Below are 56410 nucleotides of genomic sequence, written 5' to 3'. Positions count from 1 at the left end.
CCCCTGAAGCCCAAGGAGACACCGTGATCCGTGTCCTGCTCGCCGACGACCAGTCCCTGGTACGGGCAGGTTTCCGCGCGCTGCTCGACGCCCAGCCGGACATCGAGGTCGTGGGGGAGGCCGCCGACGGTGACCAGGCCCTGCGCGCGGTGCGTGAACTCGCCCCGGACGTCGTCCTGATGGACATCCGGATGCCGGTCATGGACGGGCTCGCCGCCACCCGCCGGATCACCGGGGACGGTGACCTCGACGAGGTGAAGGTGGTCATGCTCACCACCTTCGAACTCGACGAGTACGTCTTCGAGGCACTGCGCTCCGGCGCGTCCGGCTTCCTGGTGAAGGACACCGAGCCGGAGGAACTGCTCCGTGCCGTACGGGCGGTGGTGGACGGCGACGCGCTGCTGTCGCCCGGGGTGACGCGGCGGCTGATCGCGGAGTTCGCCTCGCGCTCCAAGCCGCCGGCCGCGGCCGACGGCCTCGGTGAACTCACCGAGCGGGAGCGGGAGGTGATGGCGCTCGTCGGGATCGGGCTCTCGAACGAGGAGATCGCCCGCAGGCTGGTCGTCAGCCCGCTCACCGCAAAGACGCACGTGAGCCGCACGATGGTGAAGCTCGGTGCCCGCCACCGGGCCCAACTGGTCGTCAGGGCCTACGAGTCGGGGCTGGTGCGGCCCGGCTGGCTGGGCTGACGGCCGGTCAGACCTCGCGGGGCGTACGGACGGGGCCGGTCCGGTCGCGCAGCAGCCGGACGAACGCCCCGATGGCCGCGGCCTGGATCAGCACGGAGGCGATGAGCGCCACGTAGCCGAAGGCGGAGGACGAGGCGAACGACTCGCCTATCGCCGATCCGCCGGCGAAGAAGAGGAAGACGGTGGGCGCCGCGAGGGCGAAGAGCCACACCCCGGCGAACGAGGCGTCGTCGGTGTGCACGAACAGTGTGTCCACGGTGACGAGGACCGCCGCCGCGGCGACCAGGGCGAGATAGGTCCGCGAGGCCGGGTTGTCGTGGACGAGCCGGGCGGGGCCCTTGGCGAGCAGGGCCAGTGCGTTCGGACGTCCTGCCTTCATGATGCGCTCCCGTGTCGGTTGGATGCCTCCATGGTGGGACGGGCCGAACGGGTGTGCCTGAGTACGGCTACTCATCCCTCCTGGTGCGCGGTGCGGGCCGCCGCGTCGGCCGGGACACCGGCCCGTACCTCCGTCGCGACCTCCCGCGCACCCTCCGACGGTGCCCCCGCCCGGCCGTCCGAATCCGGTTCGGGCGCCGACACGTCGCGTGCCGAGTACGCGATCAGGGCCGCCGCCGCGGCCAGCAGGGCGACGGTGGTCAGCGCCACGGGCAGCGAGAGCCAGTCGGCGAGGAAGCCGATCGCGGGCGGCCCCAGCAGCATGCCGCCGTAGCCCAGCGTGGACGCGGCGGCGACACCGCTCGGACCGGCCAGCGCGCCCGCCCGGGCCACGGCCACCGGGAAGATGTTGGCGAGTCCGATGCCGGTGACGGCGAAGCCGAGCAGCGCGAGCCAGGTCGTGGGCGCCAGGGCGCCCAGGAGCATGCCGAGCGCGGCGACCGCGCCGCCGGCGACCAGGGTGCGGGTCTGGCCGAGCCGTTCGAGCAGGGCCGTACCGGAGAGGCGGCCGACCGTCATGGCGAGGGCGAACAGCGAGTACCCGGCGGCGGCGAGGCCGGCACCGGCGTCCAGGTCCTGGGCGAGGTGCAGGGCGCCCCAGTCAGCGAGGGCCCCCTCCCCGTAGGCCGTGCAGAGCGCGATCACGCCGAACAGGACGACGAGCCGGCGGGTGCGCCGGTCGGGCCGCGAGGCCCCCTTGCCTCCCGCGCCGGCCTTCGCGGTGGCCTTCGCACCGGCTGTCGCGGCGACGGGAGCGGTGTCCGGAACGGGGGCCGGACCGGGGGCCGCGGGCACCGCGCGGCGCAGCAGCGGCGGACCGGCGAGCGCCGTGACGAGCAGTCCGACGCCCGTGAGGGCCAGCAGATGCGCCGAGGGGGAGAGACCACCGGCCACCAGGGCGCCGACTCCCGCGCCCGCCATGCCTCCCAGGCTGAACGCGGCGTGGAAGCTCGGCATCACGGGACGGCGCATCGCGGCGACGAGATCCACGGCGGCGCTGTTCATCGAGACGTTCAGCGCGCCGTACGCGGCGCCGAAGACGAGCAGGACCAGACCGAGCGCCGGCGCCGAGTGCGTCTGCGCGGGCAGCGCGATGCTCAGCGCCAGCAGCACCGAACTGACCACGGTCACCGGATGGCTGCCGAACCGCGCGCACATCCGTCCGGTGAACATCATCGTCACCACGGCCCCGGCGGACACCCCGAGCAGGGCCAGTCCGAGGTCGCTCGCCGACGCGCCGGTCTGCTGCTTGATGGCGGGGATACGGACGACCCAGCCTGCGAAGAGGAAGCCGTCCAGGGCGAAGAACACCGTCAGGGTGGTGCGGAGGCGGGTGAGTGAGGACAGCGGGGAGTCATGGGCGGGATCTCCGCCGCGGCCCCCCGGTATGGCCGTCCGGAGTTTGTTTAGGTTCGGCACAAAAGAAGGATAGGGGCTCCCGGCCGATCCGTACAAGGCGGCGGCCCGGCGCCGGGATCATGGGAGACTCACCACCATGAACGGCAGGGCCGACAAGGCGACGACGACCAGGACACGACTGGAGAGAGGCCGCAGCGCGCTGGGCCCCGCACTGGAACTGGTCCACACCGGCCGCGCGCCCACCCGCGCCGTGCTCACCTCCGAACTGGGCGTCACCCGCGCGACGGCCGGCGCCGTCGCCGCCGAACTGGAGGCGCTCGGCCTGATCCTCGTCGACTCCCGGCCCGGCGCCGCCGCCGGCTCCCAGGGCCGCCCCTCGCACCGGCTCGCCGTCGACGACACCGGCCCCGTGGTCCTCGCCGCCCAGGTCCACGCGGACGGCTTCCGCGCCGCGCTGGTCGCCCTCGGCGGCCGTACGGTCGCCACCGCGCCCGGCTGCGTCACCGTCTCCTCCGACCCCGCCCAGGTCCTGCGGGCCGTCGTCGCCGAGGGCGCCGGGCTCCTGCGCGACAGCGGACGGCGCTGCGTCGGCGCCGGCCTCGCCGTGCCCTCGGCGGTCGCCGAACCGGAGGGCACCGCACTCAACCCGCTGCACCTCGCCTGGCCGGCCGGCGCGCCCGTACGCGACCTCTTCGTCGAACAGGTACGCGCCGCCGGTATCGACGGCCCCGCCTTCACCGGCAACGACGTCAACCTGGCGGCCCTCGCCGAACACCGGCACGGCGCGGGCCGGGGCGCCGCCCAACTCCTCTGTGTCGCCACGGGACATCGCGGCGTCGGTGGCGCGCTCGTCGTGGACGGCCGTCTGCACACGGGCAGTTCGGGACTCGCGCTCGAAGTCGGCCATCTCACCGTCAACCCCGAGGGCAGGCCCTGCCATTGCGGCAGCCGGGGCTGTCTCGACGTCGAGACCGACCCGCTGGCCTTCCTCGACGCGGCCGGTCGCGACCCCGGCCCCGAGGTGTCACTGCTCCAGCAGTCCCGCGACCTGCTCCGTACGGAGTACGGCGACCGGTCGGTACGGGCGGCGGCCGAGCAGCTCATCGACCGGCTGGGCCAGGGGCTCGCCGGACTGGTGAACATCCTCAACCCCGACCGGGTCATCCTCGGCGGACTCCACCGTGAACTGCTCGACGCCGATCCCGCCCGGCTGCGCGCCGTCGTCGCCGACCGCAGCCTGTGGGGCCGCAGCGGGAGCGTGCCGATCCTCGCCTGCACGCTGGACCACAACAGCCTGGTCGGCGCCGCCGAGCTGGCCTGGCAGCCGGTCCTGGACGACCCGCTGGCCGCACTGACCTGACGTACCCGGCCACGGCCGCCCGGCCCGAAGTCACGGCTCCGGCCCCGCGACCCGGCGCCCCTGTCCTACGACCCGGCGCCGGCGTCCCGGCCCCGCGTCCCGGCCCGCACCACCGCCCCGCCACCCGTCCGGCGGCACCACGGACGGCCCGCCGCGCCATCGCGGGTAGGTCACCCCTATGACCGAGACGCCACCCGGCATCGAGCCGCCGCCGCCCCCGCCGCGCTGGTTCCAGCGCCTCGACCGGCGGCTGCGCCTCTCACCGCTCGGGGTCGCCTGGACGAGCGGCCGCGAGATGGAGCTGATGCACCGGGCCATGGGCTTCGCCGCGCTCGGGTTCCTCACCCTCGTCCCCGTACTCGTGCTGGTCGCGGCGGCCCAGCCCGCCAGCGGCCACGGCTTCGCGCGCTGGCTCGGGCAGGCCATCGGCGTCACCCATGAATCACAGGTACAGGTCGAGCAGTTGTTCGGTGTGCCCAACACGGCGCTCCAGCGCACCACCGCCTTCGGCCTCGCCGCGCTCGCCGTCTTCGGACTGACCTTCGGCTCCGCCGTACAGACCGGCTACGAGAAGGTCTGGGACCTGCCCACCGCCCGCTGGCACACCATGTGGCGCCATGTCGTCTTCCTCGCCCTGCTGGTCGGCGCGCTGCTCGGCTTCGTCAACACACCCGCCCCCTCCGGCGATGTCACCGGCCCCCTGACGGTCGTCGTCCTGGACGTCATCGGCACCTTCCTGTTCTTCTGGATCGCCCAGCACATCCTGCTCGGCGGGCGCGTCCGCTGGAGCGCCCTGCTGCCGGGCGCCGTGGCCACCACGCTGGGCCTGCTGGGGCTGCGGGGCTTCTCGCAGCTCGTCTTCTCCCCGCTGATCGCCTCCAGCGCCGTCACCTACGGGCCCTTCGGCACCGTCCTCGTCGTCCAGTCGTGGCTTGTCGGGGTGGGATTCGTCGTCTACGGCGGGGCACTGGTGGGCCGTCTCGCCCACGAGGGCCGGGTGTTCCGGCGTCTGAAGGACCTGGACGAGACCTGAGGGGTACGCCGCGGGCCCCGGCCCGGTCGCCGGGAGCAGCCGGATCGGGCCCGCGTACTCCCCGGGAGGTACCCGTACTGCCGCTGGCCGTACGACGACTCCGCACCCCTGACGGCGCGACTCTCGGAAGCGAAGGCAGAAGACCGAGAGAGTCGCGAACCGAGGAGCTGACCGAGATGAACACCCTTGCGAACAGTGGTGGACCCGGCCCCTGGATCCTGTTCTTCCCGCTCGTCTGGGCCGTCGTGATCGTCGGCGGCATCACCCTGCTGCGCCGGACCGTCCCGCGCGGACGCCGGGTCGGCCCCCCGTGGCGGTCCGGGCCCTTCGAGCGGGACGTACGGGAGACGGCCGACCGGCACGACGCCCAGTCGCCCATCGCGATGCTGGGCCGGCGGTTCGCCTCCGGTGAGATCGACGAGGACGAGTACTGGCGCCGGCTCTCCGTCCTGGACGAGCAGTTCGGCCGTACCGGCAAGGACGGTGCCGCGTGACCGACTCCACGGCGGTCACCCCCACGACGGCCACCGCCCCCCCCCGCCCGCGTCGTCGACGCCGTCAAGGCCTACGGCGCGGGCGACACGGAGGTCAGGGCCCTGGACGGGGTGAGCGTCGGCTTCCCGGCCGGCCGCCTCACCGCGATCACCGCGATCACCGCGGGCCATCGGCGCCTCCGGGCGCCGGATCGCCGGTGTCGCGCTCGCCGAGGCGACGGCCGTCGCGCCGGTCGCGTCGCCGGCGGGGCTCCCGGGCGGGCCGCTGGACCGGCTGCGCGTCTCGGGGGCCCTGGCGAAGCGCAACGCCCCTGCGCCGCTCCGCGCACACGCGGCGACCGCCACCGCGCTGATGACCGGTGTCGCGGTGGTCCCTCTCCACGGTCCTCGGCGCCGCTCTGAATGCCACCGCGTCCGGACCGTGTCGCGTTCCTTCGCCGGTGATCTCGCGGTCGGCGTCCCGGCGTTCGGCGGCGGAGGCAGCGGACTGGGCCCCGCGCTGGCACCCGCGCCGGCCGAACTCCCCGAAGCGGGCTCGGCGGTGGGGCTCGGCAGGGGAGTGGCGAAGGTCGACGGCGACGCCGCCGACTGACCGTCACCGACCCGGCCGCGCTCACCAGGGGCCTCGATTTCGGCGCCGAGGTCGTCGCGCTCCTGGGGATCGCCAGCACGCTGACCCTCGCCGTGCACGAACGCACCGGGGAACTCGGCCTGTTGCGCGCCGTCGGGCACACCAGGGCGCGGCTGCGCGCGATGGTCCGGTGGGAGTCCGTACTGGTGGCCGCGTTCGGTACGGCGGGCGGACTGGCGCTCGGCGGGGCGCTCGGCCGGGTCCTCGTCAGGGCGTCCGGGGGCGTGGGGGACACGGCCCTCGCCTTCGCCGTGCCCCCGGCCCGGCTGGCGGTCGTCGGCGCCGTCGGTGTGGCGGCGGGCGTGATCGCCGGCCGGCGGCCCCGCTCGCAGGGCGGTCCGACTGGACGTCCTGCGGGCCGTCGCCAGCGAGTGACCCCGGTGACGAGGTGACGCGCCGGGCACCTCGGCGGACAGGCCGCCGTCCGGAAGCGCAGCGCCCCGCGCCCGGTCAGCCGACGACGGCGGACCGGGCGGAGGCGTGTTCGCGGTCCCCGGCCACGGCCCGGATCCCCGCGAAGGCGCTGTCGGCGAAGGTGCCGGGTGAGAACGGGCCGTCGGTCGTCGCGCCGTACACCGGGTTCCGGGGCGCGGTGGCGGCGAGCGGTGCGGGGAGCGTGAACCAGATGACCTTCCCCGTGCCGCCCTCCGCGCGCACGCCCCAGCTCTCGCTGACCGCCTCGATCAGGGCGAGTCCGCGCCCGCACACGTCGAGCGGGTCTGCCTCCTTGATCGTCGGCAGGCGCGGGTCGTGGTCGTGGACCGAGACCGTGAGCCGGTCGAGCAGCAGCTCGATGTCGACGGTGCACATCTTGTCCGGCTGTGCGTGCCGGTGGACGTTGGTCAGCAGCTCGGTCACGCCGAGCGCCGCTGGATCGATGAGTGGGTCGAGCTGCCAGTAGCGCAATTGCGCGGAAACGATTCTGCGGACTTGGCGGATCCGCGACGGCAGGGCCTGGAGCTCCACCGTGCACTGCCTGTTCGGCTGGCTGATCACGGCTGCGACTCCCCGATTGAGTCCGGAAGAAGGCATGGATCGAAATCCAGCAGCTCACTCGCGAGGCTCGCTGCTGTCCCGCCCGGCGGGGCTGGATCGCAGCGTCACCACCGGTTCACCCTGAGTGATACACCCCAGAGTGAACCACCTCCCACGGGACCGCAACTCGCGTCATCGGGACAGCTGCCCGGCGGGATCCACAGGGGGTCCGGAGGTCAGGTCTTCGCCGCTCCCGCCCTTCGTACGGTCTCCAGGAAGCGCCCGGCCAGCACCCTGCCCTCCGGCCGCCGGCCGTCCCGGCCCATGGTCAGCCGGTAGCGCGTGCCGTTCACCGTCGCCACCGTGCTGTCGTCCCCCCGGAACCACGGCTTCGCCGCCTGCACCGCCCGCAGCGGCGCACTGTCGATGACCCGTCCGTAGCTGGTCAGCAGAGCCAGTCTGCCGTCCTGGATGAGGACCCGTCCCGCCTTGGTGAGCGAGCGGGGCCAGCGCTCTATCTCGACGCCACTCGCGCTGAACTCCGGTTCCGCCATGGCTGATCCGCCCCCTCCGTGCCTGTTCTCTAAGGGAAGTCTGCACAACTCGGCGCGCGGACGCCAGAGCGACCGCACCGGCCGCCCCGGACGACCCGCCGGTACCGGGCCGGGCGGCGCGCGAGCCCCTTGTCCAAGGCAGGGCTATGGATACCCAAAGGCAGGGTTCGCGCAGGTCGAGGGCTTACTGTTGCGCCCGTGACCCGCCGGCGACGGACCGGCGGACACCGGCGGAACACGGTACGGGCGGACCACGGCACCGGCGGAGCAGGGGACGGCGCGCATGACGGAGCGGCAGCAGACCATCGACGTGAACCGAGGCGACCCCGCGTACCGGACCTGGCTCAAGGAGGCCGTGCGCAAGGTCCAGGCCGACGCCAACCGCTCGGCCGACACCCACCTCCTGCTCTTCCCGCTGCCGGAGCGGTGGGGCATCGACCTGTACCTGAAGGACGAGTCCACCCATCCGACCGGCAGCCTCAAACACCGGCTCGCCCGCTCCCTGTTCCTCTACGGGCTCTGCAACGGCTGGATCCGCCCCGGAAAGCCCGTCATCGAGGCGTCCAGCGGCTCGACGGCGGTCTCGGAGGCGTACTTCGCGAAGCTGATCGGCGTCCCGTTCATCGCGGTCATGCCGCGCACCACCAGCCCGGCGAAGTGCCGGCTCATCGAACTCCACGGCGGGCGCTGCCACTTCGTCGACGACTCACGCAGGATGTACGAGGAGTCGGTGCGGCTCGCGGCCGAGACCGGCGGCCACTACATGGACCAGTTCACCTACGCCGAACGGGCCACCGACTGGCGGGGCAACAACAACATCGCCGAATCGATCTACCAGCAGCTGCGGCTGGAGCGCTATCCGGTGCCCGCGTGGATCGTGGCGACGGCCGGCACCGGCGGCACCTCCGCGACCATCGCCCGCTATGTGCGCTACACCCAGTACGACACCATGGTCTGTGTCCCCGACCCGGAGAACTCCTGTTTCTTCGACGGCTGGACCCGCCACGACCCGGAAGCGGCCTCCGAGCGCGGTTCGCGCATCGAGGGCATCGGCAGACCCCGGATGGAGCCGAGCTTCGTGACCGGCGCCATCGACCGGATGATGAAGGTGCCGGACGCCGCGAGCATCGCCGCTGTCCGCGTGCTGGACCGCAACGTCGGCCGCAAGGCGGGCGGTTCGACCGGCACCGGACTGTGGAGCGCGCTGCGGATCGTCTCCGAGATGGTGGCCGACGGACGCAAGGGCAGTGTGGTGACACTGATCTGCGACCCGGGAGACCGCTACCTCGACAAGTACTACTCCGACGACTGGCTCGCCGCACAGGACATCGACATCGCGCCGTACGCCGCCACGATAGAGGGCTTCCTGCGGACCGGGGTCTGGTCCGACTGACCGTCACCCGTCAGCGAACCGCCGGGACCCCGGTGCCGTCCGCCTGCCGTCCCGTCAGCTCCACGGCGCCGTCACGGGGCGCCCTGACCGCCAGCGTCCCGGCCGGCTCGTCCGCCCGTACACCGCCCGACGCGGTGATACGCGTGATGTGCCGGCTCCCCGCCGCCAGCAGGTACCACGTCCCGGACGGCGCCTTCCAGCGCGTCCCGGCCAGCACATGCTGCCCGAACCTGCCGCACGACGCGGTGTCACGGTCCTCCGCCACGACCCTGCCCGGTTCGACGGGCGACGAGGCGGGCTGCTGGAACCGCACCGTGATCCGGCCGGGGCCGCGCCAGGACTCGGCGCGTGTACAGACCCATGTCGACCGCGCACCGGTCTCCGGCAACTCCTGCTCCGCGAAGGCCCAGTTGTTGACCGACCGGACACCGGAGCCCCGCAGGCTCCCCAGGGTGCACGCCGTACGCGCCCAACTGGCCGACGCCGCACCGCCGGTGGCCTCGCGCGGCTGACGCTCCGGAGCCCCGGTGCCGGGCAGCGGCGTGTACGTCAGATGCACCGGCGAGAGATCGCCGAGATCCGTGACGAGGAACGCGTGGCGCTCCACGATCCGCTCCGAGGAACGCAGCCGCAGCACCGGCCAGGACGTGCAGTCCTCGCCGGACGGCGGTGCCGGCACGGGGCCCGTCACACCGTCCCGCGACACATCGAGGTTCCCGGCGGGCGCGCCGGGCGCGAGCAGGTCACCGGTCGACGACTCGGCGACCCACGGGGCGAGAAGATAGCGGACCCCGTCGGGGCCCCGGCTCACGACCACCGCCGCCGCCGTCGTCACATCCGCGTCGTCCGCGCGGGCCAGATCCAGCGCGGGGGCCCCGCCGCCGGACAGCGGCTCGGCGTACCGCGCCACCCGCTGCCCGTCGTGCAGCAGCACTACCGCGGCGCCGCCGGCCTCTCCCGCGTACAGCAGACGGGGCGGCTGGGCGGGCGGCACGGTGCCGGTCCCCGTGGTGGCCGAGACCCGCACCTCCGGGCCCGGCGCGCCCCACACCCGCAGCGCCCGCCCCAGCAGCGCCGTGTCACCGGTACGGCCACCACGCGCCGGCCAGACGGAGAAGTCCACCCGCGAGGTGTCGGACCACGCCTCACCGTCCGCGCGCTCCAGCAGCGCCGGATCCAACGCCCTGACGAGGTAGGGGTTATCGGCTCCCCGCGCGACGGTGGCCGGCTCCGTCCCGTCGTGATCGGGCAGGCCCAGCAGCACCGAGCCCGCCAGCGACACCACCAGGGCCGTCGCGCCGGCGACCCGCGTGCGGTGCCTGCGCCGGATCAGATCGGTCGGCCTCGTCTGCACCGTGCAGGGGTCGAACTCCGGTGCCCCCAGCAGCGTTTCGATCCTGCCGCCCCGCTCGGACGCCAGCCGCTCGGCCGTACGCAGCGCGCCCGCCGCATCCCGTACCCCCGCCGCCGTCAGCAGCCCGCGGACCTCGGTGGCCGCCATGCCCTCCAGCACCCGCAGGGCCAGGGCGGCGCGGGCGGGTGAGCCGACGGCGGACAGGGCCCGGTCCAGGGCGAGTTCGTCGCCGCCACCGGCGCGCGGAAAGAGCCGCAGCCCGGCGACGGCGGGCAGCCGCGGCAGCCCCCGGGAGACGAACGCCCGCAACGAGCGCGGGCGGCCCTCCCGGGCCAGCGCGTCCCGGACCACCCGCTCCCGGGTCCAGGAGAAGGCGGTCGCCGTACCGCGCTGCGCGGGCACCGGGGAGCGGGCCGCACCCTTGCGGGACCGGGACCGGGACCGGGACCGGGGCAGGACCCGCTGGACCACGGTGTGGGCCGCCAGTACCCGCCGGTGGCGGCCCAGCGCGGGCGGGAGGGTGAGATAGGCCAGCCGTACGAGCCTGGGGTAGTGCTCGACGAGGGCGGCCTCGGCCTCGTCGACGCCGGGGCGCGTTCCCGGCGGGGTGTCGTCGGTCGGTCGCCGGTGTGTCGGCATCGGGCTCAGCCCTTCCGATGTGCGGATGCGCGGTCACTCCAAGGGAAAACGAGTGAATCGTGCGAACGTCACACCGGTGGTGCCGGCCGACCGGGGACCGCAGCCGTGCGAGGGCCCGTTCAGCGCCCCCGGCCACGCAGCAGACCGTCGACCACCCGGCCGAAGACGACGCCGCCCGTCTGTGCCGTCACCCCGTCGAGGAAGCCCGGCAGGAAAGCGAACCGCAGCTCCTCCACCCAGGTCACCCGCGTGCGGCCCGCCGAACCGGCCCCGGTCCCCGTCTCCGCCACCTCGATCTCCGCCCAGCCCACGACCGCCCGCCCACGCTTCTCCAGCCGGCAGCGCCCCGGACTCCCCGGCGCCGGCGGCTCCCAGCGCACGACCTCCATCGGGTCGTCGAACCGCACGCGTCCCACCCCCGTACGCGCCACGAACACCGTCCCGGTGCCGGTCGGCCCCGGTGTCCGCACCAGGATCCGCGTCAGCGGCACCCGGCTCCCGTGCGCCGGCCAGTCGGTGACGCGCCGCCAGGTCTCCTCGGCCGACAGGTCGGTGCGCCGCTCGACGCGGAAGGCGGTCACCGGTCCTCCCCCTCCCCGGCGACCACCAGGCCCGGCAGATGCTCCACGATCTCTTCACGCACCTCGGCCGACAGGCCGGCATCGGTGACGAGGGTGTCGACCTGGTCCAGCGTCGCGAACGAACTCAGGCCCACCGTCCCCCACTTGGTGTGATCGGCCACCACCACCACGCGGCGCGCCGAACGAACGAACCGGCGGTTCGTCTCCGCCTCCGCCAGATTCGGCGTGGACAACCCGGCCTGCGGGGAGATGCCGTGCACACCCAGGAAGAGGACATCGAAGTGGAGCGAGCGGATCGCCTGGTCGGCGACCGGCCCGACCAGCGAGTCCGAAGGCGTACGCACACCTCCGGTGAGGACCACGGTGGCCGCGCCCGCGCGCCGGCCTCCCGACGCCCCGGCCGGCTGCGCGGCGTGGAACACGTCGGCCACCCGCACCGAGTTCGTCACCACCGTCAGATCGGGCACGTCCAGCAGATGGTGCGCCAGCGCGTACGTGGTGGTCCCGCCCGACAGCGCGATCGCCCGGCCCGGCACCGCCATCGCCGCCGCCGCCCGCGCGATGTCCTCCTTGGCGCTCAGCTCCAGCTCCGACTTGGCCTCGAAACCCGGCTCGTGCGCACTCGCCTCGACCACCGGCACGGCCCCGCCGTGCACCTTCTCGATGACACCGAGCCGGGCCAGCGCGTCGAGGTCCCTGCGGACCGTCATGTCCGAGACGTTGAGCTTGCGCGTCAGCTCGTTGACCCGGATTCCGCCGCGCCTGCGCACCTCGTCGAGGATCAGGGCGCGCCGCTGTTCCGCGAGGAGGTTCTGGTTGTCGCTCACCACCGGGCCTGTCCTTCCACGCCGGCATCGTGCGGGGCCGCCGTACACAGCTGATCAAAGGGTCCCTCATCCTCCCACGGCGTTGGGCCCCGTACGCAGGTGTCGGCCCGCCCCCGCCCGGGGAGAGTCGCTGAGGGGTGGTCACCGCCCGCCAGACACCACCCCGGAGAGCGAGTCACCGACGTGTCCCCTGAGCCCCCCGTCCGCAGCGGCGGCGCCGCGCTCGAACTGCTGGTGCACGGCGTCGGCGGCGCCACCCCGCAGGAGATGCTCGCCGATCCGTACACGGTCCGGATCACGGGCGACGAGACCGCGGCCATCCACCGGCGTCCCGACGACGAGGAGGCCGAGTCCCACCCCGAGCGGTACGAGGACCGGCCGGTGCCCGAGGCGTACTGCTGGTCCAACCTCACCTCCGGGAACGGCGCCCGCGCCCTGTGGCTGCTGCTGCTCCCGTTCATGGTCGTCAACCTCGCCCACTGGATGCGCCCGGCGACCAACGGGCTCGCCCGCACCCAGCGGCTCTACGGGGTGCTCGTACGGCTCCTCGCCCTCACCCTCACCGTGCTCCTGACGGCCGGCGCCTGCGAGGTCGCGCTCGACCTGGTGGCCTGGCAGTGCGCGGGTTCCGCCGGCTGCGCGGACGACCGGGCCTGGCTCGGCTTCCTGTCCGCCACGCGGGACGGCTGGTGGGCGCAGCCGGGCCGCCGTCTCGCGCTGGCCGCCCTCGTGCCGGCCGCGCTGGTGGGCCTCCTGTGGTACCTGTCCAACCGGACCTGGAGCGCGTACGAGGCCCAGCGGCCGCCGACCGACGCCGTCCCCGGCGGAAGCCTCCCGGAGCCCTCCGCCGGGGCCGGGAGCGCCGACGACACGACGGACCCCACCGGCGTCCCCGAAGGGCGCCCGGGCGGGGACGCTGCCCCGCACACCCCGAAGATCCGGCCCGCGCTCGCCAGGCCCGGTTTCTGGTACGGCCGCCGGCTCGTCGCGCGCCTGCGCGCCGCGCACACCGCCGCCGGATTCCTCACCGTCGCCGGCGCCATCACCGGCGCCACCGCCCGCCACGACCGCGGCGCGTCCAGTGCCGTACGCGAGGCCGCCGGCTGGCTGCTCCAGTCAACTCTCGTCCTGGGCGCGCTCGTCGTGCTCTGGGTCGTGTGCAGCAGGGGCCGCAGCGAGCGCCGGCGCGACGGCACCCTCGACAACGCGGTCATCAGCCGGCTGCCCGTCGCCTCCCTGGCCGTCCTCGGCCTCTCCGTGCTGTACGCCGGCTGGTCCCGCCCCGGCTGGGTCTCCACCGGCACCCTCCCCGGCGCGATCACGTTCCCGGTGCTCGTCCTCGCCCAGGGCGTCCTCGTCGTCGCCCTCGCCGCCGCGGCCCTCGTCCTGCACCGCCGCGCCCCGCACGCCAGGATCGCCCTGCTCGGCCTCGGCGGCCCCGCCGTCGCCATGCTGGCCTGCGCGCTGGGCGGGGTGATGACCGGCGGTGTGGCGCAGCGCGTCGGCGACTGGCTCGACGGGTCGGGCACACCGGGGATGGGGGAGGGCTCGATCACCGGCCCGCCGGTGCTGCTGAGCTGGCAGGCCGCCGTCATTCCCGTCCTGCTCGTGCTCCTGCTGATCCCGGTCGTCTGGCTCGCCGTACGCACCGTCCGTACCGCCCGCAGACTCGGGCCCGTCGTGGAGGCCGAGTACGGGTCGCGCGAGGAGAAGGTCACGCCCGACTCCGTCCGCACCCGCCGGATCGCCGGGGCCCGCGCCCGCGCCGAACTCACCGACGCGGCGCCCTGGCTGGTGGGTCTCGTCTCCGGCGCCACGCTCCTGCTCGGTCTCGGCGCCGTCCTCGGTGCCTGGCTGAGCGGGGACGTGCCCGGCCGCGCGGCCGAGGGCGGATCCGCCCTGGTCCAGTCGGTCGCCGACACCGCGCAGGCGCTCGGTTCCTGGCTGATCGGCCTGGGCTTCATACTCTTCGTCACCTGGGGCCGCCGCGCCTACCGCGACGCGTCCGCCCGGCGCACCATCGGCATCCTCTGGGACGTCGGCACGTTCTGGCCGCGCGCCTCGCACCCCTTCGCGCCGCCGTGCTACGCGGAGCGCGCCGTACCCGACCTCACCTGGCGGATGGCCTCCTGGACCGCCCGTACCGGCGGACGGCTCGTCATCTCCGGTCATTCGCAGGGCAGTGTGCTGGCCGCGGCGGCCGTCTGGCAGCTTCCGGACGTCACCCGCCACCGGGTGGCGCTGCTGACGTACGGCTCACCGCTGGAGCGGCTGTACGGCCGCTGGTTCCCCGCCTACTTCGGCGCCGGACCCCTGAACGACCTGGGCAGGGAGGTCGCTTGTTGGCGCAATCTGTGGCGGGCCACCGACCCCATCGGCGGCCCCGTCAGGACCGGCGCCGACGGCGGGGCGCCGGCCGTGGACCACGGGCCGCTCAGGGACCCGCTGGCCTACGGCCGCACCGAGCGCCACCCGCTGCCCGAACCGATCCTCGGCCACTCCGACTACCAGGCCGATCCCGCCTTCGCCGTGGAGCGCGCGGCCCTTCTCGACCGGCTGCCACCCGCGCTGCCCGCGCAGCGGGACGGCGCGGCGGCGGACCGGGAAACCGGCGTCAGCCCCGGGGGTCAGGGCAGTTCGGGCAGATCGTCCGCGTAGAGCAGCGTCAGGTCGTCCGTGCTGGTCTCCGGCAACTGGGCGACCCTGCTCGCGTGTTGCTCCACCATCGACTCGAACGTCTGGCGCGCCGTACGGCCGTTGCCGAACGCGGGACCCTTGGGCAGCACGGCGAAGTACTTGAGCAGCGCCTCGGCCGTGCCCGCGCCGAGCCGGTACTCGTGCTCCTCGGCCTGCTGCTCCACGATCCGCAGCAGCTCGTCCGCCTCGTAGTCGTTGAACGTGATGGTCCGTGAGAAACGGGACGCCACACCGGGGTTGACGGCGAGGAAGCGTTCCATCTCCACCGTGTACCCGGCGACGATCACCACCACCGCCTCCCGGTGGTCCTCCATCAGCTTCACCAGCGTGTCGATCGCCTCACGCCCGAAGTCACGCCCGGAGTCCTCCGGCGACAGCGCGTACGCCTCGTCGATGAACAGCACACCGCCACGCGCCCGGTCGAACGCCTCCTGCGTACGGATCGCGGTGGAGCCGATGTGCTCACCCACCAGATCCACCCGGGAGACCTCGACGAGATGACCGCGCTCCAGCACCCCGAGCGCGGCCAGGATCTCGCCGTACAGCCGTGCCACCGTCGTCTTGCCGGTACCGGGGGAGCCGGTGAAGACCAGATGGCGGCGGGCCGACGCCGCCTTGAGACCGGCCTGCTGTCTGCGCCTGCCGACCTCGATCATGTTGGTGAGGGCGCGGACCTCGCGCTTGACGCTCTCCAGGCCCACCAGCGCGTCGAGTTCACCGAGCACCTTGTCCGGCTCGCGCGCCGGCTCGGCGGGCACCGCGTCCGGTACGGGCGGCGCGCTCTGCGCGCTCTGCGCGGGGACCGCGCCCAGCAGCCCCGTCGTCTGCGTCGCCGTCAGCACCGCCGGGGCCGGCGGCGCCGCGACCAGTACGCCGCTCTCGTCGCTCGTGCAGTCCTCCACGGTCGGTCCCGCCCCGTTGCCCTCCGCGCCCGGCGCGGTGCCGTCCGGGAACTCGTAACCCCCGCGCGCGCAGCGCTCGGTGCGGCAGCGCGTCAGCGTCGTCCGGCACCCGTCCATCACATGGAAGCCGTAGCCGCCGCTGCCCGTCACCCGGCAGTCGTGGAAGGTGCCGCGGCCCTCGGCCGAGACATAGAAACCGGCCTCCGCGGGCGAGGTGATGGTGCACCGCTCGATGGTCGGGTCCGCTCCCTTGGTGACGATGACACCGGTCTGCACCCCGTCGATCGTGCAGGAGTTGAGCGTGCCGCCGCTGCCGTGGTCCCGGAACCAGGCGCCGGTGGACGCCTCCCTGATCCGGCAGTCGTCGAGCTGCGCGGTCGCGCCGTCGCTCACCGACACGGCCGTGTTCCGCACCTGGGAGAGGTCGCTGTCCACGACGTCGGCGCGGGAGCCGCGGTCGAGGACGAACAGCGCGTCCGGTACGTCGTGCACCCGGCAGGAGTCGAGCACGACGGTCGCCCCGTCGCTCACCCAGACCGCCGGGTAGTCGCCCGTACTCTCATGTATCTCGCACTGGTTGGCGTCCACCCGGGTGCCCGGGTCCCAGACGGAGAGGCCGTTGCGCCCGAAGCGCCGCACCGTGGAGCGGGTCAGCGTCAGCACCGAGCGGGAACGCAGATCGACCGCGTTCTCCGGGATGTCGTGGATGTCGCAGTCGGAGAGCGTCAGCACCGCGTCCGTGTCGAGCGTGACGCCGTCCGCCGAGGTGCGATGGACGCTGGAGTCGGTGAGATGGGCCGCGGCCCGGGAGGCGATCTGCACACCGGTGCCCTTGATCTCGTAAACCTCGCAGCCGACGGCCTCCAGCCCGCTGCCCTCGCCGGTGACGGTCAGGCCGCCGCCCGACGCGTGATGGACCCGGCAGCGTTCGAGCCGGGGGTGCGCACCGCCGCGTACGGAGACCCCCGACTGGCCGGCCGCGACCACCTCGCAGTCCTCGAACACCCCTCCGGCGCCGTCGAGTACGGCGATGCCGACCCCGGCCGGATTGTCGACGGTGCAGCGGCGGACGGTGGGACGCGCGGCGCCGCGCACCTCCATGCCGGCGGCCGAACGCGTGACGATCCGCAGATCCGTCAGCTCCGGGGTGCCGTCCTCCACCAGCAGCGCGGGCGCGGTCGTGTCCTGGCCCTCCACATGGAGGTCGTGGACGGTGGCCGACGCGCGCACCGTCAGCGGTACGCCGTCCGGCGGCGCGATCCGCACCGAACCCGACGGGCTCTCGGGTCCGCGCAGCGTGACGGCGCGCGTGACCACGAGATTCTCCCGGTAGGTGCCCGGCGCGACGGTGAGTATGTCACCGTCGCTCGCGGCCTCCAGGGCCGCGGAGAGAGACGCGTACTCGCCGGTACGCCGACGCCAACGCGAGGTGCCGGTGTGCGTCACCTGGACGGTGCCCTGTGCCATGGTGTTGTTCTGTCCCCACCTCGTGCGCCTGCGCGTGCTGTGCCGATCGGACCCGCTCCGGGGTCAATTCAAGGAAGCCCCGGCCACGACGGCGGACCGGGTCGCACCACCGTAGCGCGCGCGGCACCGGTGAGTTGACCCAAGAGCGGTTCCGGGCGCCGTGCGAAGCGCTGTTCGGAACCCTCGTATCAGCTTCCCGCGCCCGTACGGCCCCAGTCCGGACCGGCCTGGGCCCAGGCCAGGTCGAGCCGTGCGTACCGGCGTCGGTCGAGGTTACGGACCACCAGCCGTCTGGCGGCCTCGACCAGACCGGCGGCGCACGCGGCGGCCCCGATTCCCGCCAGCGCGGCGTGCGTACGGGCGACAGCGGGGTCCGTCGGACGCTTGGTGAGCTGTCCGCCGCGGTCGGTCCAGACCGGGAACGTCTCGCCGGGCCGGACCGTGGCGGGCGCCGAGCGGACGGTCCGCGTGTGCCGACTCCCGTCCGGCGCCGTCCACTTGGCGAGCACCGGCCGGCCGCTCTCGCGTTCGGACGACATCTCGGGGTCGTACATGCCGCGGGCGTTCGCCGTGCTGAGGCGGACCACCTGCGCCAGTGTGCGGTGCCGGTCCTCGTGCTGGGCACGGATCGTCCGCCGCAGCGCTTCGTCGGCCGCCGTGCCCGAGATCCAGCCGATCGCCGGAACGGCGAGGAGCATCAGGACGAGCGCGCCGAACGCGACCCATGCCTCGACGAGATCGGTCGTCCTGCGCAGCGGGTTGTGCCGCCAGCGCCGGAGCCCCACGACGGCTCGCATCGCGCCGCACCCCTTCCCTCTTCGGTTCGTTCCCCTGTCCGTCATAGTCCCATCGAGCCGGTTTCACCCACAGAAGGGCGGAAGGGAGAGCCAAATCACCCCTGCGTCCGACGGGCCGGACCGGGGAGCGGTCAGTCGGTGAACACCGTCACCTCGTCCCCCACCCGTACCGTGCCGGTGTTCTCGGGCACCAGCTTCTGCCCGAAGACCAGCTTGCCGTCGATCCTGCGGTGCCGGCTGAGCGTACGCAGCGGTTCCTTGCCGCGCCCCGCCGTCCGCTGGTCGGTCGTGGTGATCACACACCGTCCGCACGGCTTGGCGACCCGGAAGGCGACCTCGCCGACGGTGATCCGGCGCCACGCGTCCTCGGCCCACGGGGCGGTGCCCGCGACGACGAGATTCGGCCGGAAGCGGTCCATCGGCAGGGGGCCTTCGTCCGGGTGATCGCCCTGCGCTATAAGGGAGTTGAGGGCGTCGAGGGAGGAGAGGGCCACGACGAGCAGTGGATGGCTGTCGGCGAAGGCGACGGTGTCCCCGGGGCGGGAGTGGGCCGGATCGACCGGCCGGGCAATCGCCGGGTCGGTCATGTGGGCCAGCCGGACCGCCACCCCGAGGTGGCGGCTGAACCAGTCGCCCGCCCGCGCGTCGGCGAGTGACGCCTCGACCCTGGTCCCGAAGACGTTCACGATCACGCCGGGCCCGCCGGCGGGCGGCCCGGCCTCCGCCAGACGGACGCCGACACCCGCTCCCGGCGCGGCTGTTCGCGGTCCGTTCGTGAGCGGTCCGTCCGTTCGCGGTCCGTCCGGCCGCGGTCCGGCTGTTCGGGGTCCGGTGACGCGCCGGACGCCTCCTCGCGCTCCTGCTCCGGGGCGCGCCACCTCCAGCGGCTCCAGACCGGGCGCGTACAGCACGAGCCCGCCGTCCCGCCGCGGCTCGGCGCGGGCCAGCGCCAGCCGGGGCGACTGACGCTGTGTGACAGCGGTACCCGACTCGTCGATCAGCACCCACCGGCGGTCGCCCGCCAGCCCCCATGGCTCCACGACCGCGCTGTCCGCGGTGAAACCTCCCACCGACTTCACCGGGTGGACGCGCAGGGCGTGCAGGACTGGAGCGAACGGCTGAGGCATGTGTCCATCCTGCCAGGGAGCACCGGTGTCCCCGGTCCGCCCCGGCGCGCCGCCCGTTCAGGTCCTCCCGAATCGCCCGGTGTCAGTAACTCCGGCTCTGGTACGGGCGGTTGTACGGGTCGTCGTACTGCACCGGCGCGGGCGCCGGGCGCGGTGATGCGGGGCGCATCGCCTCGTACCCCGTCGCCGACCCAGGACGCTGCTGCTGCGGCGGGCGGGGCTGCTGGGGGCGCGGCTGCTGTTGCTGCTGCTGGGGCGGATAGGGCTGGGCGCCCTGATAGCCGCGAGGCGGCGCCTGCTGCGGAACGTAGGGCGCCGGGGCGTGCTGGAGCGGCACGTGGTGCTGCGCCGGCTGCGGCTGGTAGCCGCCGTAGGACGGAGTGGGCTGCGAAGGAGCCGCCGGAAGCGCGGGAAGCGCCGAAGGCAGCGCCGGCAGATAGCTGTTGCTCTGGTAGCTGCTGCCGGTGTCGTAGGCGGAAGGCACTCTGATCGGGGCGATCTGAGGTGTGCCCCGCTCCGCGACCAGGGAGTCGTAGATCGGGGTGTCCGGGAACGACGGGGCGGTGTGGTAACCGCCGCCGTAGGTGGCGCGGGGGGAGGTCATGGAACATAAGTTAAGCCCACGATGTGCCGGTTGGGGAGTCCGATAAGGGGGTTGTTTCCGGCGGTGTGGGCGACTTCGGATCCCCAATGCGAGCGAACTTGGGAAAATCGGTCGTACGGCGGCGTTGTGATCGTGTAAAGGGCAAGCTCCGGAAGGGTTACTCGTCGGTCCTCGGGGGCGCGGCGACTGTTTCAGCGATTAGGTTTGGCGTAACGAAAACTTTCGGTCACCCGACTCTCGATGGGGGCGAGCATGTCCATGCTTAAAGGAGCCAATGTTCCGGTGTCGGCACCGAGTGTGCGTGTCGAATTGGGGTGGCGTTCGGCGCCGGGGACACCGGATGTCGACGCCTCGGCTCTTCTGCTCAAGGCTGGAAAGGTCCGCTCGGACGCGGACTTCGTTTTCTACAACCAGCCGGCGCACGCCTCGGGCGCGGTCCGGTACGACGGAAAGGGCACAGGTCCCGGCACGGTGACGGACACCCTCTCTGTCGACTTGTCACGTGTGGAGGCCGAGATCGAGCGGATCGTCGTCGCCGCGTCGGCCGACGGCGGCAACTTCGGCCGGGTGCCCGGACTGTACGTACGCGTCCTCGACGCGGCGTCGGGCGCCGAGATCGCGCGCTACGACAGCCAGGACGCGACCGTCGAGACGGCGTTCGTGCTCGGTGAGCTCTACCGGCGCCAGGGCGCCTGGAAGTTCCGCTCGGTCGGCCAGGGCTACAGCAGCGGGCTGGAGGGCCTCGCCACGGACTTCGGCATCAGCGTCGACGAGCCGCAGCAGGCGGCGGCCCCGGTGCCGACGGCCCCCGCCCCGCCTGCCCCGGTCGCGGCCCCCGCCCCGCCCGTGCATACACCCCCCGCGCCGCCGGCCCCGCCCGCTCCCCCGGCCCCCGCTCCCGTACGGCTCACCAAGGTCACGCTCACCAAGGACGCCCCGTCCGTCTCGCTGTCCAAGCAGGGCGGCAACTCCGGTGAGATGCGCGTCAATCTGAGCTGGCAGGTGCGCAAGCAGTTCAAGGGCTGGGGCGCCAAGCTCGGCCGGGCCGTCGCCATGCACGGCGATCTCGACCTCGACCTGTGCGCGCTCTACGAACTGACCGACGGCCGCAAAGGCGTCGTCCAGGCACTCGGTAATGCCTTCGGGGCGCTTCACCAGCCGCCGTTCATCCATCTCGACGGCGACGACCGCACCGGTGGTTCGGCGAACGGCGAGAATCTCAGCATCAACCTCGACCACAAGAACCAACTGCGCCGCGTCGTCATCTTCGTCACCATCTACGAAGGGGCGCGCAGCTTCGCCGATCTCGACGCGACGGTCACACTCCAGCCGCGGAACGGGGCGGCGATCGACTTCTCGCTCGGCGAGTGCACGGTCCCCTCGACGGTCTGCGCGCTCGCATTGATCACCAATACCGGCTCCGATCTGCTGGTCCAGCGCGAAGCGCGTTTTCTCGTCCCCGAACGCGGCGTCAGCCCGCAGCGCACCATCGACTACGCGTACGGCTGGGGCATGAACTGGACACCCGGCCGGAAGTGATCCGGCCCCCCTCCGTCCCCGCTCACGACGGCCGGGCTCAACGCTCCGGCGCGGCCTGCGGACGGGCGTACGTACGCCCCTTCCAGGCCGCGCCGCGGCCCCGGTAGTGCCGCACGGCCGAGTCCACGGTCATCAGCAGGTAGAGCAGGGCGGTGAAGGGCAGCGGGGGAGCGAGCCAGAGCGACTGCCGGTAGTACCGCAGCACCGGTACGTACGTCCCCGTCATCACCGCCCATGCCCCGCCGCCCAGCAGCCCGGCCGGGGTGTCACCACCCGCCAGACCCGCGTACACCGCCACCGGCGGCGCCAGATAGACCACCGCGAGACCGGCCACGGTGCCGGCCAGCAGCAGCGGGTTGTGCAGGAGCTGGGCGTACGCGCTGCGCGCCACCATCCGCCACAGATCGGCCAGCCCCGGATACGGACGCACACTGTCCACCCGCTCCGCGAGCCCGAGCCAGATCCGGCCCCCGGCCCCCTGAACCGCGCGGGCCAGCGACACGTCGTCGATCACGGCCTGCCGGATGGAGTCGGGGATCCGGGCCCGCTCGGCCGCCGCGGTCCGCAGCAGTACGCACCCGCCGGCCGCCGCCGCCGTACGCGCGCCCGCCTTGTTGACCCGGCGGAACGGATACAGCTGCGAGAAGAAGTAGACGAAGGCGGGCACGATCAGCCGCTCCCACGCGGTCGCCACCCGCAGCCGGGCCATCAGGGAGACGAGGTCCAGACCGTTCGTCGTCGCGGCGGCCACCAACTCGCGCAGGCTGTCCGGCTCGTGGGCGATATCGGCGTCCGTGAGCAGGAGGTAGTCGGGCCGTCCCGCCCGCGCCCGCTCGATCCCATGACGCAGCGCCCACAGCTTCCCCGTCCAGCCCGGCGCCGGCCCGGGCGGCGAGAGAACCGTCAGCGGCAGCCCGCCCAGCCGGTCGGCCAGCTCCCTGGCCAGCGCGCCCGTACCGTCGGTGCTGGAGTCGTCCACGAGGAAGATCTCGGCGGGCCCCGGGTAGTCCTGCGCCAGCAGCGACGCCAGACTCACCGGCAGCATGTCCGCCTCGTCACGCGCGGGCACGACCAGCGCGACCGACGGCCACACCGGCGGAGCGGTGCGCGGCGGCAGCCGCTGATCCGTACGCCAGAAGAAACCCTGACCCAGCAACAGGAAGCCCCAGGCGGCCAGAGAGGCCGCGGCGATCCAGGCAATGGCGCTCATTCGCCGCAGTCTGCCCCAGATCGGCGGGACCGCAAGGCCCGTCGTCTAAGGTGACCGGGTGAAGATCGCGCTGATGGACTCCGGCATCGGGCTGCTGGCCGCCGCCGCCGCAATGCGCCGGCTCCGGCCGGACGCCGGTCTCGTACTCTCCTCCGACCCCGCCGGCATGCCGTGGGGACCGCGGACCCCCGAGGACGTCGTCACACGCGCGCTCACGGTGGCCCGCGCCGCCGCCGAGCACCGGCCCGACGCGCTGATCGTCGCGTGCAACACCGCCTCGGTGCACGCCCTGCCCGCGCTGCGCGCGGCCCTGGAGCCCGGTCTCCCCGTCATCGGCACGGTCCCCGCGATCAAGCCGGCGGCGACGGCGGGCCTGCCCCTCGCGATCTGGGCCACCCCGGCCACCACGGGCAGCCCCTACCAGCGCGATCTCATCCGTACCTTCGCCGCATCCGTCGATGTCACCGAAGTGCCGTGCCCCGGTCTCGCCGACGCCGTGGAGCGCGGCGACGAGGCGGCCATCGACACCGCCGTCGCCGCAGCGGCGCTGCGCACACCGAGCGAGGTGCGGACCGTCGTCCTGGGCTGCACCCACTACGAACTCGTCCGTGAACGGATCCGCGCGGCGCTTCGGCGGCCCGGCCGGGAGGAGGTCGCACTCCACGGCTCCGCCGAGGCCGTCGCCGCGCAGACGCTGCGGAGGCTCGGTCTCACGGCGGCGCCCACGGCCGGCGAGGAGCCCGGTGACCTCACCGTCCTGCTGAGCGGCCGCCCCTCCGCCCTGCCCGACCCGGCCCTGACCTACGCCGAGGGCCGTCTGCTCGCCGCCGTCACCCACGTGTACTAGGCGGTGTCTGACGAATGGCGCCGTCCGCCCGTAGGGCGGGGCTCGCGGCGGCTGGTGCGGTGCGTCGCGAGGCGGAGGATCGGACTCGTACCGGGCGTACTCGGCCGGGTCCGGCATCGCGGCGAGGTGCCGTACCAGGCGCCGCGGGACAGGCGGGATTTGTCAGACACGGCCTAAGGGCCTGTCGTCCGGATCAGGCCGGGCGGGCCGCGGTGGGCGTGCGTGCCGGGGCACGCGAGCCCGGCAAGATCCACATGAGGGGCCCTGGCGCCCGGCGCCCGCCGCCGAAGGCGTTCGGGCGCCGGGCGGGGGCGGCGATCTGTTGCCGGAGTCACGCATTCCGGAGTCCGTCGAGGCGGTGCCCGCCGGGCGGATCGTGAGTACGCTGCACCCATGACGGAGCACCCCCGGCGAGGGGGGCCTGGCACAGAGCCCCTCCCCGAAACCTGGACCGGCCGAGCGACCAACCGTTTTCAGTGGCTGTTCGCCGTCGTGGGCGTGGCCTGCCTCGCGCTCGGGATCGAGCTGGCGATCCAATCCTCCTGGGCGACCGGCGTCGTCGCGCTGGCCGCCTCGGTGGTCGGCTGTGTGGCCGCCGGACTGCTGATCCTCTTCGGCACGCTGGCCTTCGTACACGTACACGTCAAGGTTGATCACGAGCATCTGGAAGTGCGCTGCGGGCACGTCGGACTGCCGCGCCGCCGTATCCCGCTCGCCCAGGTGACGGGCGCGGACTTCGCCCCCAGCGTCACGCCCCGCCAGTGGGGCGGCTGGGGCTACCGCTGGCGGCCCGAGCAGGGCACGGCCGTGGTGGTACGGCGCGGCGAGGGTGTCGTGCTCCGCCTCGGCGACGGCAGGACGTTCACGGTGACGGTCGACGACGCCGAGGCCGCGGTCGGCGTCATCCGCGACCGGCTCCGCACGGCGGCCACCGGAAAGGTACGCCTGGCCAAACAGGGCCTCGGCCCGGCCGGGGTCTGAGGCCCCGAAGGGCCCTCCCCGGGGGTGTCCGCGCAGTGGCGCCGTCCGCCCGCGGGGTGGGGCCCGCGGCGTCCGGCGCGGTGCGTCGGAAGGCGGAGGACCCGGCCTCGTACCGGGCCGGCGCACCCGGTCGGCTCGCGACGGTGCGAGGGGGCGACTCCGTCCTCCTCGGGGCCACGGGGGAGGGGCGCCGCACCGGGCGCCGCGCGTCTCGCGCGAGAACGACGCGGCGGGAGCGGCGCGGACCTCTCCGGGAACGTCTCCATGCCCCGGCCGGGCTGCTGCCTTCCGATGGCGCCACCGTAGACTCCGCCGGGTGAGCACCACCATCACCCCCGTCGAACCCACCGAGCCCGCTCCCGTCCCCGGCGGCGGGCGATGGCCGCGCCGGTTCGTACGGCCCGGCGCCGCGGCACTGTCCGGGCTGCTGCTCTTCGCGAGCTTCCCGCCCCGTCCGCTCTGGTGGCTGGCGCTGCCCGGATTCGCCCTGCTCGGCTGGACCCTGCGGGGCCGGCGCCCGCGCGCCGGATTCGGTCTCGGCTTCCTCGCCGGCCTCGGCTTCCTGCTGCCGCTGCTGAAGTGGACGGGCGAGGAGGTCGGTCCGCTGCCGTGGGTCGCGCTCGCGGCCGTGTCCGCGCTGTTCATCGGCGCCGTCGGGGCGGGGATCGCGGTCGTGTCCCGGCTGCCCGCCTGGCCGGTGTTCGCCGCCGCCGTCTGGATCCTGGGCGAGGCCGCGCGCGCCCGGGTGCCGTTCGGCGGCTTCCCGTGGGGCAAGATCGCCTTCGGCCAGGCGGACGGCATGTTCCTGCCGCTCGCGGCGGTGGGCGGCACCCCGGTGCTGGGCTTCGCCGTCGTGCTGTGCGGCTTCGGTCTGTACGAAGCCGTCCGGCTGGTCCTCGCGCACCGCGCCGCCGCCCCCGCACGCGCCGCCGACGCGGACCCCGCGCCGGCCACCGGCGCCGACCGCCCGGCCGGGGGCAGGCCGCGGCCGGTTCCACGCGCCGCCGTGGCCGTCGCCGCGCTCTCGGTGCTCGTCCCCGTCGGGGGCGCCCTCGCCGCGCTGCCCCTCGTGGACGACTCCGCCGAGGACGGCACCGCGACCGTCGCGGCCATCCAGGGCAACGTCCCCCGTCTGGGGCTCGACTTCAACGCCCAGCGCCGCCAGGTGCTCGACAACCACGCCCATCGCACCGAACAGCTCGCCGCCGACGTCAAGGCCGGCAAGGAGCCGAAGCCGGACTTCGTCCTGTGGCCCGAGAACTCCTCGGACCTCGACCCCTACCGCAACGGCGACGCCCGCCTCGTCATCGACGACGCGGTCAAGGCGATCGGCGTCCCGACGGTGATCGGCTCCGTGCTCTCGCCCGACACCGGCAAACTGCGCAACTCGCTGATCAAGTGGGACCCCGAACGCGGGCCCGTCGCGACGTACGACAAGCGGCACGTCCAGCCGTTCGGCGAGTACATCCCGATGCGTTCCTTCGTACGGATCTTCAGCTCCGACGTCGACCGGGTCCGCCGCGACTTCGGGCCCGGCGACAAGGTCGGCGTGTTCGACCTGGCGGGTACCAGGGTCGGTCTCGCCACCTGCTACGAGGCCGCCTTCGACTGGGCGGTGCGCGACACCGTCACCCACGGGGCGCGGCTCATCACCGTACCGAGCAACAACGCCACGTTCGGCCGCAGTGAGATGACCTACCAGCAGCTCGCGATGTCCCGCGTACGGGCCGTCGAGCACAGCCGGGCCGTCGTCGTCCCCGTCACCAGCGGCGTCAGCGCGATGATCATGCCCGACGGCGAAGTCGTCGACGAGTCGGAGATGTTCACCCCGGACGCCCTGGTCCGTGAGATGCCGCTGCGCTCCTCGCGGACGCCCGCCACCACGATGGGCACACTTCCCGAGGCCCTGCTGGTCGCGATCGCCGCCGGCGGTCTCGGCTGGGTGGGCGCGCGCACCGTACGCGCCCGCCGCCGGTCCGCTTCCGGCGACGTGAGCTGATCCCGGCGCATAGGGTCGTGGCATGGGAACGCCAGACTTCATCCGCGAGATCCGTGCCACCGCCGGACACCAGTTGCTGCTCCTGCCGGGCATCAGCGCGGTCGTCCTCGACGACGACGGCCGGGTGCTGCTGGGCAGGCGCGCCGACACCGGCGACTGGTCGATCATCGGCGGGATCCCGGAGCCGGGGGAGCAGCCCGCCGTGACGGCGGAGCGCGAGGTGTACGAGGAGACCGCCGTGCGCTGCGTGGCGGAGCGGATCGTGCTCGTCCAGGCGCTGCCGCGGCCGGTCACCTACCCCAACGGGGACCGGTGCCAGTACCTGGACGTCACGGTGCGCTGCCGCGCGACCGGCGGGGAGGCCAGGGTCAACGACGACGAGTCCCTGGAGGTCGGCTGGTTCTCCGTGGACGCCCTGCCCGAGCTGCGGGAGTTCGCCCGGTTCCGGATCAAGCAGTCACTCGCGGACGAACCCACCTGGTTCGACCGGGGCACGGGCACCGTCTGACGGATTCCGCACGGCCGCGACCACGCCCCCGTGTCTCACTGGAGCGCGTGGACCGCCGCCGTGAAGAGCGCCGGGAGCCGGGCCGCCGCGGGCACGATCAGGCGGGCCGCACGGGGACTGCGGGTGACGCCCAACAGGCCCTCGGTGAGCATCCGGTGACGTCTCGTCAGCTTGGCCCAGGCCGCCGGATACGACTCCGGACGTGCCGCGGCCACCGCGCGCACCGCCGCCCCCGCCGTGGACAGGGCCAGGGCGACGCCCTCCCCGGTCAGCGCGTCCACGTACCCGGCGGCGTCGCCGACCAGCAGCACCCGGCCGGCCAGCGGACGGCTCACCCGCTGCCGCAACGGGCCCGCGCCCCGTACCGCGCTTCCCGCGCTCGCGCCCAGCAGCGGCGCCAACTCCGCGAAACGCGAAAGGTGTTCGGCGTAACCGCACCGTTCGCGGCTCAGCACGGCGACGCCCACGAGAGCGTCCCCCACCGGCGTCACATACGCCTCACCGTGTCGCGACCAGTGGACCTCCACGAAGTCCGACCAGGGCGCGACCCGGAAGTGCCGGCGCAGACCGTAGCGGGCCGGCGCGCGGTCCGGCAGGTCCAGACCGAGGGACCGGCGGATCGGCGAGTGCAGCCCGTCGGCGGCGATCAGCCAGCGGGCGGTCCTGCCCCCGGCGACGACCCGGTCGGCGCCCTGCCGCACCTCACCGACCTTGCCCCGGACCGTCTCCACCCCGAGCGCGTCCGCCCGTCGCCGCAGCGCGGCGTGCAGCTCCGTACGGCGGACTCCGAGACCCGTACCGCCCCGGAACCCGGCCTCGGCGTCGCGCGCACCGTCCCGGTAGCGGATGCCGCGCAGTACGCGCCCCGGTACCTCGACGCCCAGCGCGCCCAGTGCCGCCACGCCACCGGGCATGATGCCCTCCCCGCACGCCTTGTCGACCGGCGCATTGCGCGGCTCCACCACCACCGCCCGCAGTCCCGCCAGCGCGGCGTGGATCCCGGCGGCGAGTCCGGCGGGGCCGCCACCGGCGATCAGTACGTCGATCACGCGGGCGAGCCGGCCGTCGCGTCGGTCGTGGTGTCAGCCGCCGCGCCGGACGCCGTACCGGCGGGCGTGACGGCGGGGGCGGCGGCGAGAGCCGCGTTCTCGCAGCGGATCCTTACCGCCATGAGCACGGCGTTGAGCCCGGTGAAGACCACCGCCGTCATCCATGCCCCGTGCACCAGCGGCAGCGCCAGGCCCTCCGCGGCGACGGCGACGTAGTTCGGGTGGCGCAGCAGCCGGTAGGGCCCGCCGGACACCAGAGGCAGGCCGGGTACGGTGATCACGCGGGTGTTCCAGCGCCGCCCGAGGGTCCCGACGCACCACCAGCGCAGCCCCTGCGCCGCGATGACGACACCCACCGCCGTCCAGCCCAGGACGGGCACGAACTCCCGCCCCGCCAGGGCCGTTTCGCAGAGCGCGCCGCCGAGCAGAGCGGTGTGCAGCGCCACCATCGCCGGGTAGTGCCCGCGCCCGCTCTCCGTACCGCCGCGCTCCAGACTCCACCGGGCATTGCGCCGGGCGACGACGAGTTCGGCGACCCGCTCACCCGCGACAGCCAGTACCAGGACCGTGTACCACCACATGTCGCTCTCCCACTCACCAGCGAATCAGCACGAGTTCGCAGCAGAAACCGGGGCCCATCGCCATCATCAGGCCGGGACTGCCCGGCTCCGGGGCGGACCGGGCGACGGTGTCCCGCAGGATGTGCAGGACCGATGACGACGACAGGTTCCCCACCTCGGACAGCGAGCGCCAGGAGACGTCGAGGGCCCCCTCGGGCAGGGCGAGCGCCTCGCCCACGGCCTCCAGCACCTTCGGGCCGCCCGGGTGGCAGACCCACCCCGTGATGTCGTCGGGCGTCAGCCCGTGCTCGGCGAGGAACGCGCGTACGTCGTCGGCGAGGAAGCGCCGGACGAGGCCGGGCACCGACGGATCGAGGACGACCCGGAAGCCGGAACCCGTGATGGACCAGCCCATGACATGGCCGGTGTCCGGATACATCCTGCTGCGCGTGGCGACGACCGAGGGACCGCCCACCGCGCGAGCCCCGCTGCCCGGCGTGCCCGGTGCCCCCGGCCCGCCCGGCGTGCCTCGTAGCGCGGCGAAACGCTCGCCCACCGCCACCAGGGCGGCGGCCCCGTCCCCGAACAGCCCGCTCGCCACCATGTTCGCCATCGACGCGTCGTCGCGCTGGAAGGTGAGCGAGCACAGTTCGACCGACAGCAGCACCGCCACCTGTTCGGGCCAGCCGCGCAGATAGTCGTGCAGCCGGGCGAGGCCCGCCGCGCCCGCGACACAGCCCAGACCGAAGACCGGCACCCGTTTCACATCCGGACGCAGCCCGAGCCGGCCCACCAGGCGCGCGTCCACGGAAGGGGCCGCCACACCGGTGACGGAGGTGAACAGCAGCAGATCCACGTCCTCCGGCCGCAGTCCCGCACCGCGGAGCGCCCCGCGCACCGCGTCGGCCCCCAGCTCACCCGCGACCTCGATGAAGACGTCGTTGGCGGTGCCGAATCCGTCGATCTTGGCGTAGTCGTCCAGCGGCAGGGTCATGTGGCGCGAGCGGACCCCCGCGCTCTCGTGCAGCCGGTCCAGGGCCCGCCGGTCCGACCCGGCCGGCAGACAGGTGCGCGCCACCATGTCGGTGATCTCGGCCTGGGTGTGGCGGTACGGAGCCAGGACGCCCCGCACGGCGGCGATCCGGGTCATCGATTCCAGCCTGGTGATGTCATAACCGGCCCAACACCCCCGGGACGGAGTGGGACACCGTATGTCCCCCGTCCGGCTGCCACGCCGACGGAGCCGGCGCGCCTACGATCGGCGCGTGGACGCCGAAGTGGATCAGGGGACGAGGACGCGCGGGGCCGGGGCAGCGGCGGCCCGCCCGGTCCCGCAACGCGGCCCGCGCCCGGGAACGCTCGCGAGGGCGTTGGCACTGTCGTGCCACCCCGGGCCGGTGGTCGCCGTCACCACCCTCACCCTCGCGCTCGCCGTCGGCGCGGGCCACGGAGCGGGCCGTTGTCTGCTGCTCACCGCCGCCGTGCTCACCGGTCAGCTCTCCGTGGGCTGGTGCAACGACGCCCACGACGCCCGTCGTGACCTCGCCACCGGCCGTCGCGACAAGCCCGTGGCCGCCGGGGCGGTCGGTGAGGGGACGGTATGGGCCGGGGCGCTGGGCGCGCTCGCGCTCTGCGTACCCCTCTCGCTCGCCTGCGGGCTGCTCGCCGGTACCGCGCACCTGGTCGCGGTCGCCGCCGCGTGGGCCTACAACCTGCGACTGAAGGCCACGGCGCTGTCCTGGCTGCCGTACGCGATCGGATTCGCGAGCCTGCCCGCGCTCGTCTCACTGAGTCTGCCGGGCGGCCCCTGGCCGGCCTGGTGGGCCGCGGGCGCCGGCGCGCTGCTCGGTGCGGGGGCCCACCTCGCTGACGTCCTGCCCGACATCCGGGCCGACCTCGCGACCGGTGTACGGGGACTCCCGCACCGGCTCGGCCCCACCGGGACCCGGCTGCTGCTCCCCGTCCCGCTGGTCGCGGCGTCGGTGGTGCTGACGCTGGGCCCGCCGGGCCCTCCCGGCGCGATCGCCGTACTCGTCCCGCCGGCCGCGGGGGCGATCGCCCTCATGGGGCTGGTGCTGGGCCGCCGCCACGAGAAGGCGCCCTTCGCCGGCGCGGTGGCCGTGGCGGCGCTGGACGTGGGACTGCTCACGACGCTCGGCATCGGCGTCAGCTGAGCCCGCGTTCCCGGCGCCCGTGTTCCCCGAGCCCCCGGTGCGAAGCCCGAACCCCGGGCCCAGGGCCCTCGTCGTCCCTCAGCCGTCGTCCCGGCCGCCGTCGCAGCCCTGCTGTCCGGACCGCCCGCGCTCGCCGTCCGAACCGGCGCCCTGACCGGGGACGTCGTTGTCGGCGCGCCCCCGGTGGCGTCCGCCTCCGCCGCCGCTCTGCCCGCGCTCGGCCGGCCCGCACTCGCGCGGGCCGGCATGCCGCCCGCGGCTTTTCCCCGAGGGCTCCACGGACTCCGCCGACCCCGCCGACCCCGTCGGACCCGTCGGACCCGTCGAACTGATCGTGTTCCGGCGTACGGGGGCCGAGCCGGCCGGCGGGGCGGCCGTCCGGCCCTCGCCCACGACCGGCAGGGACTTGGGGCTGTCCGGCGCGGTGTCGGTCGACCAGTTCTGGAGCGTGGACTCGTCGCGGATCTTCGACACGACGGACGTGCCCGCCGTGGGGGTCGTGGGCACGACGGCCAGCGAGTCGTCCCACCGGGGGATCACATGCCCCTGGACCGTCAGGTCGTAGCGCACGTCGGCCGCGTTCGGGGCGGCGGAATCGGTGCACGGCCACAGCACCAGGGAGCCGTCCAGCGTATGGGAGTTGAGGCAGAGTTCGCTCTCCGCCCCGTTGCGCAGCAGCCCGTCCTCCTCGTAGAGCCACTGCTGGGTCTGCGCGGACGACGAGCAGATCGCCAGCGTCGCCTCGGACCCGGCTCGGGGGCGGGTGTCCCGCAGATCGAGGCAGAGATCGGCGTCCGCGCTGCGCAGCGCCGTGCGCAGGGCACCGGGCGGGGTTTCCGCGGCGCCGGTCGGCGGCTTCTGGCCGGGGCCCGAGACGCCCTGCGAACCGTGACCGGGGGACATGGCGCCGCTCTCCGAGCCGATGGGCGCGGCCGGGCCCATCGCCTCGCCGCCACCGTCGTCGGCGGTGAGACCGGAGACGGTCACGGCGAGCAGACCGACCGTCATGAGCCCGAGGCCACTGAGCAGTACGGTCCTCGGTCTGCCGGGGGTGGTCAGCACGCGCCTGCCGACGACCGTGACGCGGGGCAGTACGCGCGGGCGTCCGCCCAGCGAGTGGCGTCCGCCGCGGCGCGCTCCCGCGCCTCCCGCCGGCGCGGCGCCCCGCCGGCCCGGCCGGGAGTCGAGGTAGCGCCCGGCGTGCGGACCGAGGAGCGCCTCGGCGAGCAGTACGGCCGCCCGCCCCTCGGTGTGGACGAACTGCTCGGTGGCGTAACCGCAGTGGTCGCAGACCGCCAGATGCCGCTGGATGTCCGGGAGCAGAGCACCGCCACGGCGCAGTGACACGTCGAGCAGCCGGTTGTAGTGGCGGCATTCCCTGTCCGGCGCGAGTTGGACATGGGCGCGTACACAACCGGACCGGAAGAGGTCATGCGCGTGGCGCAGTTCGGCGAGCGCGCTCTCCGGGTCGATGCCGAGCAGACCGGCCGGTACGGATATGGGCTCCGCCTCCACCTCGGTGTGCCAGAGCAGGCAGCGCGCGGACGCGGGCATGGCCCGGAAGGCGTGAAGGGCCAGGCGCCGGTTCTCCGGAGGTTCCGTCTCCTCGGTGCCGCCCGGCGCCGGGGCCCCGGGCTGTCCGTGGTGTTCCCACACGTTGCCGGCCCGCTGTCCCCCGGCGGCCCAGACGGCGGCCGTACGACGCGCGGCCATGAGGAACTGGGGCCGCAGGGCCGGGGCGGGGCCGGGGCGGCGCAGGGCGTCCAGGACCTCGCCGAAGGCGGCTGTGGCGAGGGTGGCGGCGGCGTCGGCCGACGGGGAGCGGATCTCTGCGTAGTCGAGGAGGGCCTGCCAGTGCCGGGCGAGCAACAGCGCGGTGGCGTGGTCCTCTTCGTCGCTGTCGCCGGTCCTCAGCGCGGCGACGAGTTCCGCGTCCGGGCCTTCGGAGCGGTGTTCCGGCGGACCGGCCGGAGGGAGCGAGGTGGATCTGGACGTACGAGGATCCTGCACAGAGGTCCTGCCTTCCAGGGCACTGAGTGGGGGGTGTCCAGTCCCTTGACGCGTGTGTGGCGGCAGTGTTCTTCGGCCGACCGAGAGAATGGGGGTCCGATTCGTGCGTACCTGCTGGACCGTGTGGCGCCTCCAGGAGAGCGACCCGTGTGCGGAGGGCGGCGGTGAGCGGTCGACAGCGACGGCCACCGGGCATGTCCGGGCGCTCGGCTGTCGCCGAATCGAACGGCTGGGCACTGTCGGCATTGCCGCCGACTGAGCGCGTTCACCATTGCACAGCCCCTACGAGTGAAACAAGGGATCTCCAACCGCAGCTGTTCCACGGGCCGTTGAGGGCCGGACCGGGCAACGATCGGTACCGTCGCGATCCCGTTCCGGTTCGGGGAAATACCGCGGGTAACTGGCGAACGGGGTCGCCGAGACAGCCCGCGAGGGCCCGTGAGACCGCTCGATCTTCGCAGTCGCATCGCATCGGCGACTCTACGGCCGACGGCGGGTCCCGGTCGACCCGGGACCGCCTTGCCGACGCCCCGGACGCCCGGTCCGCCTCCGGCCCCCGACGGCTCCGGGTCCTCAGACGGGTGGCGGTGAGGCGAGCCAGTCGGCCACGGCCTCGGCGATCGGCTGCCGGGTCTCCAGCTCCACGAAGCCGAACTGGCCACCCTGGTTGCATTCGAGAAACCACCAGGTGCCGTCGGCGTCCTCGGCGAAGTCGAACGCCCCGTAGGCGAGGCGGGCGACGCGCAGATAGCCGTAGACGGCGCGGGTGATGCGTTCGGGCACCTGGACGGGTTCCCATCGGTGGCCGGTCTCGCCGTACCGGCCGTCCACCTGGTCGGGGGCCGCCGCCTTGCGGGCGGCGAACAACCGGTGCCCCACACAGGTGAGCCGGATGTCGGCCCGTTTGGATATGTAGCGCTGGAGCAGGGTCGGGCCGGCGGCCACCGACTCGAAGTCGGCGCCGGCGCTCACCCGGGTGGTCGGCAGGGAGACCGGCGGATCACCGGGAGGCGGGCCGGTGATCGACTTGACCACGATGTCCCGGTGTTCCGCCGCGAACAGCCGCGCGATGCGCGGGAAGGTGGTGACGAGGGTCGGTGGTACGGCGAACCCGCTCTGGTGCGCGACCCTCAACTGCCAGGGCTTGAGCCGCGCCTGCGCCGCCGCCTGCGGATGGTTCATCCAGCGCGCCGTCGTGGAGTACAGCATGCCGAAGAACGCGTGCGCGGACTCGGCGGTGAGCCACGCCGAGGGGGTGGGCGCGTGGGCCGCGCTCGCGCCCGGCCGCCGCACCCAGATCGAGCGCAGCCCGTCCATGCTCAACAGGCGTCCGCCCGCGGACAGATGGCCGCGGAAGTCGCCGCTGACGTACTCGGCGGACATCGACGCCTCGCCCGGCAGATCGGCGGGGTCGAAGCGCACCAGCGGCGTGCCGCGCCCGTGCAGCTCGGCCACGACCATGTCCGCGGTGACGTCCTGCTCGGCGGTCAGGATCAGCACAGTCATCGGGTAACCGGGGTCAGTCGTCGAAGTGCGTCTTGGAGCCGGCCGTCGAGGTCGTCGACCCGGCGGCCAGCAGCAGTGCGCGATCGGCTATCGCGGGACGCCCGTCCGGCAGGACGTTCAGCTGGAGCGTGGAGTCGTAGGTGAAAGGTCCGACGACCGGTGAGCTCTCCGCCGGGAAAGCGTAGTTCAGCGCGAACGGTCGCATGATTCTCCTCCACTGCCCCACGAGTGTGTTTCAGTCACAGAGGTAACAATACGTGGCGAAGATGTAATGGTCTCAGCACGGAAAGTCATAAATGACGATCCGTCAGGCGGAGCGCCCGCCGCCGTCCCCCGGACCTGGGAGGACAGCGTTCCCCACCTGCCGGCGGCGCCGCCCGAAGCCCTCAAGTCCGTTGTCGGGAAACCGAGTTCGGTCATCGGGCGGGGCCGGTATTGGGACATCCTGTCCGGATTCCGTCAGTGGTCTTCACTTCCGGAGCGATGGATGTGAAGACCGTGGACGGTGCCGGAGGAGCTCGCCGCGGGCCCGGCCGCCGCGGCCGGGGCGGGGAGCCCCTGCCCCGCCCGCCGCCGGTCACCGGCATCCGGTCGCCGGACCCGTCTCAGAAGGTGAAGACGGCGCCCCGGCCTCCGTCCATGGCGCACGAGTTGGAGAAGGTGTGGGCGTAGTCGACGCGCCGCCCCTCCCAGACTCCGTCGGCGGTCACCGTGACCGGCTCCCACTCCTTCGTGCAGACACGGTTCGTCGGCGGCGTGGTGATCGCGTCGAACTCGGCGCCGCTCTTCTTGAGTTCGGCGCACGCCGTCACCGCGTCGGGATGGCTGCCCGACGGGCTGGGCGCGCAACTGAGAGTGACCGCGCGCCGTACCGTCCCGGTCTTGTGGTCGGCACCGTCCGTGACGGTGAGCACCAGCGCCGACGGTGCGTACGGACTCCCCTCCCTGTCGGACCCGGCGCCGGCCGAGGCCGGCACGCCTCCGATGGCTGGCTCTCCGGTGGCCGCCGCCGAGGCCCCGGTGCCGCCGGTCGGCGAGCCCCCGGCCGGCAGGGCCGCGCCGGCCGTTCCGGCGAAGGACAGGCTGCTGAGGACCAGTACCGCGCCACAGGCCGCAGCCCTTGCGATGCTCCGCATGTCGAACACTCCCTGGGTCGATGTCTCGGACAACGGACGTGAGTCTTGCTCACGCCAGGGGTGCTTTGCCCGCTCTGTGACCTCTTTTGGTCGCTCCGCGTGTCGCCGTGAACGCGCCGGGTGTCCGTCGCGGCCCGGTCCGGGGTGGGGCCGACGGGGTGGCGGGAGGGGCTTGAGCTGGTTGATTCGCAGCCGGAGTGGCATGTTTGTCATTTGATTGCAAGGCGAAAAGGCCGACAAGCCTTTGAGTGTCTCATCGTCAGCGACGCAGGAGCAGCTCCGTGTTGCGCGCGTCCTTCGGCCCCGCCAGGTCCTGGCGGCTGCCGGGCGCGTTGAGTGCCAGCTCCCGGTAGAGCGACGCCAGACCCGGCTGGGAGAGATCCGTGAAATCGGTCTCGCGCGCCGCCGCCGACTCGATCAGCGTGGTGAACAGCGAGAGCGTGCCGTCCCTGTTGTCGGCGATCTCGACGACGCGCGCGAGCTGCGGGAAGTCGATGTGCGAGGCGGTGGAGATCTCCCAGAACGAACCGTGCGGCAGCACCACGTTGCGGTGGCTGTGCCCGTTGATCCAGGCCACCGCGGAGCGGTGGCGCCGCAGCAGCGCCACGACCTCGTTCCCGTCGTGCCGCCCCTCGCCGGGCCGGGCGGGGTCGGGCCGCTTGTTGCCCATCGTCCAGCTGTTGTGGTGCGTGAACAGCACCACGTACCCGTCGCGGTGGTCCTTCAGGGTCCGCTCCAGCAGGTCGAGTTGCGACGTGCCGAGGGAACCGGTGAAGTGCCCGGCGTGGTCGGTGGTGTCGAGGCTGATCCCGGTGACGTTCTCGCCCATGGGGAAGGTGTAGTCGAGGCTCGCCCCGGCGAGATTGTCCGGCGTGTAGCCGTGGCCCACCGGGCCCGCCCCGGTGTTCGCGGGGTTCAGATGCGCCGAAAGGTACTGAAGGGGGGTGAAGGGGGCGCGGCGCGGGTCGGCGGTGACGGTTCGCAGACGCCGCTTCTCCCGGCGCAGCAGCGCGATCAGGGCGCTGCCGTCCGCGGTGTCGCCCTGGGAGATCCGGGCGACGAGCGTCGCCGCGTCCGGATCCGGGATGTCGTACAACTTCCGCCCCCCGACGGCGAATTCGGCGAGGAAACCGGTCCGGTCGGCGTACGCGCCGCTGGCGAGGCCGTCGTGGTTGCCGGCGGTCGAGTACCAGGGGAGCGTCAGGCCGGGACTGCGCACCGGGCGCAGGGCCGCTTCGAGGAATCCGTCGATACGGGGGTAGCCCAGGCGCTTGTCCGAGTCAGGCGCGCCGTCCTCCGGGTGCCAGTACATCCGCAGGCCCGATTTCTGTACCCCCTCGTAGGTCTCCGGGTCACCGCTGTTGGGCGTGACGAGACCCCCGCTCATCAGCGTGAGGTACCAGTCGAGTTCGCACAGCGAGTTGTTGTCGGTGTTGTCGCCGGTCGTCATGGCGAAGGCGAGCGGGGCGCCGGTCGCCGGCCCGGTCCCCAGCGCGTTGACCTGCTCGACGAGTGACACGGCTCCGGCCACCGACAGCGCCTCGTGGGGGCGCCAGGCGCCGGGCGACTGGCTGCGTACGTACTCGGTGCGCACCGGGTGCTGGACGTCCGTCACATGGAGGTCGGTGAGCTGGACGAAGGAGCTGAGTACCGTACGGCGGTCCTCGCGCCCGGACTTGGCGGATGCGAACTGTTCCCGTACGACCCTGCGCCAGCCCGGCCCGTCCCCGAGCCGCCGGAAGCCGGCGCTCGGGTCGCGCGGTGTGGCGAGCGAGTGGAGCGTGGTGCGGCCGGCCGACGGGCCGCTGGGGGCCGGGGCGGTGGCGGGCGGTGTGCCGGTGCCGGAGGCCGTGGGAGCGGGGGCCGCGGAGGCGCTGCCGGAGCCGCCGCCCGCACCGGCGGCCAGGCCGATCCCGGTCGACAGGCCCACGGCGCCGGCGGCGGCGAGGAACGAACGGCGGTCGACGGCGGTGACCGCGGAGCGGATGCGTGACATGGTGCGCTCTCCCCGAGTGCGTACGTCGCGACAGCAAGGACGCCGGGGTGAGGTCCCGGCCCACCGCTGATGCTGGGCACCCGGCGTGGCCCGCGTATGAACGAGGCGGCAACGGCCGACGCCGAACACCGCACAGGGATCACTCGCAACCGCGAACGTTCTCCGGTGTCTCTCGCGGTGTCCGCGAGCCGCTCATCCACCGTTCACCGGACGGGGAAGGGCGTGCGTCGGCATCGCCACCACATGTTCGAAGTGCCGAACGCACTTCTGCCGAGCCCTGCCCCCGACAGTAAGCGCCCCATGTCCACCCGAACCGCACCGCTGCCCGTACGCAACCCAGGAACGGGCGAACCGCTGGGCGAGACAGAGGACTTCGGGCCCGAACGAGTCATCGGAGACCCGCACACGAACGTGTACGAGGGCAGCGCGAGCCTGACCGGCATCAGGATGTTCGTCCCCAAGGGGAAGAAGAAGTGACGCCGTAGGGAGTATTCGGCGCGGCAGGGGGCACATGCCTCTTCGACCCGAGCCTGCGGCATCCCCCGCCGCAGTGTTCCAACGGCCCCACCGGTCCACCCCCTGCCGGTGGGGTCGCCCCTTTCCCGGGACCGGTCACCGCTCCACGGAGATCCGTACGGGCTCGCCGCCGTCCCCCTCCCACGCGTCCGCCGTCCAGGCGACGTCCGTGGTCCAGGCGGCGGACAGCCGCAGCGTCCGGCCCGGCACCGCGCTCCGCAGGAGCCGCCGCCGGTGCAGCACCCTGTCGCCCCGGCTGACCACCAGCGACGACCGGGCGCCGAGCCTGCTCTCCGTACGGAGGACGAGGCCGCCCGTCGCCACCCGAGGGTCCGCCGGATCGACGCGGTTGGGCGCGACCCACAGCAGGGGCGCCTCGACCTCGATGGGCACGCGCGCGGCCGGCCGGGCGCCGTCCGTCAGATACCGCAGCACGGGCCCGGCCGCGAGCAGCCCCTCCCGCGCCGCCGTACCCGCCGGCTCGACCGCGTGCAGCAGATTGCCGACGGCGAAGACCCCCGCCCGGTCCGTGCGGAACGACCCGTCCACGGCCGGGCCCCGGGTGCCGCGGTCGAGCGTGACACCGCCCCGGCGGGCCAGCTCGTGCTCGGGGATCCAGTCGCCGGTGAAGACCACCGTGTCGCACGCGACGGTCGTGCGCCGGCCGTCCCGGTGCCGCAGCGCCACCCCCGACAGGCGCCCCCGGCCGAGCAGTTCACCCACCCGCGTGCCGACGAGGAGCGGAACGCCGTGCCGGAGCCGGGCGTCCAGGGCCGTCGCGCCGGCGGCCTGGTGGTACGGCAGCTCCGTGACCATGGCCACCACCTCGACACCGGCCGCCCGCAGCGTCCGTATGGCGGAGTAGCCGACCGACTCGGCGCCCACGACGACCGCCCGCCGGCCGACCGGCCGGTGCTGGACGTGCACCGTCCGCTGGAGCTCGCCCGTCGTGAACACCCCGGCGGGCCGGGTGCCGGGCACCAGCCGGGCGGCGCGCGGGCGTTCACGCGCACCGGTCGCCAGGACGACGGCCCGTGCCGTGATCCGCTCCGTACCGGCCGGGCTCGTGACATCGACGGCGAGCGGGGTGCTGCCGGGCTCCGCCGGGTCGCTCCAGCCGGTGACGGAGACGCCCGTACGGACGGTGGCGCCCGCGTGGACCGCCGCGTCCGCCCAGTACCGCGCGTACGCCGGACCGGTCAGGGGCCGTCCCGGACCGCGCGGTCCGAAACCGGAGTGGAGACAGTGCCGGGGGACACCGCCCGGCTCGTCCTCCCGCTCGACGACCTCGACCCCGGCGGAGCCGGTGGCGGCCAGCCGGGACGCCAGCGCCAGACCGGCGGGGCCGGCGCCCACCACGAGGACGTCGACGGCCCGTTCGCGGCGGCCCGGCACGCCGCCGGCCGGGGCGGGGTGCTGTTCGCTGTTCACCGGGCGGCCTCCGGACCGTGCGACGACGCGTCGAACAGGGCGCGCACGGCCGCCCCGCAGTAGAACCCCTGGCACCGGCCGCCCAGCGCCCGGGTCCGCCGGCGCAGCCCCTCGGGGGAGGAGGGCGGGATGTCGGCGGCGAGCGCGTCACGGATCTCGCCGCGCGTCACCCGCTCGCAGTGGCACACGATGGCCCCGTACGCGGGATCGGACGCGATCAGCCCGGCGCGTTCGTACGGACGGGGGAACGCCTCACCGAGGTTCGGCATCGTCACCGGTACGAGGTCGGCGGCCGTGCCCGGTCCGGCGCCCGCCTCCGCCAGCAGCTCCACCACATGCGCGGCGATCGCCATCGACGCGGTCAGCCCCGTCGACCGGATCCCGCCCACCGTGACGTACCGCTGCCCGGGGTGCGAGCGGATCGCGTAGTCGTCGTGTTCGGTGGCCGCGCGCAGCCCCGCGTACACGGCGGTCACCTCCTCTTCGAGGAGGTCCGGCATGATCCGCCGGCCCCTCTCCCTGAGGAAGTCGAGCCCCTCGGCGGTGGAACCGGTGGCACTCCTGTCGTCCAGGTCCTCGGCGGTCGGGCCGAGCATCACGTTGCCGTACACGGTCGGCGCGACCAGGACCCCCTTGCCGAGCGCCGTGGGAACCGGCAGCAGGATCTGGGAAACCAGTGCGCGCGCCGCCTTGTCGAAGACCATCAGCTGGCCGCGCCGTGGTGTCACCGAGAAGTCGGTGTGCCCGAGCAGCCGGTCGAACGTGTCGGCGTACAGGCCCGCCGCGTTGACCAGCCATCGGGTGCGCAGCGGTCCGCGTCCGGTGGTGAGCCGGTGCGGGGAGCGCCGGGAGCCGCCGTCCACGTCGTCCACACGGCAGTTGAGATGGAGGTCGACCCCGGCGCGCACCGCCTGGGTCGCGTAGGCGAGCGTCGTCGTCCACGGACAGATGACGCTCTCGTCGCGGACTTCGAGCGCTCCCACGGCGCCCGGCCCCAGACGCGGTTCGCGGCGGCGCAGCTCGTCGGCGCAGACCGTCCGGGTGCGCCGGTAGCCGTTGCGGGCCGCCTTGCGGGCCAGGGCGGGCAGGGTGGCGAGCTGTTCGTCGTCCCAGGCGACCAGCAGGGCGCCGACCGGCTCGACCGGGATGCCGCACTCCTCGGCGTACACGGCGAGCCTGTCCCGGCCCTCGCGTACGAGCCGGGCTTCGAGCGAGCCGGGCACCGCGTCGAAACCGGTGTGCAGGATGGCCGTGTTGGCCTTCGACGTCCCGTCGCCGACATCGCCGGACGCCTCGACCAGGGCGGTGCGCAGTGGGTGGCGGGCCAGTTCGCGGGCGATCGCCGCGCCGACGACCCCGGCGCCGACGACCACCACGTCGTACACCTCGTCCGGCAGGGGCCCCGAGACGGTGACGGTCATACCGTGCCCGTCCGACCGGCGGACGGCAGTCGGTCGACGAGCGCGTCCACCTCCGCACGGAAGACACCGAGCCGCTCGTCCGCCTCGTCCGCCCCGATCGCCGGCTCGAAGACCTTCTGGGGACGCCACCGGGGCGCGGCCGTCTCCACCGTCGTACCGGGGTCGAGACCGATCCGGGCGAGCGCGCCCACGCCCAGCGCGGTGGCGTCGGGCAACGGGGAGAGTTCGACGGGCCGTTGCAGCAGATCGGCCTGGGTCTGCATGAGCAGGTCCGACCGGGTCAGCCCGCCGTCGACGCGCAGCGACTCCAGGGGCGTGCCGGTGTCCTGCGCCACGGCGTCGGCCAGCGCCACGACCTGGGCCGCGATGCCCTCGCAGAGCGCCCGCACCAGATGGCCGGGTCCCGTCTCCAGGCCGAGCCCGGTCATCGACCCCTTCGCGTCCCCCCGCCACCACGGCGCGGCGAGCCCGGCGAGCGACGGTACGAAGGTGACACCCCCGCTGTCGGCGACGGACGCGCCCACCCGGTCGAGGTCGCCGGCGCCCGAGATCACACCGAGGTCGCTGAGCCACCGCACGGCCGAGGCCGCCGTGTACACCTGTCCGTCGAGGCAGTAGCTGGTGCGCCCGTCGAGCCGCCAGGCCACACAGCCGACCAGTCCGGTGCCGCTGCGCAGGGGACGCGGCCCGGTCTGCGCGAGGAGGAACGCCCCCGTGCCGTAGGTGCACTTGGCCGTCCCCGGCTCGGTCACGTTCTGGGCGAGCAGTGCGGCCTGCTGGTCGACGAGCAGCCCCGTCAGCGGGAGAGGGTCGTCGCCGAAGGCCGTCGTGACGCCGAACCGCCCCGCCGCGTCCACGACCCGGGGCAGCCGTTCGCCGCCCATCCCGAAGACGTCCAGGGCGGCGGGGGACCACTCGGCGGTGTCGAGGTCCAGCAGCTGGGTGCGTCCGGCCGTCGCCGCGTCGGTGACGAACTCGCCGGTCAGCCGGTGGACGAGCCAGGAGTCGGAGGTCGTGACGACGCCTTCGCGGGTCAGGTTCCGCCGGATCCACGCCATCTTGGGCGCGGCGAAGTACGGCTCCAGTGGCAGACCGGTCAGCTCCCTCAGCATCCGGCCGTGCGGCGCGAGTTCGGCGCAGACGGACGCGGCACGCCGGTCCTGCCACACGATCGCGTCGGTCAGCGGCTCGCCGGTGCCGGGGTCCCAGGCGAGTACGGTCTCGCCCTGGTTGGCCAGTCCGACCGCGGCGACGGGCTCGCCGGCGTCGGCGAGCGCCAGGCGTCCCGCGTCGACCACCGAGGAGAGCAGCAGGGCGGGGTCCGCCTCGACCAGTCCGCCGGAGCCGTAGCGCGGGGGCGCCGGGGCCGAGCCGCTGCCGATCACCCCCCGCTCCGGACAGATCACCAGAGCCTTGGTGGAGGAGGTGCCCTGATCGACGGCGAGCACCGGCCGCGCGGCCGGGTTCACGGCGGTGCCGGGGGAGTGCTGAGCTGGCGGCATGTCACGTTCTTCGGTTCGGAGTCCGGTGATCGTCCGATCACTGAGCGAAAGGGTGACGCGGCCTGCCTGCGACGTCAAGGTCACGACATGCACTCAGGGTTGCCTAAGATCAGCAAAGTGTTCAAAGGTCGTCGCATTGACCCCTACACTGATCGCCGAGTAACAGCGGAGTGTCACTGAGTAGCGTGATTCTCGGGTGCCGGGATGTGAACTACACCGGAAAGAGGCGGAGTTGCGGGAGAATCGGGCGGAGGGTCCGTGAGCGATCGCTTTCGTCCGCTGTACCACCCAGCGGGTCATGACAGCGAACTCCGGTCGGCTGTCCAGGAGTTGCGCACCGGGCGCTGGCTGTCGATGCGTGACCTGCTCGAAGGTACGCACGGCTGGGCGCTGTGGACCCGGCGCACACAGGTGCTCGCCGCCGTCGCCGCCGGCACCGACACCGTGCACACCTGGCTGACCGAGGAGCCGGACAGCGAGGCCGCCGTGGTCATGCAGACACGGGTGGCCGTGGAGCGCGCGCTGCGCGCGCACCGCGACAACCACGCCCGGACGACCGATCTGTGGCAGCAGGCGTGGGAGGCGTGCTCCGCCACCGCGCGGCTGGTCCCGGCCGACCCCGTCCCCTGGGTCTGTCTGCTCGCGCTCGCCCAACTCGACGGCAAGCAGCGGATGGAGGAGAACCGGCTGGCGCCGCCGGGCCCGATGCTCTTCCCCGGCCCGTGGGCCCTGCTCGCCGAGGCCGACAAACGCGATCCGGGCAACCGCGAGGCGTACCACCGGATGCTCCAGTTCGTGTATGCCCGCAGGTCCGACGGCTCGCTGTCGGAGGCGGTCAACTTCGTCCAGTGGGCGGCCTCCTCCGCCTCCGAGGGGTCGTCGCTCCAGGCGCTGCCGCTCTTCGTGCGGGTCGAGAGATACCGCAGGGAGGGCGGCAACGAGAAGGCGCTGGACCTGCACTGGGTCACCGAGGACGCCACCAGGGACGCGCTGCGGGCACTGCACATTTGGTTCGACCGCTCCGTGCCCGCCGAGAACTCGCTGCTGGACCTCAACTACCTGGCGCACGCCCTCTGGGGATCGCTCCAACTGGCCGAGGCGGCAAGGGTGTTCGAGGCGCTGGGCCCGTACTACACCCCTCTGCCGTGGTCCTACCGCGCCCGGAGACCGAGCGACACCGCACAGGTCGAGGAGGTGTTCGCCCGCGCCCGCGCCCGCTGCTTCGCCGCCGCCCGCGAGCGGAAGTCGGACACCTAGAGCCCAGGGCCCCCGCTCCGGGCCCGCCGCGCCCCGTGCCGGCTCTGTCACGCTCTCCGCCGCGCGATCCCCCGTCTGATCCCCGAAACTCTCCGTACCCGGAGGTACTGCCGTGTCCGTCTCCCCACCGGCCTGGTCGAAGCCGGAATCAGTCCCGCAGCAGGATGAAGAAGAACGGCTGAGGGAACTCGGTTACCAGCCGGTGCTCGCCCGCAGGATGGGCGGCTTCGGCAACTTCGCCATCAGTTTCTCGGTCATCTCGATCCTCTCGGGATGTATGACCCTGTACGGCTTCGGGCTCATCACCGGCGGTCCCGCCGTGATGCTCTGGGGCTGGGTGGGCGTCGGTCTGTTCGTGCTCTGCATAGGCATGGCGCTGGCGGAGGTGACCAGCGCCTATCCCACGTCCGGGGCGCTCTACTACATGGCCGACCGGCTCGGCGGACGCAAGTGGGGCTGGTACACCGGCTGGCTGAACCTGCTCGGACTGCTCGGCGCGATCGCCGGAATCGACTACGGCGCCGCCCTGTTCACCGGCGCGTTCCTCAACCTCCAGTGGGGATTCGACCCCACGCCGGGCTGGACCATGGTCATCTTCATGTGCATCCTGCTGCTGCACGCGACGCTGAACCTGTTCGGGGTCCGTCTGGTCAGCGTGCTCAACTCGATCAGCGTCTGGTGGCACCTCGGCGGTGTCGCCCTGATCGTCGGCATCCTCGCGATCGTTCCCAAGAACCACCAGTCGCCGGAGTTCGTCTTCACCCAGTTCGTCAACGAGACCGGCTGGGAGAATCCGCTCTATGTGGCCGCGATCGGTCTGCTGCTCGCCCAGTACACCTTCTGCGGCTACGACGCGTCCGCGCATCTCTCGGAGGAGACGTCCAACGCCTCCGTCTCCGCCGCGCGCGGCATCGTGCGCGCCATCTGGGTCTCCTGGATCGCCGGCTTCGCCCTGCTCGCCGGTCTGACCTTCGCGATCCAGGACTACGCGGCCACGAGCGGTGCCGGAGTGCCGCCCGCGCAGATCTTCATCGATGTCCTGGGCACCAACGGCGCCAGCGCACTTCTGCTTGTCGTGATCATGGCGCAACTCTTCTGCGGCAACGCCGAGGTGGCCGCCGCCAGCCGCATGGTCTTCGCCTTCAGCCGGGACAACGCCCTGCCCGGATCGGCGCTGTGGCGGCGCGTCAGCAGCCGCACCCAGACGCCCGTGCCCGCCGTGTGGCTGTCGGTCGGCTTCGCCTGTGTGCTCGCCCTGCCGTCGCTGTACTCGCCGACCGCGTACGGCGCCGTGACGGCCATCAACGTCATCGGCATCACGCCCGCCTACGCGATCCCGATCTATCTGAAGCTGCGCGCCGGCGACCGCTTCCAGCCGGGTCCCTGGACACTGGGCCGCTGGAGCAAGCCGATCGGCTGGATCGCCGTCGTCTGGGTCGCGATCGTCACCGTGATCTTCTGTCTGCCGCAGAAGAACCCGGTCACCACGGACACCATGAACTACGCGGTGATCGCGCTGGCCGTCGTACTGGCCCTGGCCACCGCCTGGTGGTACGCGGCGCGCGGCTCGTACAGCACTCCCCAGTCCTACGGCAGCGCCCGCGAGCAGTCGGAGATCTCCGAGGGGATCGTGTAGGGCTACCCGTACGACCCCGTCCCCGGTACGGAGGCGACGCCGACTCCGCCTCCGCACCGGGGACGTCTCCGTACACAGGACGTGCCCACGATCAACCTCCTTACGGAGGACGGCTGTTCCGCGAGCCCCCGGCGAGCGGGTCCGTCACTCCTCCTGGAGGAACCTCCTGGCCAGTTCGCTGCCCAGCCGCACCGCCGACGACCGGCTCTCGATCGGGGTGACCTCCGAGTCCTTGAACAGGATGTAGGTCACCCCGGAGGGGACTCCGCCGCCCGCGGGATCGGGATCGATCCCCAGCGAGCGCGCCGCGGCGTACGACGCCTCCCCGACGAGTTCCGCCGGCCCGGTGTCGCCCACCACCGCGTACTCCACCCGGTCCTCGTGGACGACCGCCGCGACACCGCCGCCGTGGATGCCGGAGGCGGAGTGGTCCCAGATCCGGCTCGGCGCCGGCACCACGACATACGGCAGCTCCGCCGCGTTCAGAGGCTCGCCGTCCGACTGCCGGAAGGCCGTGCTCCCGTGGAACCACGGGTCCGTCTTCCTGTTGCAGCGGGCGGTGACCCGCCCGTCGCAGTCGATGTCCAGGTCGGCCTTCCAGAACACGGCGCCCTTCCCGCCGCAGACGGGTACGTCGGCGGGCTTCCCCCGGTCCGTCCGGTACAGCCCCTTCGAGACGCGCGAGCAGTCCGCGGCCTTCGCCCGCAGGGCCGCCGCCGTGACCGCGCCCTCCAGCCGGGGCGGGCCGTCGGTGACCGGCGGGCCGGGCGCCCCGGCCAGGGGCGGCGGCGATGGCGGCAGATGCGATGTGTCGAGCGCCCTCGCGGGGTGCGCGGAGGCGGGCAGGGCGGAAGCGGTGAGCAGCACGGCGCCGACGGCGGCGTGGAGACGCGGACTGTGGTGCACGGAGACGTTCCCTTTCGGGTTCTCGAAGGCGCCTTACGGCCTGTCCTCGCGGCTCTCTATGAAGAGGGCCAGCCTGCCGAGGAAGATCCGCTGCCCCGTCACCAGCAACTCCACGGCGTCCTCCAGGGAGAACCAGCCGAGCCGGTCGAGCTCCGGGAACTCGCGCTCGACGCCCGACCCGCGCGGCCACTCCATCGTGAACGTGCCGGGTACCGCGAGCGCGGGATCGAAGTCCCCCTCGACGGCCCACACGGTGACCGTCTTGCCGCCCGACTGGCGGGTCTCGCCCAGCGGCTCCCGGTGCCCGGCGGGCGGAGGATGGCCCACCTCCTCCTCGAACTCCCGGTCGGCGGCGTCCTCGGGCGTCTCGCCGGGGCCGTACTCACCCTTGGGGATCGACCACGCGGCCCGGCTGCGCCCCGCCCAGAACGGGCCGCCCATGTGCCCGATGAGCACCTCGGTGCCGGTGTCCGTGACCCGGTAAAGAAGGAGTCCCGCGCTTCGCTTCCCTGACATCACGTCAGTCTGTGGGGGGTCGTGCGGGAGCGCCATCGGGGGAGCGCAAGTGAGGGTGGCGGATCGCTCCCGGGGCCCGCGCCGAAGGTAAAGGGAAAGTAATGGGAACGCAATGGGAGTCTCGTGGCGTTAGGGGGGTAGACGTAGTCCGAGGCCCTTGAGCGGGGTCGTCGGTGTCATCGAAGCGCAGGAGACGGCAATGCCCGGAATCATCGACCGCATCAAGACCTTCACCCGTAGTCCGCAGGGGCAGCGCGTGATCGGTCAGGCACGCGCGGCCTCGTCGGACCCGAGGAAGCGCGAACAGGCCCGCCGCCTGTTCGGAAAGCTGCGTGGAGGCAGGCGCTGACACGGACGAACCGCGGCGGTACCCGCGCACGGCGGGGCCCGGCCTCACCATGAGGCCGGGCCCCGCCCGCGGGCGCCGGTTGCGTCACCGTCGCCGGCCGCGGGTCGGCGCGGTCAGGGGAACTGGACCACGACCGAGGGGATGGTCGACGTCCCGGACGTGGGTTCGCCGATGTCGTTGATCACCCGCTCGTACTGGCCCTGCCCGCCGAGCGAGACGACCAGCAGATGGTGGAACTTCACACCGGGTTTGACCGGCGCGGAGAAGCCGTTGTGCTGCTGGATCGTGGGATCGACGTTGTAGTAGCAGTAACTCCCCATCCCCCAGCCCTCGTGCTCGTCGACCGATTCGTCGACCCGGTAGGCGGAGTAGCCCTTGGTGTCGCCGTTCTGGATCGCCGCCTGGTTGGGCGCGTCGTACGCCTTCTCGTTCTGGAAGAAGATCGTCCGGCCGCGTTCGCCGTACCACTCGACGTCGTACTTGTTGAAGTGTTCGACGAACAGACCGGTGGCCAGGACGTCGTCACCGTTCACCCGGACGCCGAAGTCCGCCCGGTTGGTCTCCCAGCCGACCCCGTCGCCGTGGTCCGCCCGCCACACCCAGGTGTGATCGATGATCGTGTCGTCACTGTTGACGACCATGCTGGTGGTCGCCTTGCCGGGACCGGCTCCGCCGATCCGGATGAAGACGTCCTGGACCGTGGTCGGATTGGCCGAGTGGTCGGCGGACGACCCCTCGGGGCCGACCTCCAGCAGCGTCTCGGAGTTGACCGGGCCGGCGTCGATCAGGAAGCCGGCCAGCTTCACCCCGTCCACATCGGCGACCTTCATCGCCGTCACCCCGTTGTCGGGGATGACCGTGGCGAGGCCCAGACCGAGGACGACCGTGTCGGGGCGGTTGACGTTGATCGTCTCGTCCACGTGGTACACGCCGGGCGTGAACAGCAGATTGAGGCCCTGGTCGAGCGCGGCGTTGATGGTCTGCGCCGTCGCGCCGGGCTTGACCACGTAGAACTGGTCCAGGTCGATGGACGAACCCGCGGGCGCGCCGCCGTCCCAGGTCACCCCGCGCGCGTTCACGCGCTTCTCCGGCACGAACACCTTGTAGGTGTCGCCGTCCAGATGAAGGAAGGGCTTCTCACGGGAGACGGGGGTCGTCTCCAGCGTCGTGTACGGCGGGTCCGGGAAGCTCTGCGCGGGCGCGCCCTGCACACCGGAGAACGTCATGTTCCACACGGCGTTCTGCCAGCCGCCGACCGAACTGTCGCGGGTGTACCACTGCTGCTGGGAGTACGGGCCCACACTGCCGTCGATCTTGCTGTCGGCGATGTAGCCGCCGCTGGCCCAGCCGTATCCGTCGGGCGCCAGATTGAGCCCGCCCTTGACGTGCATACGGCGGAACGGGGCGGCCTGTGAGACCGCCCAGCGGTTGGTGCCGTTCACCGGGTTGAGTGACAGGTTCTCGGCCGAGCGCCAGAAGTTCTGGGTGGCGTTGCCGTCGAACCAGCCGGCGTCCACGGTCACGTCGCCGTTGATGCTGACGTCGTCGGGCGAGAGTCCCAGACCCGACACCGAGGTGTAGAAGCCGAGTTGGGCGTTCAGGCCGTTGTACGTCCCCGGCTTGAACAGGAACTGGTAGCGGCCGGAGCCGAACTGGTCCGACTCCTGCCGCTCGAAGACCTCGTCGAGCTTGCCCTGGATGTCGGGCGTCGAAGGGTCGAACACGATCACGTTGGGGCCGAGATCACCGCCGCCCTCGATCGGGTCCGCGTGCGCGGGACCGCTGGGGACGAAGGCCAGCAGGGTGGCGGCCAGGGTGGCGGCGAGTGTCGCCGCCAGCCCGCGGCGGGACGGCCGTGAGGTGCCGCGGAGTGCCGGAGAGTCGATGGGGGGAGCGTGCACGGGCATCTCTCCTGAGTCGTGAACGGTGGGGGGAACACCTCAAGAGCCCTCCGTGAAATCTGAGAGAGCGCTCTCTGAGTGCACGGCTGATGCTGCTCCGCTGTTTCGTACACGTCAAGAGTTGTGAACAGACGGACCGTCACGGGTTCCGCCGTGAACAAGAAGTGACCGCCGGCGAGTCGGTCGCCGGCGGTCACCGGGGCGGTGCGGCCGGGAGGCCGGGGCCCGGTCAGACGAACTGCCAGAGATGGTCGTCCGTGCCGTTGTCCTCGAACTGGACCACCTGCGCGCTGTTGGCCGTCGACATCCCGTCCACCCCCAGGACCTTTCCGCTGTGCCGGTTGAGGATCAGCGACCAGCCCGCACCACGGTCGACGAGCTGCCAGAGGTGGGCGCCGCTCCCGTCGTCCTCGAACTGCACGATCCGCGCGCTGTTGGCCGTCGATCCGCCCTCGGCGCCGATGATCCTCCCGCTGTGTCCGTTGCGGAGCAGGAACCAGCCGCCGCCCGCCGGGGACAGCTGCCAGGCGTGGTCGGCCGTCCCCGTGTTGTCGAACTGCACGACCCGCCCGCCCGCGTCCAGCGACATCCCGTCCACGGCGAGCACCTTGCCGCTGTGCTTGTTCCGGATCCTGCGGTACGGCGGCTCGGCCGTCCAGGCCCGCCCGCCGGGCGACGCGGTCGGGAAGGCGGTGATCCGCAGCCGGGCCGCCCCCATCGGGATCAGCGTCACCGGCTCAAGCGGCGCCGCGCTGCGGGCCGGACTGTCCTGGAGGGGCGCGACGACGCGCTGGTCGTCGGCCACCCACTCCTCGATACGGCGCGCCGTCGTGGTGATCCGGACCGGCGTGCCCTCGTGGGTGAAGGGGTTCGCGGCCAGCGGTCCCTCGTCGGCCGTGAACCGCAGCCCTCTGAGCGGGTCCGGCGCGAGACCGACGTTCCACGGGGTGGTGGGGTGCACCGAGAGTTCGGGGAAGTCCTCGGTGCCCGCGAACCGTTCGTACCGCTCGCCGATCCTGAGGGAGTACGTGAGCGGCCCGTGGTCCACGCTGACGGACCCGTGGTTGTCGTCCCAGGTGCGCACGGTGGTGCGCTGCGGCAGCCGCAGGGTCACCCGGTCGCCGTTCGCCCACTCGCGTGACACGGTGAAGAACCGCGGCCCGCCCGGTACGGCCACGCGCCGTCCGGCGACCGTGAGTTGGGGATCCGGGCACCAGCCGGGGATCCGCAGATGGAGCGGGAAGGTGACGCGACCGGGGGTGCCGACGGTGAGGGTGACGGTCTCCTTGAACGGATAGTCGGTGTCCTCGGTGACGGTGACCTCCGTGCCGTCGGCGACCTTCGCGCGCACCCGGCTCGGCGCGTACATCGCCGCCGCGAGTCCCCGGTCGGGCGTGGCGAGCCACAGCTCCTCGGTGAAGTAGGGCCAGCCCATGCCGTAGTTGTGCGGACAGCAGCGGTAGCTGTCGATGCCCGGCCTGTACGCCTGCATGGCGAAGCCGTTCTGGAACTGGCCCTGGTTCTTGGCGGTGTCGTCCAGCTCGACAGCGTTCGCGCTGGTGATGTAGTGGATGCCCCGGCCCCGCGGGTCGGTGGCGGCGGGCAGCAGATTGAACGCCAGCTCCTCGCAGCGGTCGGCCCACACCGGGTCACCCGTTATCCGGGTGAGCAGTTCGTGGCTGGCCATGAACTCGACCGTGCCGCACGTCTCGAACCCCTGGCGGGGGTCGCCGAAACCGGGGCGGGAGTTCTCGTCCCCGGCGAAGCCGCCACCCGGGAACCGGCCGTAGGCACCCATGACGGCCGCGTAACTCCGGTACGTGGCACGCGTCAGCTCCGCGGAGCCGGACCGCAGCGCGTACTGGGCCGGCTCACGGAACCCCTGGGCGATGTTGACGTTGTGCATGTCGGGGAAGTTGTCGACCCAGTCGGCGCCGTGGGTGTGCATCTTGTCGGCGAGGTCGAGCAGGAACGACTCGCCGGTGCGGTTGTAGAGCCAGAAGGCGATGTCGAGACCGTCGCCCCAGCGCTTGGACACCCAACTGGAGTTGAAGGCGCCGGGGCCCTGCGCGTTCATGTAGCGCAGGAACGGGACGACGAACGGCACGACGCGCTCGTCCCCGGTGAACTCCTCGTGCGAGCGCAGCGCCTGGAGCAGCGGCAGATACGGCCAGAAGTCCGGACCGCCGTTGAGTGCCGTACGCAGCCGGGCCGGGCCGAAGAAGCCGTCGGGCTGCCGGGTGGCGATGATCGCGTCGATCCAGCGGCGGGCGGTGGCGAGGGCCGCCGGGTCGCCGGTGAGCGCGGCCAGGTCCACATAGCCGCGCAGCCAGTAGGTGACCTCCTCCCAGCCGGCCTTCTCCGGGTGCACCCAGCCGGATTCGTCGAACCGCAGGAAGTGCGAGACCTCCGCGTACCGCCCGAAGAGACCGTCGAGCAGCAGGCGCAACTGGCCCGTCAGCCAGCCGCGCGGGGTCACGCTGCCCAGCGGCAGTCTCTGGAACGCGGTCGGGGCGAGCGGCGCGGCGTTCGGCGTGTACCAGCCGCCGCGTGCCGGGGCGACGGCGGCGGCCGTCGGCGCCAGCGGTCCCAGCAGGCCCGCACCGCCGATCGCGAGGGCGCCGGTGCCGAGGAATTGTCGTCTGTCGAGCGTCATCGGGTCTCCCGTCCACAAGCATCGACGAAGGCTGTACAACGTTGGAAACGGTGGCAGTTGGCATCACAGCACGGTGCTTGCGCCGTGTCCAGAGACCCGACGCGGGCGCCTGGCGCGGACCCCGCCCCCGCGCCCTCATGGGCATCCGGCACTCCCGCCCGACGCCGCGCGGAGACTCCGGGCGTTACCGGCGGCGGCGTCTACAGCGCCGCCGCCACCGCGTCCACGAACAGCGCGTGCCCCCGGTGGCTGCGCGGCGCCCCGGATTCCACGCCACCGTGCGCACCCGCGTCTGGAGCTCCCGCCACCGCCGGTCGCCCCCGAGCGCGCCGGGCCGGGCCGCGTTCGCCCGTACGTCGGCCAGCACGACGTCCGGTTCGAGCGCGAGCGCCCGCGACCAGTCCGTGGTCAGCCAGTTGCCGCCCGTGCCCTGTCCGGGATCGAGCAGGTCGACACCGAGCGCCGTCAGCGCCCGCAGATCCGGCCGACTCCCGGGGCGCGCGAGGCGTACGGTGCCGGGCCCGGCGGCCGACAGGGCGAGCGACCGCGCCGCCGCGGGCCGCGGTGAGCGTACGGAGCCGGGCCTCCGCCCACTCCAGATCCTGCTCGTCGGGTTCCCGCGGGGCGCCGAGCGAGCGGGCGAGTGCCGTGAACCGGTCCCTGATCCCGTGCGGCGGCCGGTCCCTGCCCACGTCGGTGACGACCACGGGCAGCCGCTCCTCCAGACGCCCGGCCGCCTCCGGGGCGATGCCGTAGACCTGACCGCCGCCGTAGCCGACGGCGACCACGAGATCGGGCCCGGCGGCGATGACGGCGTCGGTGTCGACCGAGCCGCCCGCGCCGAAGTCCCGGGTGCGGTCGAGCGGCGGCCCGCCCGCCTTCGCGGGGTCGGGGGAGTCGCCGTCGTGCTGGGAGCCGAAGACGCCCATGGGCCGCAGGCCGTGGGCCCACAGGGTCGCGCCCGCCTGAACGCAGGCCACGGCCCGGGCCGGAGGACGGTCGGCGACGGATACCCGGCCGCGATCGTCCGTGACCTCCCAGCCGCCGTACGGGGAACATGGCGTCGCCTCATTCCGCTCTCGTGGTGCGGTGCGTGAGCGGGACCCTGCCCGGCGGACGGCGCCGGGACTCCAACCGTAGGCGGGTCAGGGCTCGATGAGGCCGGCCCGGATGGCGTACCGGGTCAGTTCCACCCGGTCCCTGAGCCCCAGTTTCTGGAGCAGATTGGCCCGGTGACGCTCCACCGTCTTGGCGCTGATCACCAGCAGGTCGGCGATCTCCTTCGACGAGTGGCCCTCGGCGACGAGCTTCAGGATCTCCTCCTCCCGTACGGTCACGGCCTTCTCCGGGATGCTCTCGCCCCGGCGCACCCGGTCCAGATAGTTGCGGATGAGGGCGGTGACGGCGCCGGGATAGAGGAACGGCTCGTCGCGCATCGCCGCGCGGCACGCCTCCAACAGGTCGCGGTCCGCGACCGACTTGAGCACGTAGCCGCTCGCGCCGGACTTCAACGCCTCGAAGAAGTACTGCTCGTTGTCGTACATCGTGAGGATCAGGATGCGGGTGTCCGGCAGCAGCCTGGAGAGTTCACGGGCGGCCTGGAGACCGGTCATCCTGGGCATCGCGATATCGAGGATGGCCAGATCGGGGCGGTGTTCACGGGCCATCTCGATGGCCTCGGCGCCGTCGCCCGCCTCGGCGACGACGGTCAGGTCCGCCTCGCCGTCGAGGATCAGCCGCACCCCGCGCCGGACGAGGGCGTGGTCGTCGGCGAGCAGGATGCGCGTCGGCGCCGGGGCGGGCGTGGGCGCCGGGCCGAAGGCCGGGCCGTGTCCGGGAGCGGGGCCCGTGCCGTGTCCTGGGCCCGGGTCGTCCTCGGGGCCCGGGCCGGAGACGTGTCCGGATGTGGGGTCGGTCATGACGGTCTGTGGCTCCCGTTCGTCGGATGCGTCGCCGGTCCGATGTGCGTGGTGGGTACGTGCAGCCGTACCTCCGTACCCCCGCCCGGCGCGTCGCCCACCGACACCTCGGCGCCGATCAGCAGCGCGCGCTCGCGCATGCCGCGGATACCGGCGCCCTCGGGGGCCGCCCCGATGCCGCGCCCGTCGTCCCTGACCAGCAGTTCGAGCCCGAGCGCGCCGTGGTGCAGCGCCACGGCGACACTGCGGGCCCGCGCGTGCCGGATGATGTTGGTGAGCCCTTCCTGCGCCACCCGGTAGAGGACCAGTTCCACTTCCTGGTCCAGCGCGGGGAGATCGCTGTCGAAGCTGCGTCCGACGGTGAGTTCGGTGTGCGTGGTGGTCTCGTTCATGAGCGCCTTGAGCGCGCTGATCAGCCCCAGCTCCTCCAGTACACCGGGGCGCAGCCGGCGGGCGATCCTGCGGATCTCGTCCAGGCTGTCCCTGGTGGTCTCCTGCACCTGGAGCAGATCGTCCCGCAGCGGTTCCGGCGCCCGGTCGGCGACGCGCCGCAGTTCGAGCAGGACCGCCGTCAGGGTCTGGCCGATCTCGTCGTGCAACTCCTGGGCGATCCTGCGCCGTTCGGCCTCCTGGGCGGAGAGCGCCAGCGCGCTGCTGGCCGCGCGTTCGGCCTCCAGCCGGTCGAGCATCGTGTTGAACGTCCGGATCAGCTCGGCGATCTCACCGTGTCCCGACACGGCCGGCCGGGGGCCCGGACGCAGCAGATCGGTGATGGTCATCGCGCGGGTGAGGCGCTGGAGCGGCCCGAGCCCGACCCGCAGCAGCGCGGCGTTCGCGATCAGCATGGCGACCAGACCGGCGGCCATGATCATCGCCTCGGTGAGCAGGACCGGCGTGGACACCGTGACGGGGCCGAGCAGCAGCAGCGCGGTCGCCGCGAAGAGCACGGCGGCGTTGAGCAGGAAGATGCGCCAGAACAGGGACACGGAGTACGGCCTCCTCGGGGTGGACCTCCCCACTATCGCCCGAACGCGGCGCGGGTCCCCGCCACCCCGGGGCGATCTGCATGTCCCCCACCACCGGATACATGTTCCACACCCCCGTATATGGGTGCCGGCACCGATGGTGACGACCCCCCACGGCGGGTGATCGTGGAGGCGGAGATCAGGCGGGTACGGGGCGGCCGAGAAGCAGGCCGTCCGGAACGGCGTGGCACACCGAGGGGAAGCGTAGATGGGCATCACGGCCTGGCTGGCCGTCGGGGTGTTCGCGGGTGTCTACGTCCTGATCGCCACCGAGTGGGTCCACCGCGTGAAGGCCGCTCTCGGCGGTGCGGTCATCATGCTGGCGCTCGGGGTGACCGATGCCGAGCACGCCTTCTTCTCCGAAGAGGCGGGCATCGACTGGAACGTCATCTTCCTGCTGCTCGGGATGATGCTGATGGTCTCGGTGCTCAAGAGGACCGGTGTCTTCGAGTTCATCGCGATCTGGGCGGCGAAACGGGCTCGCGGCAAGCCCTACCGGCTGATGGTCCTGCTGATCCTGGCGACCGCGGTGCTGTCCCCGTGGCTCGACAACGTGACGACCGTCCTGCTGATCGCACCCGTCACGATCCTCGTCTGCAAGAAGCTCGGCCTGCCGGTCGTGCCGTATCTGATCGCCGAGGTGATGGCGTGCAACATCAGCGGCGCGGCCACCCTGATCGGTGACCCGCCCAACATCATCATCGGCTCCCGCGCCGGTCTCTCGTTCAACGACTTCCTGCTGCACATGACGCCGATCGTGGTGGTGCTGATGGTGGTCTTCGTCCTGATGAGCCGCGTGATGTTCCGCAAGGCGTTCCACTACGACCCCGAGCGGGTCAAGTCCGTCATGGAGATGGACGAACGGGCCGCCATCAAGGACCCCCGGCTGCTCAAGCTGAGCGGCATCGTCCTGCTCGCGGTGATGGCCGGCTTCGTCCTGCACACCACGTTCCACATCGAGCCCTCGGTCGTCGCGATCACCGGCGGCCTCGTCCTGCTGGCCCTCTCGCGGCTCGACGCCGAGGAGGTGGCGCGCGACGTCGAGTGGGAGACGCTGGCGTTCTTCACCGGTCTGTTCGTGATGGTCGGCGCCATGGTGCGGATCGGGGTCATCGGGGATCTCGGGGAGATGGCGGCCGAGGCCACCGAGGGCGAACTCCTCGGCACCTCCATGGCGTTGATCTTCGGCTCGGTCGTGCCGTCGGCCTTCATCGACAACATCCCGTTCGTCGCCTCCGTCAGTCCGATCGTCGCCGAGATCGTCTCCTCGGCGGGCGGTACGGACGAGGCGGGCATGCTCTGGTGGTCCTTCGCGCTCGGCGCCGACCTCGGCGGCAACGCGACGATCATCGCCTCGTCGGCGAACGTCGTGGTCGTCGGCATCGCCGACCGGGAGGGCCACCACATCTCGTTCTGGCAGTTCAGCCGCTACGGACTGGTCGTCACGGCGGTCACCACCGTCATCGCCGCGGTGTACGTGTGGCTGCGCTACTTCGTCATGGCCTGATCGCGACCGTCAGGCCGTGACGGCACGCGGCGCCCGCCAGGCGCCGCACCGACCCCGGGGGAGGAGGTTCCATGCAAGCCCCCGACGAAGACAGGCTCCTCGACGGTCTCGCCGACCGGCTGCGGCACGACGACCCCCGGTTCGCCGCCGCCTTCGAGCGGGGACTGCCCTGCCGTCCCCGGGAGTACCGGCGCGGCGCCGCGTGGCTGACCCTCGCCGTCGGGCTCGCGCTGCTCGGATCGGGCATCGCGCTGGGACACGGGCTGCTGCTCGCGGGCGGGCTCGTGGTGTCCGGGGCGGCCGGGCATCTCTTCGACCCGAACCGGGAGCACATACGGCGCGGTACGCCGCCGCCGTCCTGACCGCTCTCGCGAGACACGTCGATACCCCTACCAATCACCGCAATCGGCCCATTTTATTTTACGTTAAAAT

Annotated in this window: 49 protein-coding genes and 2 pseudogenes (1 of these 51 cut by a window edge); 21 read left to right on the top strand and 30 right to left on the bottom strand. The window is 72.9% G+C overall.

Annotated elements, in window-relative coordinates:
* Positions 1 to 27: the final stretch of a sensor histidine kinase gene (locus ACZ61E_RS05605; RefSeq protein WP_469697786.1), read on the top strand. 1215 nt of this gene lie to the left of the window's left edge; 27 of the gene's 1242 nt are visible here — the last part of the coding sequence; the start codon falls outside the window, past its left edge; its stop codon occupies positions 25 to 27.
* Entirely contained in the window at positions 24 to 689 is a 666-nt protein-coding gene (locus tag ACZ61E_RS05600; protein WP_469697784.1) for a response regulator transcription factor, read from the top strand. The genes ACZ61E_RS05605 and ACZ61E_RS05600 overlap by 4 nt, the downstream gene beginning before the upstream one ends.
* Positions 690 to 696: 7 nt before the next feature.
* On the opposite strand, the gene ACZ61E_RS05595 is transcribed toward ACZ61E_RS05600, so the two are convergent.
* Positions 697 to 1068, bottom strand: coding sequence for an SCO4225 family membrane protein (locus tag ACZ61E_RS05595; RefSeq protein ID WP_469697782.1), 372 nt, complete (start codon positions 1066 to 1068; stop codon positions 697 to 699).
* Between the two features lie 71 nt (positions 1069 to 1139).
* Complete coding sequence (locus ACZ61E_RS05590) at positions 1140 to 2546, bottom strand: MFS transporter (RefSeq protein WP_469697781.1); 1407 nt, start codon at positions 2544 to 2546, stop codon at positions 1140 to 1142.
* A gap of 76 nt (positions 2547 to 2622) precedes the next feature.
* On the opposite strand from ACZ61E_RS05590, the gene ACZ61E_RS05585 reads away from it, so the two are divergent.
* The 5 genes and pseudogenes from ACZ61E_RS05585 to ACZ61E_RS05565 all read left to right on the top strand — a co-directional run.
* Entirely contained in the window at positions 2623 to 3846 is a 1224-nt protein-coding gene (locus tag ACZ61E_RS05585; protein WP_469697780.1) for an ROK family protein, read from the top strand.
* Between the two features lie 178 nt (positions 3847 to 4024).
* A complete protein-coding gene (locus ACZ61E_RS05580; protein ID WP_469697778.1) occupies positions 4025 to 4879 on the top strand; it encodes a YhjD/YihY/BrkB family envelope integrity protein in 855 nt (284 codons plus the stop codon).
* A 176-nt stretch (positions 4880 to 5055) separates the two neighbouring features.
* On the top strand, positions 5056 to 5373 hold the full coding sequence (locus ACZ61E_RS05575; protein ID WP_469697776.1) for an SHOCT domain-containing protein: 318 nt from the start codon (positions 5056 to 5058) through the stop codon (positions 5371 to 5373).
* Positions 5374 to 5418: 45 nt separating this feature from the next.
* Positions 5419 to 5523, top strand: a pseudogene (locus tag ACZ61E_RS05570) (ABC transporter ATP-binding protein); the annotation flags it as partial.
* 43 nt (positions 5524 to 5566) lie between these two features.
* A pseudogene (locus ACZ61E_RS05565) lies at positions 5567 to 6379 on the top strand (FtsX-like permease family protein); the annotation flags it as partial.
* Positions 6380 to 6454: 75 nt separating this feature from the next.
* On the opposite strand, the gene ACZ61E_RS05560 reads toward ACZ61E_RS05565, so the two are convergent.
* Together ACZ61E_RS05560 and ACZ61E_RS05555 are read right to left on the bottom strand one after the other, a co-directional pair.
* Entirely contained in the window at positions 6455 to 7000 is a 546-nt protein-coding gene (locus ACZ61E_RS05560) for an ATP-binding protein (RefSeq protein WP_469697774.1), read from the bottom strand.
* A 215-nt stretch (positions 7001 to 7215) separates the two neighbouring features.
* On the bottom strand, positions 7216 to 7533 hold the full coding sequence (locus ACZ61E_RS05555; RefSeq protein WP_078078698.1) for a hypothetical protein: 318 nt from the start codon (positions 7531 to 7533) through the stop codon (positions 7216 to 7218).
* Positions 7534 to 7816: 283 nt separating this feature from the next.
* On the opposite strand from ACZ61E_RS05555, the gene cds1 reads away from it, so the two are divergent.
* Complete coding sequence (gene cds1 / locus ACZ61E_RS05550) at positions 7817 to 8926, top strand: L-cysteine desulfhydrase Cds1 (protein ID WP_469697772.1); 1110 nt, start codon at positions 7817 to 7819, stop codon at positions 8924 to 8926.
* Positions 8927 to 8936: 10 nt separating this feature from the next.
* On the opposite strand, the gene ACZ61E_RS05545 is transcribed toward cds1, so the two are convergent.
* The 3 genes from ACZ61E_RS05545 to ACZ61E_RS05535 form a co-directional block, all read right to left on the bottom strand.
* Positions 8937 to 10919: a hypothetical protein gene (locus ACZ61E_RS05545; RefSeq protein WP_469697770.1), complete on the bottom strand. Its 1983-nt coding sequence runs from the start codon at positions 10917 to 10919 to the stop codon at positions 8937 to 8939.
* A gap of 119 nt (positions 10920 to 11038) precedes the next feature.
* On the bottom strand, positions 11039 to 11500 hold the full coding sequence (locus ACZ61E_RS05540) for an SRPBCC family protein (RefSeq protein WP_469697768.1): 462 nt from the start codon (positions 11498 to 11500) through the stop codon (positions 11039 to 11041).
* Entirely contained in the window at positions 11497 to 12327 is an 831-nt protein-coding gene (locus ACZ61E_RS05535; protein ID WP_469697766.1) for a DeoR/GlpR family DNA-binding transcription regulator, read from the bottom strand. The genes ACZ61E_RS05540 and ACZ61E_RS05535 overlap by 4 nt, the downstream gene beginning before the upstream one ends.
* A gap of 183 nt (positions 12328 to 12510) precedes the next feature.
* Between ACZ61E_RS05535 and ACZ61E_RS05530 the strand changes: the two genes are divergently transcribed.
* On the top strand, positions 12511 to 14985 hold the full coding sequence (locus ACZ61E_RS05530; protein WP_469697764.1) for a hypothetical protein: 2475 nt from the start codon (positions 12511 to 12513) through the stop codon (positions 14983 to 14985).
* On the opposite strand, the gene ACZ61E_RS05525 is transcribed toward ACZ61E_RS05530, so the two are convergent.
* The 4 genes from ACZ61E_RS05525 to ACZ61E_RS05510 form a co-directional block, all read right to left on the bottom strand.
* Positions 14955 to 17393, bottom strand: a complete 2439-nt coding sequence (locus ACZ61E_RS05525; protein ID WP_469697762.1) for a right-handed parallel beta-helix repeat-containing protein — start codon at positions 17391 to 17393, stop codon at positions 14955 to 14957. The two genes, ACZ61E_RS05530 and ACZ61E_RS05525, sit on opposite strands and share 31 nt — an antisense overlap.
* A gap of 188 nt (positions 17394 to 17581) precedes the next feature.
* Complete coding sequence (locus ACZ61E_RS05520) at positions 17582 to 18190, bottom strand: Rv1733c family protein (protein WP_469697761.1); 609 nt, start codon at positions 18188 to 18190, stop codon at positions 17582 to 17584.
* A gap of 131 nt (positions 18191 to 18321) precedes the next feature.
* Entirely contained in the window at positions 18322 to 19317 is a 996-nt protein-coding gene (locus tag ACZ61E_RS05515) for an MOSC domain-containing protein (RefSeq protein ID WP_469697759.1), read from the bottom strand.
* Positions 19318 to 19399: 82 nt separating this feature from the next.
* Complete coding sequence (locus tag ACZ61E_RS05510; protein WP_469697757.1) at positions 19400 to 19921, bottom strand: DUF6643 family protein; 522 nt, start codon at positions 19919 to 19921, stop codon at positions 19400 to 19402.
* Between the two features lie 240 nt (positions 19922 to 20161).
* Here ACZ61E_RS05510 and ACZ61E_RS05505 point away from each other — a divergent pair, with 240 nt between their 5' ends.
* Positions 20162 to 21460, top strand: coding sequence for a TerD family protein (locus ACZ61E_RS05505; RefSeq protein WP_469697755.1), 1299 nt, complete (start codon positions 20162 to 20164; stop codon positions 21458 to 21460).
* Between the two features lie 37 nt (positions 21461 to 21497).
* Here ACZ61E_RS05505 and ACZ61E_RS05500 read toward each other — a convergent pair whose 3' ends face one another.
* Positions 21498 to 22670: a glycosyltransferase gene (locus ACZ61E_RS05500; protein WP_469697753.1), complete on the bottom strand. Its 1173-nt coding sequence runs from the start codon at positions 22668 to 22670 to the stop codon at positions 21498 to 21500.
* A gap of 58 nt (positions 22671 to 22728) precedes the next feature.
* Here ACZ61E_RS05500 and ACZ61E_RS05495 point away from each other — a divergent pair, with 58 nt between their 5' ends.
* The 4 genes from ACZ61E_RS05495 to ACZ61E_RS05480 all read left to right on the top strand — a co-directional run bounded on the left by ACZ61E_RS05495 (position 22729) and on the right by ACZ61E_RS05480 (position 27005).
* On the top strand, positions 22729 to 23517 hold the full coding sequence (locus ACZ61E_RS05495) for a glutamate racemase (protein WP_469697751.1): 789 nt from the start codon (positions 22729 to 22731) through the stop codon (positions 23515 to 23517).
* 393 nt (positions 23518 to 23910) lie between these two features.
* Complete coding sequence (locus ACZ61E_RS05490; protein WP_469697749.1) at positions 23911 to 24498, top strand: hypothetical protein; 588 nt, start codon at positions 23911 to 23913, stop codon at positions 24496 to 24498.
* A 316-nt stretch (positions 24499 to 24814) separates the two neighbouring features.
* Positions 24815 to 26497, top strand: a complete 1683-nt coding sequence (gene lnt / locus ACZ61E_RS05485) for an apolipoprotein N-acyltransferase (protein WP_469697747.1) — start codon at positions 24815 to 24817, stop codon at positions 26495 to 26497.
* 22 nt (positions 26498 to 26519) lie between these two features.
* Positions 26520 to 27005 carry an NUDIX hydrolase gene (locus ACZ61E_RS05480; RefSeq protein WP_469697745.1) on the top strand — a complete coding sequence of 162 codons (486 nt, stop codon included), beginning with the start codon at positions 26520 to 26522 and terminating at the stop codon, positions 27003 to 27005.
* A 35-nt stretch (positions 27006 to 27040) separates the two neighbouring features.
* Here ACZ61E_RS05480 and ACZ61E_RS05475 read toward each other — a convergent pair whose 3' ends face one another.
* The 3 genes from ACZ61E_RS05475 to ACZ61E_RS05465 are packed head-to-tail and all read right to left on the bottom strand — an operon-like array spanning position 27041 to position 29764.
* Positions 27041 to 28054 carry an NAD(P)/FAD-dependent oxidoreductase gene (locus ACZ61E_RS05475; protein WP_469697743.1) on the bottom strand — a complete coding sequence of 338 codons (1014 nt, stop codon included), beginning with the start codon at positions 28052 to 28054 and terminating at the stop codon, positions 27041 to 27043.
* A complete protein-coding gene (locus ACZ61E_RS05470) occupies positions 28051 to 28635 on the bottom strand; it encodes an isoprenylcysteine carboxyl methyltransferase family protein (protein ID WP_469697741.1) in 585 nt (194 codons plus the stop codon). The genes ACZ61E_RS05475 and ACZ61E_RS05470 overlap by 4 nt, the downstream gene beginning before the upstream one ends.
* 13 nt (positions 28636 to 28648) lie before the next feature.
* A complete protein-coding gene (locus ACZ61E_RS05465) occupies positions 28649 to 29764 on the bottom strand; it encodes a type III polyketide synthase (RefSeq protein WP_469697739.1) in 1116 nt (371 codons plus the stop codon).
* Between the two features lie 247 nt (positions 29765 to 30011).
* Here ACZ61E_RS05465 and ACZ61E_RS05460 point away from each other — a divergent pair, with 247 nt between their 5' ends.
* Entirely contained in the window at positions 30012 to 30788 is a 777-nt protein-coding gene (locus ACZ61E_RS05460) for a UbiA family prenyltransferase (protein WP_469697737.1), read from the top strand.
* Positions 30789 to 30866: 78 nt separating this feature from the next.
* Here ACZ61E_RS05460 and ACZ61E_RS05455 read toward each other — a convergent pair whose 3' ends face one another.
* From ACZ61E_RS05455 to ACZ61E_RS05435, 5 genes are all read right to left on the bottom strand, one after another.
* A complete protein-coding gene (locus tag ACZ61E_RS05455) occupies positions 30867 to 32798 on the bottom strand; it encodes an RICIN domain-containing protein (RefSeq protein ID WP_469697735.1) in 1932 nt (643 codons plus the stop codon).
* A 573-nt stretch (positions 32799 to 33371) separates the two neighbouring features.
* Positions 33372 to 34304 (bottom strand): ATP-grasp ribosomal peptide maturase, encoded by a 933-nt coding sequence (gene tgmB, locus ACZ61E_RS05450; RefSeq protein WP_469697733.1) that lies wholly within the window; start codon positions 34302 to 34304, stop codon positions 33372 to 33374.
* A gap of 13 nt (positions 34305 to 34317) precedes the next feature.
* A complete protein-coding gene (gene tgmA, locus ACZ61E_RS05445; protein WP_078078718.1) occupies positions 34318 to 34509 on the bottom strand; it encodes a putative ATP-grasp-modified RiPP in 192 nt (63 codons plus the stop codon).
* 400 nt (positions 34510 to 34909) lie between these two features.
* A complete protein-coding gene (locus ACZ61E_RS05440; protein WP_469697731.1) occupies positions 34910 to 35440 on the bottom strand; it encodes a subtilase-type protease inhibitor in 531 nt (176 codons plus the stop codon).
* A gap of 259 nt (positions 35441 to 35699) precedes the next feature.
* Positions 35700 to 37436: a TIGR03767 family metallophosphoesterase gene (locus ACZ61E_RS05435; protein ID WP_469697729.1), complete on the bottom strand. Its 1737-nt coding sequence runs from the start codon at positions 37434 to 37436 to the stop codon at positions 35700 to 35702.
* Positions 37437 to 37736: 300 nt separating this feature from the next.
* On the opposite strand from ACZ61E_RS05435, the gene ACZ61E_RS05430 reads away from it, so the two are divergent.
* Entirely contained in the window at positions 37737 to 37913 is a 177-nt protein-coding gene (locus tag ACZ61E_RS05430) for a hypothetical protein (RefSeq protein ID WP_469697727.1), read from the top strand.
* A gap of 135 nt (positions 37914 to 38048) precedes the next feature.
* Here ACZ61E_RS05430 and ACZ61E_RS05425 read toward each other — a convergent pair whose 3' ends face one another.
* Genes ACZ61E_RS05425 through ACZ61E_RS05415 form a run of 3 tightly spaced genes read right to left on the bottom strand, consistent with a single transcriptional unit; the run spans position 38049 to position 42306 of the window.
* Entirely contained in the window at positions 38049 to 39383 is a 1335-nt protein-coding gene (locus ACZ61E_RS05425) for an NAD(P)/FAD-dependent oxidoreductase (RefSeq protein ID WP_469697725.1), read from the bottom strand.
* Positions 39380 to 40804 (bottom strand): FAD-dependent oxidoreductase, encoded by a 1425-nt coding sequence (locus tag ACZ61E_RS05420; RefSeq protein WP_469697723.1) that lies wholly within the window; start codon positions 40802 to 40804, stop codon positions 39380 to 39382. Before ACZ61E_RS05420 ends, ACZ61E_RS05425 begins: the two co-directional genes overlap by 4 nt.
* The gene (locus ACZ61E_RS05415; protein WP_469697721.1) at positions 40801 to 42306 is read right to left on the bottom strand and encodes an FGGY family carbohydrate kinase; all 1506 of its coding nucleotides are present in this window, start codon (positions 42304 to 42306) and stop codon (positions 40801 to 40803) included. The genes ACZ61E_RS05420 and ACZ61E_RS05415 overlap by 4 nt, the downstream gene beginning before the upstream one ends.
* Positions 42307 to 42660: 354 nt before the next feature.
* On the opposite strand from ACZ61E_RS05415, the gene ACZ61E_RS05410 reads away from it, so the two are divergent.
* Together ACZ61E_RS05410 and ACZ61E_RS05405 are read left to right on the top strand one after the other, a co-directional pair.
* Positions 42661 to 43563: a hypothetical protein gene (locus ACZ61E_RS05410; protein ID WP_469697974.1), complete on the top strand. Its 903-nt coding sequence runs from the start codon at positions 42661 to 42663 to the stop codon at positions 43561 to 43563.
* 112 nt (positions 43564 to 43675) lie between these two features.
* Positions 43676 to 45199, top strand: a complete 1524-nt coding sequence (locus ACZ61E_RS05405) for an amino acid permease (RefSeq protein WP_469697720.1) — start codon at positions 43676 to 43678, stop codon at positions 45197 to 45199.
* Between the two features lie 144 nt (positions 45200 to 45343).
* Here ACZ61E_RS05405 and ACZ61E_RS05400 read toward each other — a convergent pair whose 3' ends face one another.
* Entirely contained in the window at positions 45344 to 46105 is a 762-nt protein-coding gene (locus ACZ61E_RS05400) for a glycoside hydrolase family 75 protein (RefSeq protein ID WP_469697718.1), read from the bottom strand.
* A 33-nt stretch (positions 46106 to 46138) separates the two neighbouring features.
* Positions 46139 to 46621, bottom strand: coding sequence for an NUDIX hydrolase (locus ACZ61E_RS05395; protein WP_469697716.1), 483 nt, complete (start codon positions 46619 to 46621; stop codon positions 46139 to 46141).
* Between the two features lie 199 nt (positions 46622 to 46820).
* Between ACZ61E_RS05395 and ACZ61E_RS05390 the strand changes: the two genes are divergently transcribed.
* The gene (locus tag ACZ61E_RS05390; RefSeq protein ID WP_469697715.1) at positions 46821 to 46970 is read left to right on the top strand and encodes a hypothetical protein; all 150 of its coding nucleotides are present in this window, start codon (positions 46821 to 46823) and stop codon (positions 46968 to 46970) included.
* Positions 46971 to 47083: 113 nt separating this feature from the next.
* Here the strand turns inward: ACZ61E_RS05390 and ACZ61E_RS05385 are convergent, their stop codons facing one another.
* From ACZ61E_RS05385 to ACZ61E_RS05365, 5 genes are all read right to left on the bottom strand, one after another.
* A complete protein-coding gene (locus ACZ61E_RS05385; RefSeq protein ID WP_469697713.1) occupies positions 47084 to 48877 on the bottom strand; it encodes a coagulation factor 5/8 type domain-containing protein in 1794 nt (597 codons plus the stop codon).
* A 223-nt stretch (positions 48878 to 49100) separates the two neighbouring features.
* On the bottom strand, positions 49101 to 51527 hold the full coding sequence (locus ACZ61E_RS05380) for a beta-L-arabinofuranosidase domain-containing protein (protein ID WP_469697711.1): 2427 nt from the start codon (positions 51525 to 51527) through the stop codon (positions 49101 to 49103).
* A 200-nt stretch (positions 51528 to 51727) separates the two neighbouring features.
* Positions 51728 to 52507 carry a hypothetical protein gene (locus tag ACZ61E_RS05375; protein WP_469697709.1) on the bottom strand — a complete coding sequence of 260 codons (780 nt, stop codon included), beginning with the start codon at positions 52505 to 52507 and terminating at the stop codon, positions 51728 to 51730.
* Positions 52508 to 52672: 165 nt separating this feature from the next.
* Positions 52673 to 53446 (bottom strand): response regulator transcription factor, encoded by a 774-nt coding sequence (locus tag ACZ61E_RS05370; protein ID WP_469697708.1) that lies wholly within the window; start codon positions 53444 to 53446, stop codon positions 52673 to 52675.
* Positions 53443 to 54432, bottom strand: coding sequence for a sensor histidine kinase (locus tag ACZ61E_RS05365; RefSeq protein ID WP_469697707.1), 990 nt, complete (start codon positions 54430 to 54432; stop codon positions 53443 to 53445). The genes ACZ61E_RS05370 and ACZ61E_RS05365 overlap by 4 nt, the downstream gene beginning before the upstream one ends.
* 247 nt (positions 54433 to 54679) lie before the next feature.
* On the opposite strand from ACZ61E_RS05365, the gene ACZ61E_RS05360 reads away from it, so the two are divergent.
* Both ACZ61E_RS05360 and ACZ61E_RS05355 read left to right on the top strand, forming a co-directional pair.
* Positions 54680 to 55978 (top strand): ArsB/NhaD family transporter, encoded by a 1299-nt coding sequence (locus ACZ61E_RS05360; protein ID WP_469697706.1) that lies wholly within the window; start codon positions 54680 to 54682, stop codon positions 55976 to 55978.
* Positions 55979 to 56049: 71 nt separating this feature from the next.
* Entirely contained in the window at positions 56050 to 56340 is a 291-nt protein-coding gene (locus ACZ61E_RS05355) for a DUF3040 domain-containing protein (protein WP_469697704.1), read from the top strand.
* Positions 56341 to 56410 lie beyond the last annotated feature (70 nt).

The organism is Streptomyces sp. NPDC104581, from assembly GCF_055583685.1.
The sequence above is the reverse complement of the archived record's forward strand: the minus strand, read 5'-3'. Positions and strand labels throughout refer to the sequence as shown.

Coding starts and splice junctions, on each gene's coding strand:
- ACZ61E_RS05545 (WP_469697770.1), bottom strand. CDS start 10,919: ATGCCGACACACCGGCGACCGACCGACGACACCCCGCCGGGAACGCGC.
- ACZ61E_RS05525 (WP_469697762.1), bottom strand. CDS start 17,393: ATGGCACAGGGCACCGTCCAGGTGACGCACACCGGCACCTCGCGTTGG.
- ACZ61E_RS05435 (WP_469697729.1), bottom strand. CDS start 37,436: ATGTCACGCATCCGCTCCGCGGTCACCGCCGTCGACCGCCGTTCGTTC.
- ACZ61E_RS05410 (WP_469697974.1), top strand. CDS start 42,661: ATGCGTGACCTGCTCGAAGGTACGCACGGCTGGGCGCTGTGGACCCGG.
- ACZ61E_RS05480 (WP_469697745.1), top strand. CDS start 26,520: ATGGGAACGCCAGACTTCATCCGCGAGATCCGTGCCACCGCCGGACAC.
- ACZ61E_RS05510 (WP_469697757.1), bottom strand. CDS start 19,921: ATGACCTCCCCCCGCGCCACCTACGGCGGCGGTTACCACACCGCCCCG.
- tgmA (WP_078078718.1), bottom strand. CDS start 34,509: ATGCGACCGTTCGCGCTGAACTACGCTTTCCCGGCGGAGAGCTCACCG.
- ACZ61E_RS05505 (WP_469697755.1), top strand. CDS start 20,162: ATGGGGGCGAGCATGTCCATGCTTAAAGGAGCCAATGTTCCGGTGTCG.
- ACZ61E_RS05370 (WP_469697708.1), bottom strand. CDS start 53,446: ATGACCGACCCCACATCCGGACACGTCTCCGGCCCGGGCCCCGAGGAC.
- cds1 (WP_469697772.1), top strand. CDS start 7,817: ATGACGGAGCGGCAGCAGACCATCGACGTGAACCGAGGCGACCCCGCG.
- ACZ61E_RS05575 (WP_469697776.1), top strand. CDS start 5,056: ATGAACACCCTTGCGAACAGTGGTGGACCCGGCCCCTGGATCCTGTTC.
- ACZ61E_RS05555 (WP_078078698.1), bottom strand. CDS start 7,533: ATGGCGGAACCGGAGTTCAGCGCGAGTGGCGTCGAGATAGAGCGCTGG.
- ACZ61E_RS05595 (WP_469697782.1), bottom strand. CDS start 1,068: ATGAAGGCAGGACGTCCGAACGCACTGGCCCTGCTCGCCAAGGGCCCC.
- ACZ61E_RS05355 (WP_469697704.1), top strand. CDS start 56,050: ATGCAAGCCCCCGACGAAGACAGGCTCCTCGACGGTCTCGCCGACCGG.
- ACZ61E_RS05395 (WP_469697716.1), bottom strand. CDS start 46,621: ATGTCAGGGAAGCGAAGCGCGGGACTCCTTCTTTACCGGGTCACGGAC.
- ACZ61E_RS05470 (WP_469697741.1), bottom strand. CDS start 28,635: ATGTGGTGGTACACGGTCCTGGTACTGGCTGTCGCGGGTGAGCGGGTC.
- ACZ61E_RS05380 (WP_469697711.1), bottom strand. CDS start 51,527: ATGACGCTCGACAGACGACAATTCCTCGGCACCGGCGCCCTCGCGATC.
- ACZ61E_RS05360 (WP_469697706.1), top strand. CDS start 54,680: ATGGGCATCACGGCCTGGCTGGCCGTCGGGGTGTTCGCGGGTGTCTAC.
- ACZ61E_RS05415 (WP_469697721.1), bottom strand. CDS start 42,306: ATGCCGCCAGCTCAGCACTCCCCCGGCACCGCCGTGAACCCGGCCGCG.
- ACZ61E_RS05420 (WP_469697723.1), bottom strand. CDS start 40,804: ATGACCGTCACCGTCTCGGGGCCCCTGCCGGACGAGGTGTACGACGTG.
- tgmB (WP_469697733.1), bottom strand. CDS start 34,304: ATGACTGTGCTGATCCTGACCGCCGAGCAGGACGTCACCGCGGACATG.
- ACZ61E_RS05440 (WP_469697731.1), bottom strand. CDS start 35,440: ATGCGGAGCATCGCAAGGGCTGCGGCCTGTGGCGCGGTACTGGTCCTC.
- ACZ61E_RS05390 (WP_469697715.1), top strand. CDS start 46,821: ATGCCCGGAATCATCGACCGCATCAAGACCTTCACCCGTAGTCCGCAG.
- ACZ61E_RS05430 (WP_469697727.1), top strand. CDS start 37,737: ATGTCCACCCGAACCGCACCGCTGCCCGTACGCAACCCAGGAACGGGC.
- ACZ61E_RS05465 (WP_469697739.1), bottom strand. CDS start 29,764: ATGACCCGGATCGCCGCCGTGCGGGGCGTCCTGGCTCCGTACCGCCAC.
- ACZ61E_RS05500 (WP_469697753.1), bottom strand. CDS start 22,670: ATGAGCGCCATTGCCTGGATCGCCGCGGCCTCTCTGGCCGCCTGGGGC.
- ACZ61E_RS05520 (WP_469697761.1), bottom strand. CDS start 18,190: ATGCGAGCCGTCGTGGGGCTCCGGCGCTGGCGGCACAACCCGCTGCGC.
- ACZ61E_RS05515 (WP_469697759.1), bottom strand. CDS start 19,317: ATGCCTCAGCCGTTCGCTCCAGTCCTGCACGCCCTGCGCGTCCACCCG.
- ACZ61E_RS05385 (WP_469697713.1), bottom strand. CDS start 48,877: ATGCCCGTGCACGCTCCCCCCATCGACTCTCCGGCACTCCGCGGCACC.
- ACZ61E_RS05580 (WP_469697778.1), top strand. CDS start 4,025: ATGACCGAGACGCCACCCGGCATCGAGCCGCCGCCGCCCCCGCCGCGC.
- ACZ61E_RS05585 (WP_469697780.1), top strand. CDS start 2,623: ATGAACGGCAGGGCCGACAAGGCGACGACGACCAGGACACGACTGGAG.
- ACZ61E_RS05490 (WP_469697749.1), top strand. CDS start 23,911: ATGACGGAGCACCCCCGGCGAGGGGGGCCTGGCACAGAGCCCCTCCCC.